Below are 56355 nucleotides of genomic sequence, written 5' to 3' on the forward strand. Positions count from 1 at the left end.
GTTCTCCGGCTACTACGGCATGATCAACGGTGCGCTGGGCGCTGGTCCGGGGTGCCTCATGTCGGCGGTGGAGGCGCTGAGCGGGGTGCGGCTCGACCATTTCCTCGAGCTGCGCTTCGAGGGCTTCGCCCGCATCGTCGACGCGCTGGACGGCCTGCCCGTGGACCTGCCCGAGGCCATGTTCGACCCGAAGGCGGAGCTGGACCTGCCGGCCGGTGAGCAGGTGCTCGACGGGCAGCAGGCCCTGGCGTGGGCGCGGACGCGGGACAGCTTCCCGGACGGCAGCGACATCGGGCGCATGGGCAACCAGCAGACGGTGATGTACACGATCGTGGACCGGGTCAAGGAGCGGAGGCTGCTCACGCATCCGGGCCGGGCGTACTCCTTCGCGGACGCCGTGACGTCCTCGGTGCGCGCCGACGCCGACCTCGCCGAGCTCCGGACCCTCGCCCGGCTCGGGACCGGCCTGGCGCGCGTTCCGCGGGAGAGCATCAGCATCGCGACGATGCCGTGGGAGCCGGACTACTTCGACCCCAACCGCGTCGTGCCCTCGGCCGCGGCGGAGGAGGTCTTCGTCGCCCTGGCCCGCGACGAACCGGCTCCGAGTCCCGCCGATCCGCCCCCGGTGATCGGAGCGTACGGCACGGTCTCGTGAGTTCGGCGGTGCCCGGCGGAACCGGGCCCTGCCCATGGCCGGCTGCGGCGGGCGGGGGCGTCGCCGACGGGGCGGTGCTCGGCGACCGGGTTGCGCCGCAGCCGCCGCCGGACGGTGTCGCCACGGCAGGTCGCTGACCGGAAGGGAGCCGGCCCGGGCTCAATCGGCGGAACGGCCCAGTTGCCGCGCGTGGTGCAGATCCCCGGGAACCGTCCCGCTCAGAGCGGTCTCGGCCAGGGCCTCGCCGAGGGCGGGCGCCTGCTTGAACAGGTTGTGCCCGGCCAGGGCGGTGAGCCCGTCCTCGGACCACACGCCCACGCCGTCGTCGCCCCAGGGCAGGCGGGTGACCCAGCAGTGCACGTGGTCCACCGGGGACGGGTCGAGTCCCGGCAGGGCCCGCCGCACGTAGCCGACCGTGCGCTCGGCGAACGCCGCGAGCTGCCCGGGGTCGGCCAGGCCGCCGTCCGCGCGGGCGTCCGTGTCGGCGCTGAGGCCCACGGAGTAGTGCCGCCCGTCCGGGTAGGGCGCGGCGTAGACCCCGGTCTCCCCGAACGCGCCGCTGCCGTCCTGGAACGTGGGCAGCCCGGCCGCTCCCGGCGGGTCCGCGACGGCGAAGGTCAGGCGGACGTGGGCGCCCAGAGCGACCGGCAGCCGGAGACCGGCCCCGTGCGCCAGCGGGGCGGTGCCCCGGCCCGCGCACAGGACCACGTGGTCGTGCTCCTCGCACGTGGTGCCGGTGCGCACCTCCACCCGGCCGGAGCCGGTGCGCCGCACCGAGAGCACGTGCTCGCGCAGGATCGACGTCCGCAGCCGGTCCGTGAGGGCGCCGACGGCCGCCAGGGTGCGGATCGCCCCGCCTCCCGCGTCGAGCATCGCCGGCCCATCCCACGCGGCCAGCAGCGGCACCCGCTCGCGCAGCTCCGCGGGCTCGAGCGGCCGGACCGGGATGTCCGGGAAGGCCGCCAGGGTGCGCAGCTTCCGCGCCACGCCCTCCCCGATGGCCACGGCCCCGTCCGGGGAGACCAGCTCCACCCCGAACTCCTGCTCCCACGACCGCCACAGGGCTCTGCTGCGGGCGACCAGCGCCACCAGCCGGGGGTCGTCGTGGGCGTGCCGGAAGATCCGGGACTGCCCGGCGGACTGGCCGCCGCCGGGTGGACCGGACTCGTAGAGGGTCACCTCGGCCCCGCGGGCACGCAGCGCGTGGGCGGCGGCGAGGCCGACGATGCCGGCGCCCACCACGGCCACCCGGCTCATCGGGGTCCTCCGGGGGCGCTGAGGTGCCGCCGCGTGGACTCAGCCGTCCTGCGCGGGATCGGTGCTCTCCCCGAGGATCTCGTCGAGCGCCTCGCGCACGGCCTGCCGGGTGGCCAGGCGCACGCTCGCGGCGCCCTGCTTGTCCGCGGTGTCCGCGTCGGCGATGTTCTGGCGCTCCTCGCGCTCCTGCTCCAGGGTGTGGTCGCGGGTGGAGCGGATGCGGTCCATGATCTCGTTGGCTTCCATGGCCCCATCCCATCACGGGAACCCCCTGTTTGCACAGGGGGCTGATCAATCGGCGTGCGGCCGGACCCGCTCGACGGGTCCGGTCGGTGCGGGCGCCTCGGGCGTCCCGCTGCCCACCATGACCACGGCGCTGGCCGCCACGACCAGGCCCATGCCCGCCAGCTGCGGGACGGTGAGCCCCTGGCCCAGCACCAGCAGCCCGGCCAGCGCCGCGACGGCGGGCTCCAGGCTGAGGAGGATCCCGAACACCTTCGGCGGGATGGAGCGCAGCGCCAGGAGCTCGAGCGAGTAGGGCACCACCGAGGACAGCAGGGCGATCCCCACCCCGCCGGCGAGCACGGCCCCCGTCAGGGCCGGGGCGTGGGCGGTGGCCGCGCCCACGGGAGTGACCAGGACCGCCGCCACGGCCAGCGCCACGGCCAGGCCGTCCAGCTGGTCGAAGTGCCGGCCCGCGGAGCGGCTGCCCAGGATGTAGGCCGCCCAGCCCACCCCGGCCAGCGCGGCCCAGGCGATGCCCACGAGGTCGAGCTCCGCCCACGGCACCGTGAGCGCCTGGGAGATCAGCACGACCCCGGCCAGCGCCGCGAGCACGGCGAGGACGTCCCGGGCGCGGCGGGAGAGCACCGCCGAGAGCGTGAGCGGGCCCAGGAACTCCACGGTCACGGCCACGCCCAGCGGCAGCGTGGCCAGGGACTGGTAGAACGCGAAGTTCATCCCGGCCAGCGCGGCCCCGAACAGCAGCCCGGCGCGCCAGGCCGCGCGGCTGCGGCCGCGCAGCCGCGGCCGGATGACGACCAGCATGATCACGGCGCTGAGGAGCAGGCGCATCGTCACCGTGGCGGAGGCGCCGATCAGCGGGACGAGGACCGCGGCGAGGGCGCCGCCGAACTGGACGGAGACGACGGCCGCCAGCACGTAGGCGGTCGGGCGCAGCCCGGGGCGGCGGGCGGGGGCGAGGGTGCTCATCCGCCCAGGGTAGGGCCCCGCCGCCGTGCCCGCTCACGCCCGGTCCGCCAGGCGCAGCGTGCCGTGCACGGGCGCGCGGTCGAGCACCCGCACCTCTCCGAGGCCCCGCCGCACGGCGGCCTCCCGGAGGCGCTGCCGCAGCAGCGGCTGGTGCACCGCGAGCCCGCCGCCGACCACCACCGGCCCGGCCAGCTCCAGGCGCCGGGACACGGCCGCGGCGAGCTCCGCCAGGGCGTCCGCGGTGCGGTCCACCAGCAGCATGGCGTCCTCGTCCCCGGGGGCCGCGGCGAACGCAACCCGGGAGAGGTCCGCCCAGAACTTCCGCTCGGGGAGCGTGTGGAAGCGCTCGATGAGCCCGCCGGGCTCGGCGAGGCCGCAGCGGTCGAGCACCGCCCGGTCCAGGGCGTCGGGGACCCGCCCGCTGTCGTGCCGGGCGAGCGCGCGGCGCACCAGCTCCCGGCCCAGCCAGTAGCCGCTGCCCTCGTCGCCGAGCAGGTGGCCCCAGCCTCCGGCGCGGGCCTGCCGGCCGTCGGGCGCGGCCCCCCACGCGGCGGAGCCCGTGCCGGCGATGACCGCGATCCCCGTGTCGCAGCCGCCGGCGGCCAGCACGAGCCGGGTGTCGTGCACCACGACGACGCGGGCCCGGCCCGCGTGCGGGGCGATCAGCCCGCGCAGCGCCTGCGCGTCGGCCGCGGTGTCCACCCCGCCGGCGCCCGCCACCACGGTGTCCGCGTCCGCGGCCCCCAGCTCGGCGAGGACCTGCGCCAGGACGGAGGCCGCCGCGTCGCGGCTCACGTTCTGCACGTTCGCGCTGCCGCCGAACGCCTCCCGCGCCACCGTGCCGCCCTCGGCGCGCAGTCCGTGGGTCTTGCTGCCGCCGATGTCCAGGCCGATGAGGATGCTCATGGACCCATCCTGCCGCTCCCCGGGCGGCGCGTCCGCGGCGGGGCCCGGTGCGTCGTCCCCGGCCGCGTCCCGGGCGCGCACACCCCCGTGCGGTTGCCCGCGCGGTGCGCCGGGGGCCAGACTGTCCGGGGCGTCCCCGCGCTCCCGGCGCGGAGCGGCCCGCCGTCCCGCACCGCGGAACGCCGGTGCGCCACGTCCGATCGTCCGGCACAGCGGAAGGGCCCGACCCATGACCTCGGCACGGTACGTGGTGGTCGGGGCCGGCCTGATGGGCGCCGCCACCGCCTGGCAGCTGGCCGAGCGCGGCGAGGAGGTCGTGGTCGTGGAGCGTGACGTCCCGGCCGGCCCGCACGGCTCCTCGCACGGGTCCGCCCGGATCTTCCGCTACGCCTACGCCGACCCCTTCTACGCCGAGCTCGTCGTCCGCTCCGAGCCGTGGTGGGCCCGGCTGGAGCGCGGGTCCGGGCGCCGGCTGATCGACCGGGTCGGCGGCGTGGACCACGGCCGGGGGCGGGAGCCCGAACGCCTGGCCCGTGTCCTCGAGGCGGCCGGTGTGGCGCACGAGCTGCTCGGCCCCGCCCGGGCCCGCTCTCGATGGCCGCAGCTGACCGTCGAGACCCCCGTCCTGTACCAGCCGGGGGCCGGGGTGCTGGACGCCGGGGCGGCCGTCGAGGCCATGCTGGAGCTCGCGGTGGCCGGCGGGGCGGTGCTGCGCACCGCCTGGCCGGTCCGCGGGATCGCCCGGTCCGGCGCCGGGTTCACGGTCTCCGGGCCCGGCGGGGAGACGCTCGACGCCGGGCACGTGGTGGTCGCCGCGGGCGGCCACCTGCCCGACCTGCTGGGGGAGCTGCCCCTGCCGCCGGGGTTCCTGGCGGGTCTGCCGCGGCTGAGCGTGTGGCAGGAGAGCGCCTTCCACTTCCCGTACCGCGATCCGGGGCAGCGCTGGCCCACCACGATCCGCGAGGACGGGGGGCGGCCGGTCTACTCCCTGCCCGGCGGGCGGGACGCCGGGTTCCGCGGCCAGAAGGTGGCCGAGTACCACGGGGGCCGGGTGCTGCGCTCGGCGGCCGCGCAGGACGGGGTGATCCATCCCGCGCACCGCGCCCGCGTGGTGGCCCACGTGCGGGACCACCTGCCGGGGCTGGTTCCCGAGCCGTACGCCGAGACCACGTGCCTGTTCACCAGCACCCCGGACGAGGAGTTCGTGCTCGACTCCGCCGGCGGGATCACCGTGGTCTCGCCCTGTTCGGGGCACGGGGGGAAGTTCGCGCCGCTGCTCGGCGCGATGGCCGCCGACCTCGCGGCCGGGACCACGGAGGCCACCGGGGCCGCCGGGGTCCCCGCCCGGTTCCGCCCGGGCGCGGCCGCCCTCCGGCGCCGCGGCTGACCGCCGCCGGTCGCACCGCCGCCGGTCGCACCGCCGCCGGTCGCACCGCCGCCGCGCGCACCGGCGGCGGTCGTGGCCGGACCGCCCGCGACCGGGGGTGGGGGGCGCGCCGGCCGCTGCTGCGGGGCCCGGCCACGGACGGGATCCAGCTGACACCCGGGGGACCCCGGTAGCCTGGCCGGCGCCCGTGCCGTCCCTCCCCAGGAGCCCCCGTGCCTGCTTCCCCCGTCCCCGACCACTCCTCGACGCCCCCCGGCGCCCCGACCACCGCGCCGACCACCGCGCCGACCGGTGCCGCCCCCGGCGGGGCGGCGGGAACCGGCGGATCCGTCCGCCGCAGCCTGCCGGGCCACGTGGTGCGCGGCGCGCTGATGGGGGTGGTCGAGACCGTCCCGGGCGTGAGCGGCGGCACCGTGGCCCTCGTGACGGGCGTCTACGACGAGCTCATCAACTCCGCCGGTCACGTGGTCTCGGCGGGCCGGCGCCTCCTGCTGGGCCCGGACCGGGCCGCCGGGGCGAGGTACCACCTCGCCCGGGTGCAGTGGGGGGTCGTGCTGCCGGTGGTCGCCGGCATGGTCGCGGCCCTGCTCACCGTGGCCGGACCGGTGAGCCGCCTCGTCGAGGAGCACCCGGTCACCCTGCGCGCGCTGTTCCTCGGCATGGTCCTGGCCTCCGCGGGCGTGCCGCTGCGCCTGGCCGGCGGTGCGCTGCGCGTCCAGGACGCCGCACTGGTGACGGCCGCGGCGGTCCTGGCGTTCGGGGTGGTGTCCGTGCCGCCCACCACCGTGACCCCCACGCCCGTGCTCGTCGTCCTGGCCGCGATGGTGGCCGTGTCCGCGCTGCTGCTGCCCGGCCTCTCGGGGTCCTTCCTGCTGCTGAGCATGGGGCTCTACCAGCCCACGCTGCGGGCCGTGGACGAGCTCGACCTCGGCTACCTGACCCTGTTCCTCCTCGGCGCCGCGCTGGGGACGGTCGTGATCGTCAAGGGCCTGCAGTGGCTGCTGGACCGCCACCACCGGGTGACCATGCTGGTGGTGGCCGGCCTGATGCTCGGTGCCCTCCGGAGCCTGTGGCCGTGGCAGCTCGACGACCGCACCCTGCTCGCCCCGGCGGGGGACTGGTGGCTGCAGCTGCTCGCCGCCGCCGCGGGGTGCGTCGTCGTCCTCGTCCTGCTGGCCGTCGACGCCCGCACCCGGGCGCGCACCGGGCACGGCGCCCCGGAGGAGCTCGCCGGGGTGGCATCCGGCGCCGAGGACGCGCACCGCACGCGGTAGCCGGCCCGCCCGGGCACGGCGGAGGGCCCCGGAGTCGCGCACGACTCCGGGGCCCTCCTGGTGGTCCGACGGCTGGACCGTGGTGCTAGATGCCGTCCTTGAAGTTCTTGCCCGCGTCCTTGACGTGCTCGCCGGCCTGCTTGGCGCTGCCGGACAGCTTGTCCGCCTGGCCCTCGGCCTGAAGGTCGCGGTTGTCGGTGGCGTCGCCGACCTTTTCCTTGGCAGCACCGCCCGCCTTCTCCGCGGCGTTGCTGATCTTGTCTCCGAGTCCCATGGAATCTCCTTCCGATCGGTGAACAGATGTCCCCAGCCTAGGCCCCTCAGCATGCTGAGGGAAGCGGCGCCGGGGGTGCCGGGCGGATGTTCCCGCACGGCGAACGGGCCGGGTCAGCGCTCGGGCACGTCGAGGCCGGCCGCGGTGAGGCGCTCGCGCAGCCAGTCGGGGATCCTCCGGTCCATCCGGCGGTAGCGGTCCAGGTGCCGCCGCCAGTCCTCGGCCGCGACCGGGTGCGGGGCGTGCGCCGGGAGCGGGGGCTCCTCGGCGTAGTTGAGCACCAGCTCCACCCCGGGGCGGTCCCAGCGCCGTCCGGAGACCGTGACGAGCAAGGTAGCCGAGAGCCAGGTGCCGTCGACCAGGTCGGCGTAGTCGTCCTGGAGGGCGCGGACCAGCCGCCGCGGGGCGCTGCGCCGGCCGGCGACGTCCACGGGGTGGTGGGACGTGGCGGCGCCGCGGACCTCCCGCACCTGCAGACGCAGGTCGCGGCCCACGCTGAGGACGTCCAGCACCAGGGCGTCCCACCCCGGGTCCGCGCCGTGGGAGCGCGTGAGCCAGCGGGCCAGCCGGTCGATGGTCTTCCGCTGCCGGGGGCTCTGGAGTCTGTCGGTCCGCACGGCCACACGCTAGCAACCGCGCGCCCCGCCCGGGCGACGGGTCGCGCCGTCCGGCGCGCTTCCCGCGGTCGGGTCCGGGGCCCGGGGTCACTGGTAGGAGACGAACCAGGGCCGCGGCTCGAGGGCGAACGTCTGCTCCGGGGTGAAGGTGGGGGTGTCCTCGTCGTAGAAGTTCTTCCACGCCATCCGGATCCCCGGGGGCAGGTCCCGCTTCAGTCGCTCCCACGTCCCCGTCTTCAGCTCCGGCGTGCCGTGGCCGTCGGCGTGCAGCACGAGCGCGAGCTCCGGGTGCGAGGCGTCCACCAGGTGCCGGTCCGTGATCATCGACTCCGCGAACTGGTGCAGCAGCACCACCTTCTGCGGCAGGTCGTGGCGGGCGGTGAGGCCGGCCAGCCACGCCGTCGTCGCGTTGATCTCGGCCGCGTCCACCGAGCCGATCTGCACCAGGTGCACCTGCCCGGGGGCGAGCCGCCACTCCGGGTCCAGGGCCAGTCCCACGTTGGGCAGGCGCAGCAGCTCCTCGTACTGCTGCGCCTGGCTCAGGAAGTCCTGGTGGCCGGGCTGCAGGTCGAGCACCACGTAGACGCCGTGCTCCGCGGCGGCCTCCACGTAGGGGCGCAGGTCCTCCACGGCCGACTCCCGGGAGTAGTCCCCGTCCTCGCCGGGCTCCGCCGACGCCGTGGTCGCGATGATCTCGAACGCCGGGACCACCGGCTCCTCGCTGAAGGGCTCGTACTGCGCGGCCAGCTCCTTGACCCGGCGCACCGACTCCCGGGGGCCCTGCTCGCCGAGCGCCCCCAGGGCGGGGGTGCCGGGCTGCCCGTAGAGCGCCACCATCCGGCGCCCGGGGAACACCTCGGTGCCCCCGCCGATCAGCTCGGCGGGCTCCTCCGGCGTGGGGGTGGGAGTAGGGGTGGGGGAGGGCGTCGGGGAAGCGGCGGACGACGACGCGCTCCCGCCCGCCGCGGGCGTGGCGGCCGCCCCCGGGCCGGTGTCCCGGGCGCAGCCCGCCAGAAGCAGCCCGGCGCACAGGACGGGGACGAGGATGCGGGGCAGCGGCGCGCGGGTCATGGCGGGTCCTTCGGCCGGGAGCGGGTCTGCGGCCAGCCTACGCACCCGCGGCACGGGCCGGCGGGCAGGTGCCGCCACGGTCGGCGCCGGGTCGCACCCCGGACGACGACGGACCCCCGCGACCGATCAGCTCGGTCGCGGGGGTCTGTCGGGCGGGGCCGGTGGCGTGCGGCGCCCGGGGATCAGGCCTTCTGCACGGTGATCGACCACTCGGCCGCGCCGCGCTTGGAGAACTGCGTGACGGGGTAGCCGTTCTCGGCCGCCCAGCGCGGGATGGCCTCGGTGCCCTGCGTGCAGTCGAAGTTGATGATGAGCTCGTCGCCGGCGGGCATCTCGGCCATCGCGGCCTTCGCCTCGACGACGGGGAACGGGCAGACGAGACCGTCGGTCTCGAGGATGTGCTGTGCCATGAGGAGTGCCTCCTGGGGGTCGGGGTGGGTGGGGCTCAGACGCCGGCCGGGACGCGGCCCGGGGTGGCGGACTTCTTGCGGGGGGCGATGAAGATCTTGGCGGCCACCCCGGTGCCGAGGATCATGGCGCCCAGGCCGATCCAGCCCTGCCACGAGAACATCGAGGTCTCGACGAGCCCGTTGCCGATGGTGCAGCCGCCGGCCCACGCCGCGCCGATGCCCATCAGGGCGCCGCCGGCGATGGACCGGACGATGGTCTGCGCGTCGGGGACGCGGATCTTGAACTCGCCGGATCCCTTGGCCGCGATGAACGACCCGACGAGGATGCCGACCACCAGGAGCACGCCCCAGTCGACCATCTCGAGGTCTCCGGTGGTGAGGTAGTTGGCGATGTTCGCCGAGGGACCCGTGACGCCGAGGCCGAACTCCCGGCCGGTGGCCCAGCTGGCGGGCCAGGCGGCGATCGCGATGAGGCCGACCACCACGGCGGTGGCGAACGGGTTCCAGGCCTTCTCGAACAGCAGGTGGTTCAGGCCCGTCCGCTCCGGCGGCAGCGTCGCGACCTTCATCCGGGGCTTGGTGAGGTGGTGGCGCGCCCACAGGGCCGCGCCCGTGACCAGCAGGGCCACGAGGATCCACGGGGAGACGTGCAGGGTCTCGTGGATGGTGCCGTGCTCGGTGGTGATCCCCCGCAGCGCCTGCGTGGTCCCGGCGAGCGGGCCGTACTTGGAGATCGCCGCGAACAGGGCGTAGAAGAGCAGGGCGAACCAGGAGCCGACGAGGCCCTCGCCCGCCCGGTAGTACGTGCCGGTGGCGCAGCCGCCGGCGAGGACGATGCCGAAGCCGAAGATCAGGCCGCCGAGGATCGTGGCGAGCCACGCGAAGCCGGTGGAGGCGAGGGTGATCACGCCGAGGGCGTCCAGCAGCCACACTCCGGCCGACTGGACCGCGATGGCCACGAAGAGGGCGGACAGCCACCACGTGTTCTTCGCGATCCAGACGTCGCGGAACGCGCCGGTGACGCAGAAACGGCCGCGCTGGAGGACGAACCCGAGGGCGGCGCCGATGAGAAGACCTGAGATAAGCACCCGGAAATCATATTATTTCCGCCGCAAGCATTCCAGGCTGCCGTCACGCGCCGTAGCATAGTGATGCACCCCTCAGCACATTGTGACGTCCTGTGGCGATCCGGCCGGTCATGGGCGGGCGGGGGGTCCTGCGATCGGCGGCTTCCCGCCCGCCGCGGCGGCGCTAGAGTTGTGCTGCCGGTCACGCCGGAGCCTACTAAAATGAAAGCCGATCATTTAGAGTGGGCGGCACCGTGTTCCCGCCCGCAGAGGAGACCCCACCATGAGCGACGTCCTGCAGAACTACGTCGACGGCGCCTTCGTCGACGCCCACGGCACCGGCCGGATCGACGTGGTCGACCCGGCCACCGGGGAGACGGTGGCCGTCTCCCCGGTCTCCGACGCCACGGACGTGGACCAGGCCTTCGCCGCCGCCAAGAAGGCCTTCCGGACCTGGAAGCGCACCACCCCGAGCGAGCGCCAGCTCATGCTGCTCCGGCTCGCGGACGCGCTCGAGGCGCACAGCTCCGAGCTCGTCGACGCCCAGCACCGCAACACCGGCCAGCCCCGCCAGATGATCGCGGACGAGGAGGTCGGCGCCGGCGCCGACAACCTGCGCTTCTTCGCCGGCGCGGCCCGCCTCCTGGAGGGCAAGGCCGCGGCGGAGTACATGGGCGAGCACACCTCCTACGTGCGGCGCGAGCCGGTCGGGGTCGTCGCCCAGGTCACCCCCTGGAACTACCCGCTGCTCATGGCGATCTGGAAGCTCGGCCCAGCACTGGCCGCGGGCAACACCGTGGTCCTCAAGCCCTCGGACACCACGCCCGAGTCCACCCTCGTGCTGGCACGGCTCATCGACGGCATCTTCCCCGCCGGCGTGGTGAACGTCGTCCTGGGGGACGGCTCCACGGGGGCGCTGATGACCGCGCACCGCACGCCCTCCATGGTCTCCATCACCGGCTCCGTGCGCGCCGGCCGCGCCGTGGCCCTGGCCGCGGCGCAGAACCTCACCCGCGGCCACCTCGAGCTGGGCGGCAAGGCGCCCGCCGTCGTGTTCGCGGACGCCGACCTGCCGGCCGCCGCCAAGGCCCTCGTCGAGTTCGGCACGTTCAACGCCGGCCAGGACTGCACCGCGGTGACCCGCATCCTGGTCCAGGACAGCGCCCATGACGAGTTCGTGCGGCTGCTGGCCGACGCCGCCCGGGAGATCGTGACCGGGGACCCGGACGAGTCCCGGAACTCCTACGGCCCGCTCAACAACGTCCGGCACTTCGAGGACGTCTGCCGCAAGCTCGCCGACCTCCCCGAGCACGCGACCGTGGTCACCGGCGGGAAGCCGGTGGAGGGGGCCCCCGGCTACTTCTTCGAGCCCACCGTGGTGACCGGGGTGCACCAGGACGACGCCCTGGTGCAGGAGGAGACCTTCGGGCCGGTGCTCACCGTGCAGCCCTTCGGCACGGAGGAGGAGGCGCTCGAGCTCGCCAACGACGTGGACTACGCCCTCGCCTCGAGCGTGTGGACCACCGACCACGGCACGGCCATGCGGGTCTCCCGCGACCTCGAGTTCGGCTGCGTGTGGGTCAACACCCACGTCATGCTGATCTCCGAGATGCCGCACGGCGGGTTCAAGAACTCCGGCTACGGCAAGGACCTCTCCCTCTACTCGGTCGAGGAGTACACCCAGGTCAAGCACGTCATGCACGCCCTGGACGCCTGAGCCGGCCGGGCGGGTCAGTCCCGCCCGGCCGCCAGGCGCAGGCGCAGGCCGTCCAGCATGGCCCGCAGCGCCACGTCGAACGCCTCCTCGGCCGCCGCCGCCGCGTCCCCGGGACGCGCCCGCACGGCGTCCGCGAACACCGGGGCCAAATCCGAGCGCTCCCCGGGGTCGAAGATGTCGGCCGGCGCGGTGGCGTCGTAGGCGGCGCCGAAGACCAGGGACTCGACCGAGACGATCACGTCGACGATGTCGCCGCGCGCCCAGCCCGCGTCCGCGAGCCCCCGGGCCACGGTCTCGTACATCTCCAGGGTGTGCGGGGAGTCGGCCACGGGCAGCACGGCCATGATCGGGATCATGGCCGTGTGCTGTGCGTAGCAGTCCCGGTAGGACCGCGCCCAGCGCTCGAGGGCGCGGTCCCACGGGAGGGGGCCGAAGCCGGACCGGTCGATCCCCTGGTTGATCCGGTCCTGGACCCGGATCAGCACGTCCCGCTTCGAGGACGTGTGGTTGTACAGCGCCGAGGTGGAGACCTTCAGCTCGCGGGCGAGCTCCGTCATGGTGAGGTGCCGGTAGCCCCGGGAGGCCACGATCTTCATGGCGGCGCTGGTGATCCGCTCCTCGGAGAGCACCGGCTGGCTCGGGCGCCCGCGACGGCGAGGAGAGGGTCGGGCGGGAGCCATGGGCGGGGTCCTCCTGGACGTCGTGCTGCGGGTCCCGGTGCCGCCGGGCGCGGCCGCCGGGTACGGGTGGTCAGATCGAGTCTAGGTCCGCGACCGGGCGGCCGTGCCCGCGGCCGCCGCAGCCTTGACCGCCGCCGGGGGCGCTCCTAGCGTGTGGACGGTGACGGACGCCGACCTGCACTTCTACTTCGACCCCACCTGCCCGTTCGCGTGGCTGGCCAGCAAGTGGGTCCGCACGGTCGCGGACCGGCGGGACCACCGGGTGGACTGGCGGTTCATCTCCCTGCGCCTGCTCAACGAGCACGTGGACTACGACGCGTGGTTCCCGCCCGAGTACGAGGCCGGCCACACGGCCGGCCTGCACCTGCTGCGGGTGGCCGCCCGCACCCGCGCCGAGCACGGGCGCGAGGCCGTGGGGCGGCTGTACGCGAGCCTCGGGGCGCACACCTTCGACGCCGACCCGGCGCCCGACCCCGGGGCGCCCGCGACGGACCGCCGCGCCACGCCGGCGTTCCTCGAACCCGTCCTGGAGGTCGCTGGGCTCCCGCGCGGACTCGCGGGCGCCCTCGGGGACGAGTCCCTGGACGCGGTGGTCCGCGCGGAGACCGAGGAGGCCCTGGCCCTGACGGGCCGTGACGTGGGCACGCCGATCATCCACTTCGGCCCCCCGGAGGGCGTGGCCTTCTTCGGCCCCGTCATCAGCCGGCTCCCGGGGGAGGACGAGGCCCTCGAGCTGTGGGACCACGTGGTCGCGCTCGCCCGCTTCCCCGGGTTCGCGGAGCTCAAGCGCAGCCTGCGGGAGCAGCCGCAGCTGCGGGGGCTCGGCGCCGTGCCGGAGCGCCCCGGGGCCGAGGAGGACTGGCACGCCGGCAGTCGCCGGACCAAGAAGTAGCGTCCCCGCCGCAGGGCGGACCCGCCGTGTGAATTTTGTGTTGCGGCCCTTGACGGGTCCCGGTGCGCTCCCGCTTAATGAATTTAGTTCATTTTAGCGTGAAGGAGAACACAGTGACCGATCAACGCACCCTGGGCAGCGAGACCGCGATCGAGCGCGACGTCGTCGTCGTCGGAGCCGGCCCCGCCGGGCTGATGGCCGCCCGCGCGCTCGTGGCCGCCGGGCGCACCGTGGCCGTCCTGGAGGCCCGCGACCGCGTGGGCGGGCGCACCTGGTCGCGGACCGTCGAGGGCGCCTTCCTCGAGCTCGGCGGGCAGTGGATCTCCCCGGACCAGACCGAGCTGCTCGCCCTCGTCGACGAGCTCGGCCTGGGCACCTACCAGCGCTACCGCGAGGGCGAGTCCGTCTACCTCGCCCCCGACGGCGCCCGCCACACCTACACCGGGTCGATGTTCCCCGCCGGGGAGTCCACGATCGCGGAGATGGACCGGCTCGTCGGGATCCTCGACGGGCTGGTCGAGCAGATCGGCGTGGCGCAGCCGTGGGCGCACCCGCTGGCCCGGGAGCTGGACACCGTCTCCTTCCACGCCTGGCTGCGGCAGCAGTCCTCCGACGAGGCCGCGTGCGACAACGTCGGCATCTTCGTGGCCGGCGGGATGCTCACCAAGCCGGCGCACGCGTTCTCCGCGCTGCAGGCCGTGCTGATGGCCGCCTCCGCCGGGTCCTTCTCCCACCTCGTGGACGAGGACTTCATCCTCGACCGCCGGGTGGTCGGCGGCATGCAGTCCGTCTCCGAGACCATGGCCGCCGAGCTGGGGGAGGACGTCGTGTTCCTCAACACCCCCGTGCGCACCGTCCGCTGGGCCGGCGAGGGGCAGACCTACGCCGAGCACGTCCCCGGCACCCCCGTGACCGTCTGGTCCGACCGGCTCACCGTGGTCGCCCGCGACGTGGTCGTGGCCGTCCCGCCGAACCTCTACTCGCGGATCTCCTTCGAGCCGCCCCTGCCGCGGCTGCAGCACCAGATGCACCAGCACCAGTCCCTCGGCCTGGTGATCAAGGTGCACGCCGTGTACGAGACGCCGTTCTGGCGGGCCAAGGGCCTGTCCGGCACCGGCTTCGGCGCCCACGAGCTCTGCCAGGAGGTCTACGACAACACCAACCACGAGGACCCGCGCGGCACCCTGGTGGGCTTCGTCTCCGACGAGAAGGCCGACGCGGTCTTCGCCCTGCCCGCCGAGGAGCGCCGCCGGCTGATCCTCGAGTCCCTCGCCCGCTACCTCGGCGAGGAGGCGCTGGAGCCGGTGGTCTACTACGAGTCCGACTTCGGCTCCGAGGAGTGGACCCGCGGCGCCTACGCCGCCAGCTACGACCTGGGCGGGCTGCACCGCTACGGCGCGCACCAGGCCACCCCGGTCGGCCCCATCCGGTGGGCCTGCTCCGACCTCGCCGCCGAGGGCTACCAGCACGTCGACGGCGCCCTGCGCCAGGGCCGGGCCGCGGCGGACGGGATCCTCCGCGCCGGCTCGCTGACGGGAGCGGGGCGATGAGCACCGCCGGGGTGCCGCGCTACGTCGTCGGCTGCAGCGGCGACCGCCGCAGCCGGGACGCCGTGCGGCTGGGCGCCGCGCTGGCCCGCGACGTGGGCGCCGAGCTGGAGATCGTCCTCGTGCTGCGCTCGGACGGCCCGTACCAGCAGGTCTACCCGCCGGTGGGGGACATCTCCGCGGTGCTCCGCGGGCAGGCCCGCCGGTGGCTGCGGGAGGCCGCCGCGCTGGTGCCCGAGGGAGTCACGGTCCGCACCCACCTGCGGGAGGCCCGGTCCGTGCCGGCCGGACTGGTCGAGGCCGCCGCCGAGCTCGGTGCCGCGATGATCGTGGTCGGCGCCGGCACGGGCGGCGGGCGCCTGACCCTGGGCTCCGTGGTGAACTCGCTGCTGCACAGCTCACCGGTCCCCGTGGCCCTCGCCCCGCGCCGGTATCCCGGGGACGAGCGGCTCACCCGGCTCTACGCCGCCGTGGGCACCCGCCCCGGGGCGCACCAGGTGATCCGGGAGGCGGTCGGGGCCGTCGAGCGCTCCGGCCTGGAGCTGGAGCTGATCTCCTTCCTCGAGGGGGAGGCCGCGGACCCGGACGCCACCGAGCAGGCCCGCCGCCGCGTCCAGGAGCACCTGGAGACCGCGGCGGCCGAGGCCCGCCGGACCCGGCCCGTGACCGTGCGGGTTGCCTCCGGGCGGACGCTCAAGAAGGCCGCCCAGGAGGTCGACTGGGCCCCGGGCGGGATCCTGCTCATCGGCTCGTCCCGCCTGGCCCAGGGGCGGCAGACCTTCCTGGGCACCACCGCAGCCCGGCTGCTCAAGCACGTCCCGGTGCCGATGGTCGTCGTGCCCCGGCCCCACCCGGAGGATGCTCCGGGCCGAACCGAGAAGGAGGCCGCGTCATGAGCACCGGCACCGCACCGCTTGCCCACGAGCGCAGGACCGGCCACGAGAAGGGGCTCAGCAAGGGCTCCGTGGGGCTCCTCGGCTCCGTGGTCATCGGCGTGTCCACCATCGCGCCCGCCTACACCCTCTCCGGTGCCCTCGGGCCCACCGCCGCGGCGGTGGGGACCCACCTCCCGGCGATCCTGCTGGTCGGCTTCGTGCCCATGCTCCTCGTGGCCGTCGGCTACCGGCAGCTCAACCGGGCCATGCCCGACTCCGGCACCACCTTCACCTGGGTGTCGAAGGCCTTCGGCCCCTGGGTGGGGTGGATGGGCAGCTGGGGGCTGCTCGCCGCGACCATCCTCGTGCTGTCCAACCTGGCCGGCATCGCCGTGGACTTCTTCTACCTGGCCCTCGCCCAGATCACCGGCAACGACGCCGTCGCGGAGCTCACCCGCAACGTGCCCGTCAACGTGGCCACCTGTCTGGCGTTCGTGGCGGTCGCGGCCTGGATCTCCTACCGGGGCATGGAGGCCACCAAGGTGGTGCAGTACGTCCTGGTCGTCTTCCAGCTGCTCGTCCTGCTGTGGTTCGCCGCCGCGGCCTTCGGCCACGTGGCCGGCGGCACCGCCTTCGACGGCCTCTCCGTGCGCGCCGAGTGGTTCAACCCGTTCGGCGTGGAGACCTTCTCCGCCTTCGCCGCGGGGGTGTCCCTGTCCGTGTTCATCTACTGGGGCTGGGACGTGGTGCTCACCCTCAACGAGGAGAGCCGGGACTCCACCACCGGGCCCGGGCGCTCGGCCATCGCGACCATCCTCGTCATCGTCGCCCTCTACATGGCCGTCTCGCTCGCCGTGCTGTCCTACTCGGGAGTGGGCGCCGCCGAGTTCGGCCTGGGCAACGAGGACATCCAGGAGAACGTGTTCGCGGCGCTCGCCGGCCCGGTCATGGGGCCGTTCGCGATCCTGATGTCCCTCGCGGTGCTGTCCTCCTCGGCGGCGTCGCTGCAGTCCACGATGATCTCCCCGGCGCGCACCATGCTCGCCATGGGCCACTACGGCGCCCTGCCGGCGAAGTACGCCCGGATCACCTCCCGCTTCCAGTCCCCGGGCTACGCCACGATCGCGGCGGCCGTCATCGCCTCGGTGTTCTACGCCGTGATGCGCGTGGTCTCGGAGAACGTCCTGTGGGACACCATCACCACCCTGGGGATGATGGTCTGCTTCTACTACGGCGTCACCGCCCTGGCCTGCGTGTGGTACTTCCGCCGGGACGCCTTCCGCACCGCGAAGGCCTTGCTGACGAAGTTCTTGGCCCCGCTGCTCGGCGGGATCCTCCTGCTGGTCTTCTTCGTCCAGACGTCCTACGACTCCATGGACCCGGAGTACGGCTCGGGGTCCTCGATCGGCGGGGTCGGCCTGGTGTTCGTCCTCGGGGTGGGGATGCTCCTGCTCGGCGTCGTGGTCATGCTCGTCCAGTACCGGCGCAACCCCTCCTTCTTCCGGGAGCGCTTCGAGACCACCGAGCTGCCGGTCCTCGACTGAGCGGATCCGCGGCGGCCCCGGGCGCGCGCCCGGGGCCGCCGACCGTCCGTCCACCGCGCGCCACGACTCCGCCCCGATCGCTCCCAGCCCGACCCATCCCGGCCCGACCGGCCGACGACCCGAGAAAGACCGAGACCATGCACCCCGTCACCCGCCCCACCGCCGACCAGGCCGCGCCGGAGGCGGCGTCGGCCACCGTGATGCCCGCCGAGTGGGCCCCCCACACGCGGACCTGGATGGCCTTCCCGCCCCCCAACGACACCTTCGGCCCCGCCGGCAGCGACACCCTCGCCCGCGCCCGGCGCGCCTGGGCCGCCGTGGCCCGCACCATCGCCGCCCACGAGCCCGTCACGGTGGTGGCGGCACCCGCCGACGCGGACGCCGCCCGGGCCGCGCTGGGGGAGGACGTCGACGTCGTGACGGCTCCGCTCGACGACGCGTGGCTGCGCGACTCCGGGCCGACCTTTGCCCACGACCCGGCCGGGGACGTGGTCGCCGTGGACTGGGTGTTCAACGGCTGGGGCGCCCAGGAGTGGGCCGCCTGGGAGCACGACCAGCACCTGGGCCGCTTCGTGGCGGAGCGGGCCGGGGCCGCGGTGCGGGCCAGCACCCTGGTCAACGAGGGCGGCGGGTTCCACGTCGACGGCGAGGGCACCGTCCTGCTCACCGAGACCGTGCAGCTGGATCCGGGCCGCAACCCCGGGGCCACGAAGGAGCAGGTCGAGGCCGAGGTCCACGCCCGGCTGGGCACCACGACGGCGATCTGGCTGCCGCGCGGGCTCACCCGCGACTACGACGAGTTCGGCACCCGCGGCCACGTGGACATCGTCGCCGCCTTCGCCGGGCCCGGGACCGTCCTGGTGCACCGCCAGGACGACCCGGCGCACCCCGACTTCGAGGTGTCCCGGCAGATCCGTGCGGTGCTCGAGGCCGCCGTCGACGCCCGCGGGCGCCGGCTGCGCGTGGTCGACGTCCCCGCGCCCACCGTGCTCGACGCCGGCGACGGGTTCGTGGACTGGTCCTACATCAACCACTACGTCGCCAACGGCGCGGTCGTGCTGTGCGCCTTCGGCGACCCGCACGACGCCGTCGCCGCCCGGGTCCTCGCCGAGGCCTATCCGGGCCGGACGGTCGAGCTGGTCGACGCCCGCGACATCTTCGCGTTCGGCGGCGGCATCCACTGCATCACCCAGCAGCAGCCGGCGCCCCGCGGCGCCGCCACGGACGGGAGGGGCACCCGATGAGCGCCTCCGGCGTCCCGCGGAACACGCCGGGCGACACGGCCACCGGCAGGTCCGGCCGCGGCATCGAGGTCGTGGAGGCGAGCATCGCCCAGCTGCGCGCGGCCCTGGAGTCCGGGCGCACCACCAGCGAGGAGCTGGTCCGCGCCTACCTCGCCCGCGTCGCGGCCTACGACCGCGGCGGGCCGATGCTCAACGCCGTCGTCGTCGACAACCCCGCCGCGCTGGAGGAGGCGCGCGCCTCCGACGCCCGCCGGGCCCGCGGGGAGGTGCTCGGCCCCCTGGACGGGATCCCGTACACCGCGAAGGACAGCTACCAGGTCGAAGGCCTCACCGTCGCGGCCGGCTCGCCCGCGTTCGAGCACCTCGTGGCCCGGCGCGACGCCTTCACGATCGCGCGGCTGCGCGCGGCCGGGGCGGTGCTGCTCGGGCTGACCAACATGCCCCCGATGGCCAACGGCGGCATGCAGCGCGGCGTCTACGGCCGGGCCGAGAGCCCCTACAACGGGGACTACCTCACCGCGGCCTTCGGCTCCGGCTCCTCCAACGGCTCCGGGACCGCCACCGCGGCCGCCTTCGCCGCGTTCGGCCTGGCCGAGGAGACGTGGTCCTCCGGCCGCGCCCCGGCCTCCAACAACGCCCTGTGCGCCTACACCCCCTCCCGCGGGGTCATCTCGGTGCGCGGCAACTGGCCGCTGGTGCCCACCATGGACGTCGTGGTGCCGCACACCCGCACGATGGCCGACCTGCTCGAGGTCCTCGACGTGGTGGTCGCCGACGACCCCGAGACCCGGGGCGACTTCTGGCGCGTCCAGCCCTGGGTCGAGGTCCCGGCCGCGTCGGCGGTGCGGCCGGCCTCCTACCCGGCGCTCGCGGTGTCCGACGCCGCCGCGGCCGCCGGCGTCCTGGCGGGGCGGCGGCTGGGCGTGCCGCGGATGTACGTCAACGCCGACCCGGACGCCGGTACCGCCGAGCACCCCGGGATCGGCGGGCCGACCGGACGGCGGATCGAGACCCGGCCCTCCGTGATGGCGCTGTGGGAGGCCGCCCGCCGGGACCTCGAGGCCGCCGGTGCCACCGTGGTCGAGGTCGACTTCCCGGTGGTGAGCAACTACGAGGGCGACCGGCCGGGAGCGCCCACCGTCGCCACCCGCGGACTGGTGAGCGCGGCGTACCTGCAGCGGGAGATCCTCGACCTCTCGGCCTGGGCGTGGCACGACTTCCTCGACGCCAACGGGGATCCCGCCCTGCACCGGCTGGCCGACGTGGACGGGTCCCGGATCTTCCCGCACCCGCCCGGCGCCCTGCCCGACCGCTACGACGGGTTCGACGACGACATCGCCGACTACCCGGGGTTCGTGCGGGCGCACGGGGTGCCCGTGCTGACGCGGATCCCGCACCTGGCGGAGGGCCTGCGCGGGCTCGAGGAGACCCGCCGGATCGACCTGGAGCAGTGGATGGACGAGCTGGGCCTGGACGCCGTGGTCTTCCCCGCCGTCGCGGACGTCGGGCCCGCCGGCGCCGACGTGGACCCGGCCGCCGCGGACCTGGCCTGGCGCAACGGGGTGTGGGTGGCCAACGGCAACCTCGTGCCCCGGCACCTGGGCATCCCGACCGTCACCGTGCCGATGGGCACGATGGCCGACACCGGCATGCCCGTGGGGCTCACCCTCGCCGGCCGCGCGTGGGACGACACCGCCCTGCTGCGCCTGGCCGCGGCGTTCGAGGCCACCGGCGCCCGCCGCACCGTCCCCCCGCGCACCCCGCCCCTGGGCGGCTGAACCCACCGGCCCCCGCCCGCGGGGCGGCCCACGGCGGCCCGGCCCGCCGCGTGCCACCCCGCGGGCGGCGGGGCACCGGTCACCAGATGGTGACGCGGGCCTCCGGGGGGAGCCACAGGCCGTCGCCGGGGCGGGTGCGGAAGGTCTCGTGGAAGGCCGCCATGTTGCGCACCACGCCGTTGCAGCGGAACTCGTCCGGGGCGTGCGGATCGCCCGCCAGGCGGTTGATCAGCTCCTGCTCCCGGGCGGTCGAGCGCCACAGCGCCGCGTAGGCGTAGAAGAACCGCTCGGCGCCCGTGAGCCCGTCCAGCACCGGCGCCGTGTCCAGGTCCAGGCCCTGCTCCGCCAGCGCCATCCGGTAGGCCACCAGGGCGATCTCCAGCCCGCCGAGGTCCCCGATGTTCTCGCCCACGGTGAACGCCCCGTCCACGTGGTGCTCGGCGGACAGGCCGCGCGGGACGAAGCCGTCGTACTGGGCCACGAGCGCCGCGGTGCGCCGGGCGAACTCGGCGCGGTCCTCGTCGGTCCACCAGTCCTCGAGGTGACCGCGGGCGTCGTACCGGGCGCCCTGGTCGTCGAAGCCGTGGCCGATCTCGTGGCCGATCACGGAGCCGATCGCGCCGTAGCACACGGCGTCGTCGGCGTCGGCGTCGAAGTAGGGCGGCTGCAGGATCCCGGCGGGGAAGACCACCTCGTTGAGCACGGGGTGGAAGTAGGCGTTGACCCAGTGCGGGTAGAGCAGCCACTCGCCGCGGTCCACGGGCGCGCCCACCTTCCGCACGGCGCGGTCGTGCTCCAGGGCCAGGCCGGCGCGGACGTTGCCGAGCAGGTCCGCGGGGTCCAGGTCCAGGCCCGAGTAGTCCCGCCAGGTGCCGGGCCGGCCGACCTTGACGGTGAACGTGGACAGCTTCTCCAGCGCCCGCGCCCGGGTGGCCTCCGACATCCACTCCAGCCGGCCGATCCGCTCCCGGTAGGCGGCCAGCAGGTGCTCCACGAGCTGCTCCACCCGGGCCTGGTGCGCCGGCGGGAACCAGCGGTCCACGTAGGCCCGGGCCACGTCGTCGCCCAGGATCCGGGTGACCAGGAACTCGGCGCGCTTCCACCGCTCCCGGGGGCGGGTGATCCCGGACAGGGCGGTGCTGTAGAAGCGGAAGTTCTCCGCCACGAAGCACCGGGGCAGGAACGGGGCGCGCCGGGACACGATCCGCCACGACTGCCAGATCCGGATCTGCTGCTCCGACCACTCCTGCCAGAGCTCGCCCAGCCGGGTGGTGAACGAGGGCTGGCGCACGATGATCCGGGTGAACGCCGCCGTGCCCCGCTGCGGGGCGATGCCGGCCAGCCACGCCGCCCAGGGGAAGCCGGGGGCCAGGGCCACCAGGCCGGGCACGTCCACGGGGTTGTGCATCTGCGCCACGTCCCGCGCCGCGACGGTGTCCCAGTGCGCGGCGGCCAGCTGGGTCTCCATGGCCAGCACCGTGCCGGCGGCCTCCTCGCCGGACACGCCACACCGCGCCGGCAGGCCCGCGAGCTCGAGCATCGCCGCGACGTGGTCGGCGAACGCCGCGCGCAGCGGCCCGTGCACGGCGTCGGTGTAGTAGGACCGGGTGGGCAGGGACAGCCCGTCCTGGCACAGGAAGAAGGAGTACCGGGAGGAGTCCCCGGAGTCGTTCTCCACGAAGAAGGACAGCAGGCCGTCCACCCCGGTGCGCTGCAGGGCCGCGGAGGCCCCCGCGAGCTCCGCCTTGCCGCGCGCGGCGCCGAGCAGCTCGAGGTCGGGGTCCAGGGCGGCCCGGCCGCGGCGCTCGACGGCGTCCTCGTCGAGGAAGGAGCGGTGCAGGACCGCCATCCGGGACCCGGCCGGGGCCGCCCGGACGATCTCGTGCACCCGCCGGGCGTTGCGCTCGGTGAGCATCGCAGAGGCCCCGTCGGAGGCGCGGTCCCCGGGCAGGTCGTGGGCGTCGATCCAGCCGCCGTTGACGTGCCGGTGCAGGTCGTCCTGCGGGCGGACGCCGGGGTGGAGGTGCTGCAGGTCGAGGCCGGAGGAGGTCGTCACGGGCGCATCCCCTGTCGTGGTGGTGGGGCGTGCCGGAGCGCACGGGGCCGACGACGTCGCCCGCCCGGTCCCAGCCTACGGACGCGGACGCCGTGGCCCGCGGTCGGCGGGCCACGGCGTCCGTGGTGGTCGTCACACCCGGGCGGGCGCGGGGCGGATCAGCTCGCGGACGGCTCCGGGCTCGCCGAGCCGGCGGCCTCGCCGGTGCCCAGCCACCGGCCCTCGAGCTCCTCGAGGGTGCCGTCCTCCTGCATGGTGGCCAGCGACTCGTTCACCTGATCGAGCAGCGCGGTGTTGCCGGTCTTCACGGCCAGGCCCAGCTGCTCGCCGGTCTCGATCTCCTCGACCAGGCGCAGGTCCGGGTTGTCGGTGATGGCCGGGCCCATCACGGAGATGTTGCCGATCACGGCCTCGACGTCGCCGGTGTTGAGTCCCTGGATCATCAGGGCCGAGTCCTCGTACTGCACGACCTCGGCGTTGTTCTCCTGGGCCTGGGTCTCGCCCGTGGTGGCCTGCTGCACGCCCACGCGCTTGCCCGCGACGTCGGCCACGGAGTCGATGTCGGCGTCCGGGGCCACCAGCAGGGCGAGGTTGTCGTCGAGGTAGGGCTCGGAGAAGTCCATGACCGACTCGCGCTCCTCGTTGATGGTCATCCCCGAGGCGGCGAGGTCGCACTGGTCCGAGTCCAGGGCCACCCCCGACTGGATGCCCTCGAAGGCGGTGCGGATGAACTCCGTCTCCACCCCCATGTCCTCGGCGATGTTGTTGACCAGGTCGATGTCGAAGCCGACGGTCTCCCCGTTCTCCGTGTACTCGAAGGGGCGGTAGGGGATGTCCGAGCACACGGTGAGCGTGCCCGGGTTGATCAGGCTGATCTCCCCGCCGGTCGCGTCGCCGCCGGCCTCCTCGCCGCCGCCCGTGCTCGAGCACGCGCTCAGCGCGAGTGCGGAGGCGGCCAGCACGGACAGGGTCGCTGCCCCGTGGAACCTGCTCTTCATGGGTCTTTCCTTCCCTCGGGAGGTGCTCGCTCGTCCGGCGCGGCGTCGTGCCGGAGCGGGAGCCACTGCTGAATGAGGCTCAGTGTAGGGCGTCCGGGGTTGCCGGTGTGTTGCGCACCACTGGTCAGTAGCACATCGGTTGTCCCCACTGCCGCCCACGTGGGCCGGCGGCCGGGTCCGCGCCGGCGCCCGGTCTTCGGCACAATGGGCTCATGACTCGGACGGAGCACATCCCCGCCCCGGAGGGGCACCGGTGACGGCCGCGCCGGCGAGCGTGCGCGTGGACGCGTGGCTGTGGGCGGTGCGCGTGTTCAAGACCCGGTCCGCCGCCACGGCGGCGTGCCGGGCGGGCCACGTCAAGATCGACGGCACCTCGGTCAAGGCGGCCCAGCCCGTCCGGCCCGGCCAGCGGGTGAGCGTGCGCCGCCCCGGCCACGAGCAGGTGCTGGAGGTCGTCCAGCTGCTGACCAAGCGCGTCGGCGCGCCCGCGGCCGCGGCCGCCTACGTGGACCACAGCCCGCCCCCGCCCCCGGCCCTGCACGCGGCCGTGCCGCGCCGGGACCGGGGCGCCGGGCGTCCCACCAAGAAGGACCGCCGCGAGACGGACCGCCTCCGGGGCCTGTGAGCGCGGCCGGGTGCCGGCCCGTCGGTAGCCTGGTCCGGTGACCACCACCGCACGCCCGCGCGGGCTCAACCGGCAGATCCTGGCCCTGGCGGTGCCCGCCTTCGGCGCGCTCGTGGCCGAGCCGCTGTTCCTGCTGGCGGACACGGCGATCGTCGGCCACCTGGGCACCCCGCAGCTGGCGGGGGTGGGCGTGGCCGCCGCCCTGGTCCAGACGGTCGTGGGGCTGATGGTCTTCCTCGCCTACAGCACCACGCCCGCGGTGGCCCGCCACCTCGGCGCCGGCCGGCCGGCCGAGGCCGTGGCGGTGGGCCGGGACGGGCTGTGGGTGGCCGCCGGGCTCGGCGTGGTCCTCTCCGCGGCCGGCCGGGCGTTCGGCCGTCCCCTGCTGGAGCGGATGGGCGCCCGCGGGGAGGTCCTGGAGCACGCGGTCGCCTACCTGCACTGGTCCCTGCCCGGGCTGACCGCCATGCTGGTGGTGCTCGCCGCCACCGGCGTGCTGCGCGGGCTGCAGGACACGAGGACCCCGCTGCTCATCGCGGGGATCGGGGCGGCGGCCAACGCGGTGCTGAACGTCCTTCTGGTGCACGGCGCCGGCCTGGGCGTGGCCGGTGCCGCGGCCGGCACGAGCGCCGTGCAGTGGGCCATGGCCCTGGCCTACCTGCGGATCGTGCACCGGCTGGCCCGCCGGCACGGGGTGGGGCCGGGGACCTCGTGGACCCGGCTGCGCGCCCACCTGGCCGTGGGGTCCTGGCTGATGCTGCGCACGGTGTCCCTGCGGATCGCCATCCTCGCGACCGTACTGGTGGTCACGGCCCAGGGCGCCCAGAACCTGGCCGCTCACCAGCTCGTGATGACGGTGTTCAGCTTCCTCGCCTTCGCCCTCGACGCCCTGGCCATCGCCGCGCAGGCGCTGCTGGGCCGGGAGATGGGCGCCCGGGACCTGGCGGAGCCGGCCGAGCGGCGGGCGGTCCGCGACCTGATGCGCCGGCTGGTGCTCTGGGGCCTCGGCTTCGGGGTAGTGACCGGCCTGCTCGTGGCCGTGCTCGGGACGCGCCTGGGCTTCCTGCTCAGCCCGGACCCGGCCGTGCAGGCCCTGTTCGCGGCGGCCCTGCTCGTGGTCGCGGCCGGCCAGCCGCTGGCCGCCTACGTCTTCGTCCTCGACGGGGTGCTCATCGGGGCCGGGGACGCCCGCTACCTCGCCGTGGCCGGGGTGCTCAACCTCGCCGTCTACGCCCCGCTGCTGGCGCTCGTGGCCGGCGCCGGCGGCTCGGGCGCCGGCGCGCTCGTGGGGCTGTGGATCGCCTACGCGGGAGGCTACCTGGGGGCCCGGGCGCTGACCCTGGGGCTGCGCGCCCGCGGCGACGCCTGGATGCTCCGGAACGCGCGGTAACAACCGGGAAGCCACGGGGGGACGTGGTGCGGATCACCTAAAATTCCGACCATGGACAACGACTCCCGCACGCAGAACCAGCCCGCTGCCGGACACGATGTCGTGCTCGTCGGGATCGACGGGTCGGACCAGGCCCGGCACGCCCTGGACCGGGCGGTCGAGGAGGCCCGGGCGCACCAGCTGTCGGTCCTCCTGGTCGGCGCCTACCCGGTCATCGGGGTGGGCGACCCCGGGCTCGAGCAGCGTTTCACTGAGGCGGTGACCAAGGAGAACGCTGAGCACCTCGCCGAGGCCCGGCGGGTCGTGGAGGACGCGGGCCTGCCCGTGGAGACCGTCGAGGCCGCCGGGGACGCCGCCAAGGCCGTCGTGGAGCGCTCCGGCAGGGCCGCGCTCGTCGTCATGGGCAAGCGCGGCCGCGGCGGGGCCCTGCGCGGCCGGCTCGGCTCGGTCTCCGCGGCGGTCGCCGCGCACGCCAAGTGCCCGGTCGTGGTCGTCCCCGAGCCGGCCGAGAAGCGGCACAGCGAGCGCAGCCGCGGCGGCACCGACTACGCGCTCGAGGAGCAGGGGCCGGTCAGGGCGGAGGACGTCGACTTCTCGGGGCGGGTGGTCGTGGGCCTCGACGCCCTCGGCTCGCGCAACCCGGCGCTGTGGCAGGCCGTGCGCTACGCCGAGGAGCACGGCAAGCCCCTGGCGCTCGTGTCCGTCAACGGGGCCCTGTCCGGCACGCCCTCCTGGTTCCAGGACGAGTTCAACGAGGCCCGCTACTTCCGCGAGGCCGAGCGCAAGCTCGAGGAGATCTCGCAGGAGATCGCGTCCGAGCACCCCGGCCTCACCGTGGAGCACCACATCTTCGTCGGCCGCCCGGGGCGCATCCTGATGAACGCCACGCACTCCGCGGACCTGGTCGTGGTCGGCTCCCGCGGCATCGGCGGGTTCCGCGGGCTGCTGCTCGGCTCGGTCTCCCAGGCCGTGCTGGAGAACGCCGCCGGACCGGTCATGATCGTGCCCGCCCACCCCGCCTGAGCCGCTCCTCCGGGAGCGCCCGCCGCGAGAACAGGAAGCAGCCGTCCATGGCAGAGCAGATCGTCGTCGGCTACGACGGCTCCGAGAACAGCGACCGTGCCCTCGACTGGGCGATCCAGGAGGCGCGGTCCCTCGGGTCCGACCTGAAGGTGGTGGTCTCCATGGGCCGGCCCGTGGCCGTGGACCCCAGCCTGTACGGACCGTTCCTGGAGGCGATCGAGGCGGAGCGCGACCAGGTCGCCGGCGCCGCCGTGGCGAGGGCCCGCGCGTCCGGCGTTCCGGCCGTCGGCGTCGTCGAGCGCGGCGACGCGGCGGGCGTGCTGGTGCAGGAGTCCGAGCACGCCGCCGCGCTGGTGCTCGGCCGCCGCGGCCGCCGCGGCGTGCGCGGGCGCCTCGGCTCGGTCTCGGCGGCGGCCTCGGCGCACGCCCGGTGCCCGGTGATCGTGCTGCCCGAGCGCTGGGACCCGGAAGCGGTCCGCGGTGCGGAGGGCCCGTTCCGGGGTCGCGTGCTCGTCGGCGTGGACCGGCTGGGCCGGGACAACCCGGCGGTCGTCGCGGCCGCGCGGTACGCCGGGCGGCACGGCGCGGGACTGACGCTGGTCACGGTGGTGCCGGAGGCCACGAGCATGCCCACGGGCTCCGCGGACCTGGACCGGGCGGTGCGCGAGCAGCTCACCGAGCCCGCCCAGGCCCTGGTGGACCAGGTCGCCGCGGCCGTGCGGGAGGACCACCCGGGACTGGACGTCGAGACGTACGTGTTCTCGGGCACGCCCGCGGACCAGCTGGTGCGGGCGGGGCGGGCGGCGGAGCTCGTGGTGGTCGGCAGCCGCGGCTACGGCGGGTTCCGGGGCCTGCTCATGGGCTCCGTCTCCCAGGCCGTGCTCAACGAGGGCGGCAGCCCGGTGATGGTCGTGCCCACCCGCCGGAAGGGCTGAATCGGCCGGAAGGGCTGACCCCGCCGGAAGGGTTGGAGCCACCAGAAGCGCTGGACCCGCCCGGGGCCGTCCGCCCGCAGGCGGAGCGGTCCCGGCCCCGCGGCGCCGGAGCTCGCCCTGCAGGCGGATCCGCCCGCGGCCGCGACCTGCCACGGTGGAACCGGACCCCGGACCGCCCGGGGGCTGGGAGGAGGACCTGTGCGCCGTCGGACCCTGGCCGTGCTCGCCCTGGGCGGCGCCGCCCTCACCGCGTGCTCCGCCCCCGCGCCGGGCGTGCCTGCGCCGCCCGCCGGCTCCGCCGTCCTGGACGCCGCCGACGTCCTCACGGACGCGCAGGAGCGGGAGCTCGACGCCCTGATCGAGGAGCGCAACGCGGCCACGGACGCCGCGCGGGTCGCCGTGCTGACGGTGCAGGAGGCCGGTGGGCCGATCGAGGACCGCGCCCGCGAGATCGCCGCCGCGTGGGAGGTGGGTGACGCCGGGGCGGACAACGGCGTGCTCGTGCTCGCGGCCACCGGGGACCGGGAGCTGCGGATCGAGTCGGCGGACGGGGTGCGGGAGCGGTTCACGGACGACGAGGCGGAGCAGGTCGTGGAGGACGTGCTGGAGCCCGCCTTCGCGGACGAGCGCTACGCGCAGGGCCTGGGCGAGGCCGTGGAGCAGGTCTACGTCTACGCGCAGGGCGGGGAGCCCCCGCAGGACCCCTTCGACTGGGTCCTGCTCGGCTGGGTCGTGGGCGGCGTCGGCCTGGCCGGTGCGCTGGTGGCCTGGTGGATCGCCGCGGACCTCCGCCGCCGGCGGCGGATCGCCGACGAGGAGCTGCGGGCGGCCCGGCAGCGGGATCCCGGCCTGCGGCTCACCGACGAGCAGCGGAAGGCGTACCGGACGTACCGCTACCACCACCGCACGGACGACGCCGTGACGAACCCGGCCGTGTGGCTGCCGCTCTACCTGGCCAACCCGGGGCTGTACTCCGGCGGCTCGGGCGGCGGCGCCGCCGACGGCGGGTCCTCCTTCGGCGGGGGCGGCGGCTTCACCGGCGGCGGGGCCTCCGGCAGCTACTGACCCGCACCCGCCGTACGGCGCCGCGCAAGGCCCCGGTCAGGCGGGTAGGGCCCGCCGGGCGGCGACGAGGGAGAGCAGGTGCCGGTGCACCACGGTCTCCCCGGTCAGCTCGGGGTGGAAGGAGATGCCGACCACGCCGCCGCTCGCCACCGCGACCACCTCGCCGCGGTGCCGGGCCAGCACCGTGACGCCCTCGCCCACGCGCGTCACCACGGGGGCGCGGATGAAGGCCGCGCGCACCGCGGCCCCGTCGTCGCCCCACGCGAGCACGGCCTCCTCGGAGGCCGTCTGGGAGCCGAACGCGTTGCGGGCCACCGTGACGTCCAGGACCTCGAGGGTGCGCTGGCCGGGGGCCGGGTCCTCGATGCCGGAGGAGAGCAGGATCAGCCCGGCGCACGTGCCCAGGGTCGGCAGGCCGCCGAGCACGGCGTCGCGCAGCGGGTCGCGCAGCCCGAACAGGCGCAGCAGCCGGTCCACGGTGGAGGACTCCCCGCCGGGCAGCACCAGCGCGTCCAGCCCGGTGAGCTGCTCGGCCGTCTTCACGAGCACGGGCTCGGCGCCGAGCTGCCGCAGCATCGCGGCGTGCTCGGCGACCCCGCCCTGCAGGGCGAGGACGCCGACCCGGGGCGCGGAGCTCACCAGCCGCGCTCCGCGAGCCGGTGCGGGGCCGGGAGGTCGCCCACGTTGATCCCGACCATCGCCTCGCCGAGCCCGCGGGAGGCCTCGGCGATCTTCTCGGGATCGTCGTAGTAGGCGGTGGCCTTCACGATCGCCTGCGCCCGGGCGGCGGGGTTGCCGGACTTGAAGATGCCCGAGCCCACGAACACGCCGTCGGCGCCGAGCTGCATCATCATGGCGGCGTCCGCGGGGGTGGCCACGCCCCCGGCGGTGAACAGCACGACCGGCAGCTTCCCGGTGCGGGCGACCTCCAGGACGATGTCGTAGGGGGCGGCGAGCTCCTTGGCCTTCACGTAGAGGGCGTCGGGGGAGACGGCGTGCAGGGCCTGCAGCTCCGCGATCTGGCCGCGGATGGTGCGGATGTGCTTGGTGGCCTCCGAGACGTCCCCGGTGCCGGCCTCGCCCTTGGAGCGGATCATGGCGGCGCCCTCGGCGAGCCGGCGCAGGGCCTCGCCCAGGTTGGTGGCACCGCACACGAACGGGACGGTGAAGCGCTGCTTGTCGATGTGGTTGACGTAGTCGGCGGGGGAGAGGACCTCGGACTCGTCGATGTAGTCGACCTCGAGGTGCTCCAGGACCTGGGCCTCCACGAAGTGGCCGATGCGCACCTTGGCCATCACGGGGATCGACACGGCGGCCTGGATGCCCTCGATCAGGTCCGGGTCGGACATGCGGGCCACGCCGCCCTGGGCGCGGATGTCGGCGGGCACCCGCTCGAGGGCCATGACGGCCACGGCGCCGGCGTCCTCGGCGATGCGGGCCTGCTCGGCGGTGACGACGTCCATGATGACGCCGCCCTTGAGCATGTCGGCGAGGCCGCGCTTGACCAGCGGGGAGCCGGTGAGCGGGGTGGCGTCCGCGGAGGAGGCGGTCCGGGAGGAGGACTGGGCAGGAGTGGTCTGCAGATCGGTCATGCGACCATCCTCCGCCCGGAAGTGGTCCACCAACAGGTCCACCAACAGTAGAATCTGTTGGACCACTTCCGGTCCGGCGCCCCGGACCTCGACCCGGGAACGAGGTGCCCGTGCGCCACCCCCACGACGTCGGCCTGCCGGTGCACGTGGACCGCGAGGACCCCGCCCCGCTGCCCGCCCAGCTCGTCCAGCAGCTGCGGGAGCTGGTGGTCTCCGGCGCGCTGCGCCCCGGCGACCCGCTGCCCTCCACGCGCGGGCTCGCCGCCCGGCTCGGCATCTCGCGGGGATCCGTGGTGACCGCCTACGACCAGCTGCACGGCGAGGGCTATCTGCACGCGACCAACGGGGCCACCGTCGTCCACCCGGACCTCGCCCGCTCCCGCGTCGAGCGGGCGGGACCCCGCGCCGGCGGCGGGTCCGGGGCCCGGCCGCCGGCGCCGCCGCCGCGGCGGGGCCGGGACCGGCCCATGATCGACCTCACCCCCGGGCGCCCCGACACCGCGCGGCTGGCCACCCCCGGCTGGCGGGCCGCGTGGCGGGACGCCGCGGCCGCCGCCGCAGGGACGGCCGCGCCCCCGCCCCAGGGCGCCGAGCCGCTGCGCGAGCAGATCGCCGAGCACCTGCGGCTGATGCGCGGCGTGGTCCGGGACCCGCAGGACCTCTTCGTCACGGCTGGGGCCCGGGACGGGCTCCAGCTGCTGCTCGCCGCCCTGGGCGGACTCGCCGGCCGTCCGCTGCGCGTGGCCGTGGAGGACCCGGGCTACCCGTCCCTGCGCCGGGTGCCGGAGCGGCTCGGCCACCGGGTGCTGCCCGTGCCGATCGACGACCACGGCCTCGACCCCGCCCGGCTGCCGTCCGGCGCGTGGTCCGGCGCGTGGCCGGGCGCGTGGTCGGAGGACTGGGAGGTCGACCGCGCCCCCGACGCCGTGGTGGTGACCCCCAGCCACCAGTACCCCCTCGGGGCCTCGATGCCCGCCGCCCGCCGCCTCGAGCTGCTCGACTGGGCCCGCGCCCACGACGCCCTGATCGTGGAGGACGACTACGACTCGGAGCTGCGCTACGTGGGCGAGCCCCTCCCGGCGCTGTCCGCCCTCGACCACGGGCCCGGTGCCGCCGCGCGCCCGCCCGCCCCCGGCCGGCGGCTCGGCGGCGGCGGGCACGTGGCCACGCTGGGGTCCTTCACCAAGGTCCTCGCGCCCGGGCTGGGGGTCGGCTACCTGGTCGCCCCGCCGGCCCTGCGGGAGGAGCTGCTGCGGCTGCGCACCGACCTCGGCAACCCCGCCTCGGCGGTGGCCCAGGACGCCATGGCCCGCTTCCTCGCCGACGGCGGGCTGCGCCGGCACACCGCCCGGATGCGGCGGGAGTACCGGCGCCGGCGGGACCTGCTCGGCACCGCGCTCGCCGGGGTCCGCGGGGTGCGGGCCGTGCCCATGGACGGCGGGCTGCACGCGGTCCTGGAGTTCACCGGGGAGGTGGCCCTCGAGGAGCAGGACGTCGTGGCCCGGGCCGCGGCGGCGGGCGTGCGGGTCGCCGCCCTGGGCTCCTACTGGGCGGAGGGTGCCCGCGGTGGGCGCCGCGGCGTCGTGGTGGGCTTCGGCGCCACCGGCGCCGCCCCGGAGGGGCGGGCCCTGCCGGACGCCCTCGCGGTGCTGGCCCGGGTGCTCTCGGCGCCCCAGTCGGAGCCCGGGCCGGCGCCCGGACGGGCACCCGGGGCCGCTCGCTAGACTGTCCGGTGCCCCGCGGGCCCCGCCCGGGCCGCCGCACCAGGGCCTCCCCGCCGAGCCGTCCCCGAAAGGCCTCACCGTGAACCCCGAACCGAGCACCGGCATCCACCGCGACCTGTTCGCGCCCACGCTGCTGCGCGCGCTCGTGGCCCTGTGCTTCGCCGCCGTGACCATCTTCTGGCAGGAGCCGTCGATGGCCGTGGTGGTGTGGGGCGTGGGCCTCTACCTCCTGCTGACGGGCGCGGCGAGCATCCTGCTGCAGCTGCGGCTCAACGGCAACGACCACGTGGACCTGGGCCGCAGCCGGCAGGTCCCGCAGTCCTACGGCCTGCTCTACGCCGTGGGCGGGGCGCTCACCCTCCTCGGCGCCGACGGCCCCGACGGTCTCGCCCTCTACGCCGGGCTCGTCATGGGCGTCGCCGGGCTCACCGAGCTCGCGCTCGGGCTGACGACCCGCACCACCTTCCCGCTGGGCCGGGACTGGACCATCGCCGGGCTCGTCACGGTCCTCGCCGCCACGGGCCTCGTGCTGGTGGCCGACCTCGGCGCGAAGGCGCTCTTCGGCGTGGTCGGCGCCGCCGCGGTGGTCATCGGCGTCACCCACCTGCTCGCCGCGCTGAGCCTGCGGCACGAGGACCGGCGGGGGCGGGCCCCCGCCGGGACGGCGTAGACTGGACAACCCCACGGCAGGCCCCGGCCTGCCCACCACACCGGTTTCACGAGGAGGACGAGTGGCACAGCGCAAGGGCTCGCGAGGCGGCTTCCGGGCCGACGTCAAGGGCCCCCTGATCCTGTCCGCCGTGCTCGCGGCCGTGGCCTTCGGCGGCGTGGCGATCTTCGCCAGCGGCGGGACCGAGAACCAGCTGCGCGTGGACCTGGCCCTCATCACGGCCGGCATCGTCTTCATCGTGGTCCTGGTGGTCAGCGCCACGCTCATGATCGTCGAGAAGCCCAACGACCCCCATCTGGGGGAGGGCACCGGCGTCAACCGCTCCTCGGCCAAGCTCTACGCCGAGGCCCGCGCCCGCCGCGAGGCCGCGGCCCGCCCGGCCGGCGAGGCCGAGTTCGGCCAGCGCGTCCCCCCCGACACCCGGGGCGAGGACCTCCTCGGCCGGGGCGCCGCCGGGGACCCGCCCCGGGACGCGGGCGGGGACGCGACGGGGGGCCCGGCCGGCGGCACGCGCGGCGACGACGCAGCCCCCCGCTCCTGAGCCCCGGCGGCCGGCCGCGGGCCCCGGGTGCTTGGCCGACGCCCGCCCGCTCAGTAGATTGGGCACCACCTGAGCAGCCGGGCCGCCCCGCGCCCCCGCTCCAGACGCAAGGACGGGAGTCAGCATGAGCCAGCAGCCGGAGCCGCCCACCGAGGGCGACGCGGAGTTCGAGGAAAAGGTCCAGCAGCGGATGGCCGCCACACCGGGCGCCGATGCGCAGGACAGCACCTCGAACGCTCCTCAGGAGGAGCAGAAGAGCGAGCTGCCGGTCCTCGAGGAGGACGAGGACAGCGTGGCCACCCCGGGCAGCAGCGACGCCTGACCCGCGCGCTCCGCACGCGGCGACGCCCCGGGAGGACTCCGGTCCTCCCGGGGCGTCGCCATGTGCTGGCCGGGGTCCGGCTCAGCGGCCGAAGCCGCGCAGCCGCAGGGAGTTCAGCACCACGAACACGGAGCTGAAGGCCATGGCCGCGCCCGCGACCACCGGGTTGAGCAGCCCGGCGGCGGCCACCGGGAGGGCCACCGCGTTGTAGGCGAAGGCCCAGAACAGGTTGGACTTGATGACCGACAGGGTCCGCCGGGACAGCGCGATGGCCGTGGGCACCGAGCCCACGTCGCTGCGCACGATGGTGATGTCCGCGGCCTCGATGGCCGCGTCCGTGCCCGAGCCCATCGCGATCCCCAGATCGGCCTGGGCCAGCGCGGCGGCGTCGTTGACGCCGTCGCCCACCATGGCGACCACGCGCCCGTCGTCCTGCAGGTCGCGCACCACCGCGACCTTGCCCTCCGGGCTGACGTCGGCGACGACGTCCTCGGCGGGGATGCCCACCTCGGCCGCGACCGCGCGGGCCACCGGCTCGTTGTCCCCGGTCAGCAGCAGCGGGCGCAGCCCCAGGCCCTGCAGCCGCTCGACGGCCTCCCGGGCGTCGTCCTTCACCGTGTCGCGCAGGTCCACGAACCCGGCCAGCGCCCCGTCCACGGCCACGAGGACCGTGGTGAACCCGCCCTCCTGGGCGCGCCGCAGCGCGTCCAGCTGGGCCGCGTCGAGGCGCACGCCGTTCTCGGCGAGCCAGGTGGTGCGACCGACCACCACGGAGCGGGAGTGCATCCCGTCCACCACGTGCGCGCGGACGCCGCCGCCGGGGGCCGAGACGAAGCCGGAGAGCGGGAACCGGTGCGGGGTGGCCGCGGCCACGGCCCGGGCGATCGGGTGCTCGGAGTGCTGCTCCACCGAGGCGGCGAGGTCCAGCACCTGGTCCCGGGAGCAGGTCCCCACGGGGGTCACCGCGGCCACGGAGAGCCGGCCGCTGGTCACGGTGCCGGTCTTGTCCAGCACCACGGTGTCCACGGTGCGGGTGTCCTCGAGCACCTCGGCGCCCTTGACGAGGATCCCCAGCTGCGCGCCGCGGCCGGTGCCGGTGAGCAGGGCCGTGGGCGTGGCCAGGCCGAGGGCGCACGGGCAGGCGATGACGAGGACGGAGACCGCCGCCACGAACGCGGCGTCGACGTCATCGGTCAGCACCAGCCAGCCCACCAGTGTGAGCAGGGCCAGTACGAGGACGACCGGGACGAAGACCGCGGAGATCCGGTCGGCGAGCCGGGCCACGGGCGCCTTGGACGTCTGCGCCCGGACGACCGCCCGGCCCATCTGGGCCAGGGTCGTGTCGGCGCCCACCCGGGTCGCCTCGACCAGCAGCCGGCCGTTCGTGGTGATCGTCGCCCCGGTCACGGCGTCGCCGACGCCCACCTCGACCGGCAGGGACTCGCCGGTGAGCAGGGACGTGTCCACGGCCGAGCGGCCCTCGACGACCACGCCGTCGGCGGCGATCTTCTCCCCGGGGCGCACCACGATCCGGTCCCCGGGCTGCAGCTGCTCGGCCGGCACGCTCGTCTCGACGCCGTCCCGGAGGACGACGGCGTCCTTGGCGCCCAGCTCCAGCAGCGCCCGCAGCGCCTCCCCCGAGCGGGTCTTCGCCCGGGCCTCGAGGTAGCGGCCCAGCAGCAGGAAGGCGGTCACGAGGGCGCCGGTCTCGAAGTACAGCTGGTGCCCGCTCATGTCCATGGTGTGCCCGAGCATCGCCCCGGCCGTCATGGCCGGGTCGCGCAGCAGGTTCCACAGCGAGAACAGGTACGCGGCGGACACGCCCAGGGAGACGAGGGTGTCCATGGTGGAGGTGAGGTGCCGGGCGTTGACGGCGGCCGAGCGGTGGAACGGCCAGGCGGCCCACGTCACGACCGGCAGGCTCAGCAGCGCGGCCGCCCAGCCCCAGTGCGGGAACTGGAAGCCGGGCAGCATCGAGATCACGACCACCGGCAGGGAGAGGGCCCCGGCCACGGCCAGGCGCCGGCGCAGGGACCCGGGGGAGCGCAGCGAGGAGGCCTCCCGGCCGGACACCCGCTCCAGCGCGGAGACGGGCGCTCCGCCGTCCCCGTCGTCGTCGGGCCCGGGACGGGGCGCCTCCTTGACGACGGCCCCGTAGCCGGCGCCCTCGACCGCCCCGAGGACCTGCGCGTCGCTCACGCCCTCCGGGATGCGGACCGTGGCGGTCTCCAGGGCGAGGTTCACGGAGGCGTCCACGCCGTCGAGCCGGCCGAGCTTCTTCTCGACCCGGTTCACGCACGAGGCGCACGTCATGCCGGTGATCTCCAGCTCGAGGGTGCGCAGGGGCCCGGCCGCCGGGCCGGGCACCGCCGCGCGCGTGCGGGTCTCAGGCAACCGAGTACCCCGCTTCCTCGACGGCGGCGGCGATCTCCTCGGGCGTCAGCTCCCGGGCGGCGGTGACGACGACGGGGGACACGCCGCCGGCGACGAGGTCGACGTCGACGGACTCGACGCCGTCCAGCTCGCTCAGCTCCTCGGTGACGGACATGACGCAGTGCCCGCAGGTCATTCCGGACACGTTGACGGTGGTCTGCACGGTGGTTCGCACGGGGGTCTCCTCTGGGGGTAACGGTGGGTGGGGTGCGGGGCCGGTCAGCTCTTGAGCAGGCGCGCGATGGCCGCGGACGCCTCCTGGAGCTTGTCGTCCACGCTGGCGACGTCCCCGGACTCCTGGGCGGCCTCGACGGCGCCCACGACGCAGTGGTTGAGGTGCTCGTCCAGCAGGCCGAGGCTCACGGCCTTGAGCGCGGACTGGATCGCGGAGATCTGGGTGAGGATGTCGATGCAGTACTTGTCCTCCTCGACCATCCGGTGGATGCCGCGGACCTGGCCCTCGATGCGCCGCAGGCGCTTGAGGTACGCGTCCTTGTCCTGGGTGTACCCGTGCGGCGGCAGGGTCTGGGTCATGGGTCCTCCTCGGTCGTCCTGCCGTCACTGTATACCCCCAAGGGGTATATTTCAAGGGTCGGGCCGAGGGCCCCGCGGCGATGTGCCAGTCTTGAGGCATGGCTTCACTGATCGAGGACTACGCCCTGCTCTCGAACATGCGCACGGGCCCGCTCGTCTCCCGCACCGGCTCGGTCGACTGGCTGTGCGCCCCGCGCTTCGACTCCCCCTCGGTCTTCGGCGCCCTGCTGGGCGAGGCCGACCACGGGCGCTGGCTGCTCGCCCCCTCCTGCACGGTCGCCGACGAGGCCGGCGGCGAGGTCCTCGACGACGAGGAGAGCGGGGCCCAGGTCGCGGAGCGGTTCTACGTGGAGAACACCTTCGTGCTGCAGACCGTGTGGGTCACGGACTCCGGCTCCGTGCGCGTCACCGACTTCCTCCCGCTGACCTCCCGCACGGACCTGATCCGCCGCGTGGAGGGCCTCACCGGGGAGGTCGAGATGTACCAGGAGCTGCGGGTCCGCTTCGGCTACGGCGCCGTGGTGCCCTGGGTCAGCCGCTTCGAGGGGGAGGAGGACCCCGAGGGCGGGGACCCCGCCCCGCCCATGCTCGTGGCCATGGCCGGGCCGGACGCGCTCGTGCTGCGCGGCGAGCCCCTGCCCGAGTCCTCGGACGACGACGAGCGCCGCCACCGCGGGACCTTCACGGTCTCCGCCGGCCAGGCCCGGGACTTCGTCCTGACCCACTTCCCGTCCCACCGCACGCCGCCCGCGCCGGTGGACGTCAACGAGCAGCTCACCCGCACCGTGGAGCTGTGGCAGGACTGGTCCGGGCTCTACACCCCGCCGGCCGCCGAGCAGGACGAGCCGGTGCACATCGTCCCGGTCCGCGGACACGCCGTGGCCCGCCGCTCGGACGTGGTCCGGCGCTCGCTGCTCGTGGTGCGGGCCCTGATGCACCAGGAGACGGGCGGGCTGGTGGCCGCGCCCACCACCTCGCTGCCGGACGTGGTGGGCGGCGAGCGCAACTGGGACCACCGCTTCTCCTGGCTGCGGGACGCGGCGATGGCCCTGGAGGTCATGCTCGACCACGACCACGACCGGGAGGCCGTGCAGCTGCGCAACTGGCTGCTGCGGGCCGTGGCCGGGGACCCCCACGACCTGCAGAACATCTACGGCGTGGCCGGGGAGCGCCGCGGCCGCGAGCACCAGCTAGACCTGCCCGGCTACGAGCGCTCCCGCCCGGTCCGCGAGGGCAACGGCGCGGCGGGCCAGCACCAGACGGACGCCGTGGGCCACGTCATGGTCGTGTTCGAGAAGCTGCGCCGGCGCGGGGCGGCGGAGGACCACCTCTCCTGGCCGCTCCAGCAGGCGATGCTGCGCTCGGTGGTGGAGAACTACGAGGTCAAGGACCAGGGCCTGTGGGAGATGCGCGGCGAGCGGCAGTACTACACGCACTCCCGGGTGCTCATGTGGGCGGCCCTGCAGTCCGGGGTGGACGCCGTGCGCCTGCACGGGCTGCCGGGGGACGCACCGGTGTGGGAGCAGCTGCGGGACGCCCTGGCCGAGGAGATCTGGACCAGCGGCTACGACCCCGAGGTCGGTTCCTTCGTGCAGTACTACGGGTCGCGGACCGTGGACGCCTCCCTGCTGCAGCTGCCGCAGGTGGGCTTCGTGGCCCACGACGACGAGCGGATGCTGGGCACCGTGCGGCGGATCGAGGAGGAGCTGCGCCACCCGTGCGGGCTGATCCACCGCTACCGCAACGTCCTGGGGCCCGTGGACCCCGAGGACCCCGACGCCTACGCCGGGGTGACCGGCGTGGACGGGTTCTCGGGCCAGGACAACCCGCACCTCGGCGCGTCCCTGTGGCTGGCCACCCAGTACGCCCGCTCCGGGCGCGCCGACAGCGCCCGCAAGCTCGTGGACCTGGTCCTCTCCCGCGCCAACGACCTCGGCCTGCTGTCCACCGAGTGGTCGCCCGAGCGGCGGCGGATGACCGGCAACTTCCCCCAGACCCTCACCCACCTGGCCCTCGTCCAGGCGATGGACGCCCTCGACGCCGCGCAGGGACGCCGGAGCGCGCCGGAGCCCCGGGAGGCCACGGGGGCCACCCCGTGAGCGGCACCGTCCCCGTCGACTGGCGGAGCTCGCCGGCGGTGCGGATCGGGCTGTCCCTGTCCGTGGCCACCGGGCTGTACGGGATCTCCTTCGGCGCGCTGTCCGTGGCGGCGGGTCTGAGCTTCTGGCAGACGGTGGCCCTGTCCGCGCTGATGTTCACGGGCGGGTCCCAGTTCGCCTTCATCGGGGTGGTCGCGGGCGGCGGGGCCGGGGCCTCGGCGCTGGGCGCCGCGACCCTGCTCGGGGTGCGCAACGCCGTCTACGGCATGAGCATGAACGCCCTGGTCCGTCCGCGCGGCGGGCTCCGGCTCCTCGCCGCGCACATGACCATCGACGAGTCCAACGCCGCGGCGTCCTCCCAGACCCACCCCCTCGAGGAGAGGCGGGGGTTCTGGACCGCGGGGGTCGGGGTGTTCCTGTTCTGGAACCTGTTCACCGTGGTCGGCGCGCTGCTCGGCAACGCCCTCGGCGACCCCGCCCGCTGGGGCCTGGACGGCGCCGCCGTGGCGGCGTTCCTCGGGCTGCTGTGGCCCCGGCTCGGCGCCCGGGAGCCGGTGGCGGTCGCGGTGGTGTGCGCGCTCGTCACGGCGCTGACCATCCCGGTGCTGCCGCCGGGGCTGCCGATCCTGGTGGCCGCGGTGGTCGCCGCGCTCCTCGGCCGCTCCCGCCGCCGGGGACCCGGCGCGGCCGGGGCGGCGTCCGGCGGGACGGAGGCCGGGGCATGAGCATGTGGTTCTGGGTCCTCGCGGCGTGCGCGCTGGCCTACGGGCTGAAGCTCGTGGGCTACCTCGTGCCGGACCGGGTGCTGGACGACCCCCGGGTGGGGCGGATGGCCGGCACCGTCACGGTGGGCCTGCTGGCCGCCCTCGTGGTGATGAACGCCTTCGGCTCCGGCCAGGCGCTGGTGCTGGACGCCCGGCTCGGGGCCCTGCTGGTGGCGGGGGCCGCCCTGATGCTGAGGGCGCCGTTCCTGCTGGTCGTCCTCCTGGGCGCGGCCGCCGCCGCCGGGCTGCGGCTGCTCGGGGCGGCCTGAGCCGCCGCTGCGCGCCCCGGCCGCCCGGTGCCCCGCTCCGGCGCGGTGGGCGCGCGCGGTCCGCGGCGGCGTCCCCGCGGTCCGCGGCGGCGTCCCCGCGGGCCCGTCAGGCGGCGCTGGGCACGATGTTGTGGTTGAGCCGCAGGACGTTGCCCGGGTCGTAGCGGTCCTTCAGCTCCACGAGCCGCCGGTGCGTGCGCTCCCCGTAGGCCTGCCGGGCCGCCTCGGGGGTGACGGGGCCCTGCTCGGCGCCGAGGAAGTTCACGTACTGGCCGAGCTCGGCGAACGGCGCCATGGCGGCGTGGGCCCTCCGGGCGAAGGCGGTCAGGCGGACGTCCTCCGCCGGGTCCAGCCAGTAGCCGTAGACGTTGAGCCAGTACCGCGACGACCGGTTGGGGAAGGCGGTCGCCCCGGCGGGCACCCGGCCGAAGAAGCCCTCCATGTGGTGGATGTCGATGCCGGTGCCGAACCAGGTGACCTCGCCGGCGACGCCGACCAGGGCGTCGACCACCTCGTCGTCCAGGCGGGAGAAGGAGGCGTTCTTCCAGTAGCCGCGCGCGCCCCGGGGGAAGAGCTCGTCCATGGCCGACTGCCACTCCGGCCACTGCACCGGGCCGACCTCCTCCTCGTCGGGCGGCGCGTCCGCGCGCAGGCGCTCGATCAGGCGCAGGCCGTCCTCGTGGTCGGGCGACGTCCAGGTGAAGCCGACGATCAGCAGCGGCTCCTCGCCCATGCCTAACCCGGGCGGCAGGCGCAGCATCGAGACGATGCTGTTCATCTCGTCCGGCAGGTCCGCGGTCCAGCGGGCGTAGGCCTGCAGCGCGGCCCGCCAGTGCGCCCGCCGGTAGACCAGGTTCCCGCCGAGCACGGACGGCGGCAGCCGCCGGGCCAGGAAGGTGAAGGAGGTCACCACGCCGAAGTTCCCGCCCCCGCCGCGGATCCCCCAGAACAGGTCCGGGTTGTGCCGCGCGTCGACGTGCAGGTGCTCCCGGGTGCCGGTGACCACCTCGGCGCCGACGAGGTTGTCGAGGGTGAGACCGTTGCTGCGGGTCAGCCACCCCACGCCCCCGCCCACCGTGAGACCGGCGATGCCGGTCGCGCTCACCACGCCCACGGGCACGGCCAGCCCGTGCGGGGCGGTGGCGCGGTCGACGTCGGCGAGGGTCGCACCGGGCGCCACGGTCACGCGCCGGGTCGCCGGGTCCACGTCCACCCGGCGCAGCGCGCCCAGGTCCAGGACCAGACCACCTTCCACCGTGCCGTGCCCGGCCACGTTGTGCCCTCCGCCGCGCACGGCCAGCGGCAGGCCCGTGTGCTGGGCCGCGGCCAGCACCGGGTCGACGTCCGCCGCGGAGCCCGCCCGGGCGACGGCGCGCGGGCGCACGTCGATCATGCCGTTCCAGACCCGCCGGGCCTCGTCGTAGAGCGGGTCGTCGGGTTCGACCAGCGCCCCGGTCAGCCGGGTCCGCAGCGCCTCGAGCGCCCGCGCGACCTCGTCGTCGTGCTCCTCATGGCCCACGATCCCCATCGGACTGGCTCCCTGTGTGCGGGGGCGCTCGCCCCCGGACGGACCTCTGCGACCGGCGGCGCGCACGCCGCCGACGACGCCGGGCCGGCCGCCCTGGTCGTGCGCGCGGGCCGGGCCGGGAACGCGGATCCGGTGCAGGACGCGGACCGCGCACGATGGTGCCGATCCCAGTCTAGGAACGGGTCCGCGGGGGCCACAACGGGCGGCGCGCAACGGGCGGGTCACGGTGGGCCCCACCGGCCCGCGGCGGTTCCCGCTCCGGTGGGCCGGACCTCAGGCGAGCGGCAGGACGGGCGGGATGATGCCGTCCTCCACGGCCCGCTTGTACAGCTCCAGCTTGGTGCGGGCCGGGCGCTCCACGAGGGCGTACTTGCGCCGGGTCCGCTTGAGGTGCTCCTCGACCGTGGACTCCGCGATCCGGAGCCGGGTGGCCACCTCCTGCTCCTGGAGGCCCTCCACGTAGAGGGCGAGCACCTCGCGCTCCCGGGCGGACAGCTTGGCCGGGAGCCGGCTGGGCAGCTCGGCGAGGGAGGCCTGGAGGCCGTCGCTCACGAAGTGGCCCAGCTGCCGGGCCAGCCGCATGGTCCGGAAGACCGCCTTGATCGGCTCGCACTTGCCCACGGCCCCCGAGGCACCGCACGCGAAGGCCGAGCGGACGCGGACGAGCTCGTCCGGCGGCGTGAGGACCACCACGGTGTGCTCGTGCGCCACGAGGTCGGTGATGTTCTGCACCAGGCTGCGACCGTCCTGGGTGTTCAGGCTCAGCAGCACCACGGCGGCCTCCGGGGCGTTCTGGGCCAGGAACTCCGGCACGGTTCCCGCCACGGCGCCGACCCGCACCCCGTGCTCGGGGTGCTCCAGGGACTCCCGCTGCATGGCGAGGCGGGTCATGGGCTGGGGGCTGACGACGGCGGCGGTCAACATGCTGGGAACTCCTCGACTTCTCCCGCGACGAGGCGCGGGCTCTCCGGGGCCGGTCCTGCCCGGACCGGCGACGGTCGGTCGACGGCCCGGGGCGTCCTCCGCGCACCCGCACCGATATGCCGGATCGGGCATATACAGGGGGTCGGCGGAGAGCGGTCCGGGCGGCGGTCCTCGACGTGGTCGCTGCCGGCGGAGACGGTGCTCTGTGGTGCTTCCACGATGACGGACGCGCTCGCAGGCGGACAAGGCAGATCCGTACGGACCTGCAACTCCGTACACCGTACGAGGGACAGCCGGGGCCCGACCCCGTCGTGGGTGTCCCGGCAGGGGTCCGGCTGGGAGACTGGGGGCGCACGAGCCGCCGGAGGAAGGGCCTGTCCCGTCATGCGCATCGACGTCCTGAGCAGCACCAGCGGCCGGGAGCCGCACCTCGGTCGGGAGGCCGAGCTGGACCGGCTGCTCCTGCAGCTCGCCGCACGCGGGGTCGAGGCGGTGCTCGCGCCGCCGGGCGCCCCGCGGCCGGCCGCCGGGGGCGGGACCGGAGCAGAGGATACGGCAGCACCGGGTGCCGCGGCGGAGGCGCCCCCGGCCGCGGAGGGGCTCTTGCTGGTCGGGACCGAGCGCCCCGCCGGCCCGGAGCTGCTCACCGGCTGGCTCGAGGCGGCCCGGGCCGCCGTGGATGCCGGCCGGCCGGTCGTGCTCAGCGGTCTGGCGCTCGACGTCCGCGACGCTCCGGCGGAGGTGCTGCGCGAGCTGCTGGCCGCGGCCGCGTTCGTGGGGCTGCGGGACGGGTCCTCCGTGGAGCTGGCCTCCCGGCTGTGCCCGGAGCACCCCGGCCTGCACCTCGGCTGGGACGACACCCTCCTCCTCCCGGGTCCCGCCGTTCCGGGTCCCGCCGCTCCGCACGCTCCGACGCCCGCCCCGGAGCGGGCGCCGGAGCGTGCACCGGAGAACGGAGCTGGGAACGCACGGGAGGACGCACCGGAGGGCGCACCGGGGCGGACGGCGGAGCGGGTGCCGGTCCACGCACCGGAGCACGCGCCGCCCTCGGTCGTCGCGGTGCTCGAGCGCCCCGCGGGGCCGATCGGCCCGGAGGAGGCCGCGCCGGTGCTCGCCGCCCTGCTGGACGCCCTGGTGCACCGGGCGCCCGGCGCGGTCGCCGTCCTGCCGTGCCGGCCGGAGGACGCGGACTTCGCCGCGGCGGTCGCCGCGCACCTGCCGCCGGACGTCCGGCGGCACCGGCCGGGGGCGGTGGGGTCGGCGGACGCGCTGGTGGACGCGGCCGAGCACCTCGTGACCACCTGCCCCCGCGCGGTCGCCCTCGGACTGGCCGCCGGGGCCGACGTCCTCCCCGTCAGCACGGACACATATGCCGCGCAGCGCATGGATGCGGTGCTGCGCCGGTGGGGGCTGGCCGAGCACGTGGTGCCGCTGGCCGCGCTGATCACGCCCGGTGCCGCGGCGTGGGACACCCGGGCCGCCGTCCAGCAGTGGGCCGCGGAGGCCGTCGAGCACCGGGCCGCGGTCCGGTCGGCGCTGGCCGACGCGGAGCCGGCCCTGCGCGCCGCGGGCGAGCGCTGGTGGGACGGGGTGGTGGAGGCGCTCCGGGGCGGGCGGCCCCAGCCGCCGCCCGCGACGGTCGTCGCGCCGCGCGGGGTCGGGGCCCCGGTGGTGCGCTCCCTCCGGCGCCGCTACGTCGCGCCCGCGGCGCCGCCCGCCCGTCCCACGGTCGCCGTCCTGCTCCGGACCCGCGGGCGCCCCGCGCAGCTGGCCCGCGCCCTCGACGGCGTCCTGGAGCAGACCTTCACCGACTGGCAGCTGGTCGTGCTGGACGACGGCGAGGACCCCGCCGGTGTCGACGCGCTCCTCGCCGCGCGGCGGAGGGCGTTCGCGGGACGGGCGGCGGTCCTGCACCACCGCCGTGGCCCGACCCCGGGGGCCGCGGCGAACCGGGGGCTGCGCGCGGGCGACTCGGAGCTCGTGGTGCTCCGCGACGACCACGACGAGTGGTTCCCCACGGTCCTGCAGCGCGCCGTGGCCCGGCTCGAGGACCCGCTGGCCACGGACGACGCCGTGGTGGTCCCCGGGCAGTCCCCGGACGCCGGGGCGCCGCCGCCCGCGCCACCCAGCCTCACCGGCGCGCTCGGCGGCGACCGCCCGGCGCCCGGGGCGTTCGTGTACCGGCGCGCGGTGCACGGGGTGCTCGGGGACTACGACGAGACCCTGGCCGCCGCCGCGGACTGGGAGTTCCGGCTGCGCTTCCTCGAGACGTTCACCGTGGGCCGCGTCGAGGGGCCGCCGCGCCCCGTGCGGGAGCGGCGGCGCGACGCGCCGGGCCCGGAGCCCCACCTGCGGGACGAGCTGCTCGTGCGCGAGCGCCACCTGCGGCAGTGGACCGCCGAGAACGGCATCGGCCTGCCGCTGTACCTGGGCCGGGAGCTCCGCACGCAGGCGGAGGGGCTGCACGTGCGCCTGGACGGCTCCGAGGCCCTCGCCCGGGAGCTCCTCGACCTCGTGCGCGCACAGTCGGCCCGGATCGAGCGGCTGGAGCGCACGGTCGCGGAGCGGGGGTTCGCCGCCTTCTGGCGGCGCGTGTGGCGGGCCGTGCGGGGGCGCTGAGGCAGGGCGCGCGCCACGCCGGTCGACAGGGTGCTTTCCACCCGTGACCGTGATGTGACATGATTCACCCTCGTGCGCCGGAGCGGGTGCGCCCGGTTCCGTGCCCCCAGGCCGCCCCGGGCCCGCCCTGTCACGGCATGTCCGCAGCAGAGAAGGAGTCGAGGCATGGGCTGGCTGGATCGAGAGCACACCGTGGCACCCCCCGGCTTCAACCGCTGGCTCATTCCCCCCGCCGCGCTGGCGGTGCACCTGTGCATCGGCCAGGCCTACGCCACGAGCGTGTACAAGACCGCGCTGGTGGAGCACTTCGACGCCAGCCTGACGGAGATCGGCATCATCTTCTCCATCGCGATCGTCATGCTAGGCCTGTCCGCGGCCGTCTTCGGCACGTGGGTGGACACCGGCGGTCCGCGCAGGGCAATGTTCACCGCCGCCCTGCTGTGGTCCGGCGGGTTCCTGGTGGGTGCGGCCGGGATCTTCACCGAGCAGCTGTGGCTCGTCTATCTCGGCTACGGCGTGATCGGCGGGATCGGCCTGGGCATCGGCTACATCTCGCCCGTCTCCACGCTGATCAAGTGGTTCCCCGACCGCCCGGGACTCGCCACGGGCATGGCCATCATGGGCTTCGGCGGCGGCGCGCTGATCGCCAGCCCCCTCTCCGCGGCGCTGCTCAACGTCTACGACCCCGAGTCCGGCGGCCAGGGGTGGGTGGCGAGCGGGGACGCCGTGGGCAAGCTCTTCCTGACCTTCGCCGTCGTCTACCTCGCCTACATGCTCTTCGGGGCGTTCACCATCAAGGTCCCCGCCGACGGCTGGAAGCCCGAGGGCTTCGACCCGTCGACGGTCGCGACGAAGGCGCTCGTCACCACGAACCACGTCTCCGCGAACAACGCGATCCGGACGCGGCAGTTCTGGCTCGTGTGGATCGTGCTGTTCTGCAACGTCACGGCGGGCATCGGCATCCTCGAGCAGGCCGCCCCCATGATCCAGGACTTCTTCCGCCAGGCCGACGGGGCGTCCCTCGTGACCGCCGGGGTGGCCGGCGGCTTCGTCGGGCTGCTGTCCATCGGCAACATGGGCGGGCGCTTCGTGTGGTCGACCACCTCGGACATCGTGGGGCGCAAGCGCATCTACATGATCTACCTGGGCGTGGGGGCCGTCCTCTACGCCGTGCTGGCCCTGTTCGGGTTCAGCTCCACGCTCCTGTTCGTGCTGCTGGCCTTCGTCATCATCTCCTTCTACGGCGGCGGCTTCGCCACGGTGCCGGCCTACCTGCGGGACCTCTTCGGGACGTTCCAGGTCGGGGCCATCCACGGCCGGCTGCTCACGGCCTGGTCCGCCGCCGGCATCGCCGGGCCCCTCATCGTGAACGCGTTCCTCGACGCCCAGGGCACCCCCGGGCAGCTCACCGCGCAGGCCTACCAGCCCGCGCTGCTGACCATGGTCGGCCTGCTGGTGGTGGGCTTCGTCGCCAACCTCCTGGTGCGGCCCGTGGACGCCCGCTACCACGAGCCCGAGACCGCCCCGTCCGCCGCCAAGGTCCCCGCGAAGGAGGCATGACATGAGCCGTTCCCGACTGGTCCTCGGCTGGGCCCTCGTGGGGATCCCGCTCCTCTACGGGATCACCCAGACCGCCCTGAAGGTCACCGCCCTGTTCGTCTGAGCGAGCGGCCGCGCCGGGTCTTGGCCGGCGGGTGCGCCGCGCCGGGCCGCCCGTGCCGGCCCGGATTCCTGGCACGATGGGTCCACGACGCCCGGGACGTCCCGGGCAGGCGCCGATCCAGCACCTGACCGACGACAGGGGGGCCACCCGATGACCGAGAGCGACCCGGGCGGGGTCCCCGTGGCGCAGCTGCAGGAGCTGCTGCTGGAGTCCGAGGACATCACCGCGTTCCTCGACGAGTTCACCGCCACCATGGCCCGGGCCCTGTCCGCCAACGGGGACGAGGTGTGGTGCGCGGTGACGCTGCTGCGGCCGCGGCGCCCGGCCACGGTGGCCTCCTCCGGTCCTCGGGCCGAGGCCCTGGACGAGATCCAGTACCACTACGGCGACGGGCCCTGCCTGTCCGCCGCCCGCGAGCACCGGGTGGTGCACGTGGCCGACACCGGCACCGACTCCCGCTGGCCGGCCTACGGGCAGGCCGCGGCCGCGGCCGGGATCGGCGCCGCCCTGGGCGTGCCCCTGGAGCTCGGGGGAGAGGCTGCCGCGGCCCTGGACGTCTACGCCGAGCGCCCCGGCACCTTCGACGCGGCCACCATCGAGGTCGTCACCCGCCAGGTGGCCTCCGTGTCGGCCTCGCTGGCGCTGGCCGTGCGCCTGGCCCGCCACCGCGACACCGCGACCGACCTGCGGGCGGCGATGAGCTCGCGCACCACCATCGACCTGGCCGTGGGCATCGTCATGGCCCAGAACCGCTGCAGCCAGGACCGGGCCGTGGAGATCCTCCGGGCCGCCTCGAGCCACCGCAACGTGAAGCTGCGGGACCTGGCGGCCGAGCTGGTCGCCACCGTGTCCAGGGGGCCGACCGGCACCCACTTCGACGGCTGAGCGACCGTCCGGGGCGCGGCACGTGGTGCCGTGACCCCGCCGCGGTCCGCGGGACCCGCCGCGCCGCCGCCCCACCGGGCGGACCCGGGCGGGGCGGAGCAGGCGGCGTCAGCGGCCGGCGCCGACCGTCTGCTCCCGCAGGGCCGCCACGAACCCGTCGACGTCCTGCTCCGTGGTGTCCCACGAGCACATCAGCCGGACCTCCCCGGTGGCCGCGTTCCACACGTAGAACGGCCAGCGCTCCTGCATCCGTGCGGTGACCCCCGGGGGAAGCAGTGCGAACACCGCGTTCGCGTCCGGCAGCTGCGTCACCGTCACCCCGGGGACGGCGGTGAGGCCGTCCGCCAGCCGCTGGGCCATGGCGTTCGCCCGGCGGGCGGCGGTGAGCCAGAGGTCCCCGGTGTGCAGCGCCAGCAACTGGGCGGAGACGAAGCGCATCTTCGAGGCCAGCTGCGTCGAGAGCTTGCGCACGAACCGGGGCTGGCGCACGGCCTCGGGGGTGAGCACGACCACGGCCTCCGCCCCCATCAGGCCGTTCTTGGTCCCGCCCCACGAGACCACGTCCACCCCCACGTCCGTGGTCAGCGCCCGCAGCGGCAGGTCGAGCGCCGCGGCCGCGTTGGCCAGGCGGGCGCCGTCGAGGTGGACGGTCATGCCCAGCCCGTGGGCGTGCTCGCACACCGCGCGCAGCTGCTCGGGGGTGTAGACCGTGCCGAGCTCCGTCGACTGGGTCACCGTGACCACGCGCGGCTGGGCGTGGTGCTCGAAGCCGAAGCCGTGGGCCTCCCGGTCGATCAGCTCCGGGGTCAGCTTGCCGTCGGGCGCGGGCACCGGGAGCATCTTCACGCCGGCGACCTTCTCCGGCGCCCCGCACTCGTCGACGTGCGCGTGGGCGGTGGCCGTGCAGATCACCGCGTCCCAGCGGTCTGTCATCGCCGAGAGCGCGACGACGTTGGCGCCGGTCCCGTTGAACACCGGGAAGCACTCCGCCTGCTCGCCGAAGTGGTGGCGGACCACGTCCTGGAGCGCCTCCGTGTACGGATCGGCGCCGTAGGCACCGACGTGGCCCCCGTTGACGGTCGCCAGCGCCTGGAGCACCTCGGGGTGGACCCCCGCGTAGTTGTCGCTGGCGAATCCTCTGCGGGCGGGGTCGTGCAGGCGGGTCAGAACGGTCTCGATCACGGTGGGCCTTTCCGGTGGGTCGACGGCGTGCGGGGCCGATTCCGCACTCTACTCGCGCCGCCCGGAGCCGGCGTCCGGATCCCGGGCGGACGGGTGCCCCGGGGCGGGGTGCTCAGGACCTCGCCCCGGGGCGTCGCGGCCCGCGGCTACCGCCGCGTCGCGCGCCGGCGGTCCCAGCGGTGCACCACCGCGCCGCCGAGCAGGGCGAGCATCGCCGCCCCGAGGCCGTGACCCGCGAGCCCGGCGGCCGTGGTGGCCGCCGCTGGAGCCGCCGCGGAGACCGTCACCGGGCCGCACGTCTGTGCCGCGGCTCCGGCGGCAGGCTCTGCCGGGCGCGCGGCGGCCGTCCCGTCGGTGCTGGTGCCGTCGGTGCTGGTGCCGTCGGCGACGGAGCCGGCGGCAATGCTGGCCGCCCCGGCACCGGGTGCCGTGGGCGTCAGGCAGTCGTGCGCCTGGCCGGTCCTCGGAGCCGGGGCCCGGCCGTCTCCACGTGCCGACCGGGCGTGGACCTCGACCTGCGCCTCGAGGGCGACGGGGCGGCCCGCGCCGGGAGCCGCCGCAGCGGTGGGCCCGCTGACGAGTCCGGCGGGGGCGGGACTGCCGTCGGTCGGGGCCGGGGCGTCCTCGAGGGCTCCGCTCGCGCTGGCGCCCCCGGCCCCGGTGTGCGTTCCGGCGCCGGCAGGATTCTCCCCGGTCTCCTCACCGCCGTCGGTGCCGCGCCCGCCGGCCGGCACGGTGCCCGCCTCCGGAGCCGATCCGCCGGCGCTGCTCCGGCCGGTGCCGGTGGTGGGGTCGCCGATGAGGGTGATGGGGTTGCCCTCGACGGTGACGGGAGCGGTGATCACGGGGGCGATCTGATTGCCGCCGGCGAGGCTGTCCTGGCCGGAGGTCTCCGGGGTGCTGCCGTCTGCGGGGACGGTGCTGTCCGGTGTGTTGTTCTGGCCGGTGCCGGTGCCGGTGCCGGTGCCGGTGCCGGTGGTGGGGTCGCCGATGAGGGTGATGGGGTTGCCCTCGACGGTGACGGGAGCGGTGATCACGGGGGTGATCTGGTTCCCGCCGGCGAGGCTGTCCTGGCCGGTGGTCTGGGCGGCCGGGGTCGTGCCCGGGGTGGCTGCGTCTCCGCCGGTTGCGGTGCCGGTGGTGGGGTCGCCGATGAGGGTGATGGGGTTGCCCTCGACGGTGACGGGAGTGGTGATCACGGGGACGATTTGGTTCCCGCCGGCGAGACTATCCCGACCGGAGGTCACCGGGGTGCTGCCGTCTGCGGGGACGGTGCTGCCCGGGGTGTTGTTCTTGCCGGTGCCGGTGCCGGTGGTGGGGTCGCCGATGAGGGTGATGGGGTTGCCCTCGACGCCGACGGGAGCGGTGATCACGGGGGCGATCTGGTTGCCGGCGAGCAGGCCGTCCTGGCCCGAGGTCTCGGCCGCGGATGCCTCCGACGAGCCGATGGCGGCGATGCCGGCGGCGAGGACGAGGCCGTACAGGCCGCGACGGATGTCCTGGTGCATGACTGTTCTCCTGATGTGATGGGGGGGTGACCGCAGGGCGGTCGGATCGGACTGCGTCTGCCCGGGAACGGGCAGGGCAGGCCTCATCAATCAGGTGTGGAACCGGGGTCGAACGCCGGGGGCGCCGGAAAATTCTCCGCGGCCCCGCGCGGCAGCTCGGTGCCGTCGGCCGTCGACCGGGCCGTCAGGTGCAGGACGACGACCTCCCCGGGCATGCCGGGCCAGGCGCCGGCCGCGGCGTCGCCGAACATCGACCCGGTGCCGCCGGTACCGGAGGACGAGGAACTCGTGCCGGTTGTGCCGACCCTCTGAGCCCCCGCGTGGACGCCCGCGTCCGCCGGAGCTGGGGCCGCCGCGACGGCACCGCGGCCGCTCGGGGCGACCCCCAGTCCGCGGAGGAGATCAGCGGGGGAGTCGAGCCCCGTCCGCGGGACCGTCGTCACGGCCGGGGTCACCGTCTCCCCGCGCAGGCCTTCGGCGCCCACGGCGGGCTCGCCGAGCGCAGCAGGCTCGGCGCGTTCGGCCGGCGCGCGGTCCGCAGGAGCAGGGAGCACACCGTCGGCGGCCGGAGTCTCCGGCAGGTCGCCCGGCGACGGGTCGAGCACCGCGGGCGCCGGGGCCCCCGGTGCCTCGTCCGGTGATCCGGCGTCGGGTGGAGCCGTCTGCGGGGCGGACGGAACGGGCGCGACCCCCGGGGCGGGGACGAGCGGCGGAAGGCCGGGCCCGGTGACGGGGTCCTGCCCGACGACGGGTGCCCGGACGAGCACGTCGTCCGCGGTCCCGGTGACGGGCCGGACGACCGCGTCCACCGTGCCGGTGAGGCCCTCGACCCGTGCGGTGGTCTCCCGGACGGCGGTGCCGACGGTACCGGGCGGCACGATCCCGCCGACCACGGGCACCTGGGCCGCCGTGCCGTCCACCGCGTCGGCGAGCGGGGCGGCGACGTCCTCGACCGCCCGGGTGAGGCCGCCGACGCTGCCGGTGACCTCCTCGACGAGCGGGCCGGTGCGCAGCTCGACCGGCGGCAGGAGTGCGGGAGCCGGTGGTTCGGCGGCGGGCGCCGGCTGCAGGACGTCGCGGACCGTGCCGTCGAGGTGGTGGCCGAGCCCGCGCACGGGGGTCTCCGCGGCGCTCGCCCCGGTCGCTCCGAGCAGGAGCCAGCCGAGGGCGCTCAGCCCGGCCAGGAGCGCCAGGCGCAGGGCGGCGGCACGGGAACGCTGCGTCGACGACGTCACGGTGGCACCTCCTCGTTCGCATCCTGACGAGTCCGGCCCGGGGGGGGGGTGCTCCCAGGGTAGGACCGCACGAGGCGCATTTCAATGAATTCGTCTGTAATGCGGCGGCGGGTCCGTGCCTGCCGCCGGTAGTGTCGGGGCATGCGCATCGTCCGGGCCGCCGCGGCGGTCGTCGTCGGCGCGGACGGCCGGCTGCTGCTGATCCGCCGGGGCACGGACCCCCAGCGCGGGTGCTGGAGCGTGCCGGGCGGCCGGGTGGAGCCCGGCGAGACGGTGGCCGGGGCCGCCGTCCGGGAGGCCCTCGAGGAGACCGGTGCCCGGGTGCGCGCCGAGCGCGAGCTCGGGGTGGTGCGCGTCCCCGGCGGGCCGGGCGTGGTGTACGAGGTGCACGACGTCGCGGCGACGTACCTCGGCGGGACGCTGCGCCCCGGCGACGACGCCGACGAGGTCCGGTGGGTCGCCCCGCAGGAGCTCTCGGCGCTGCGGACCACCGACGGGCTGCTCGAGCACCTCGCCCGCTTCGGGATCCCGGTGCGCTGATCCCGCCCTCCCCGGCCCCGGCGCCCGCGTGCTTGGATAGGGGGCATGGCACGGACACAGGGCTTCTACGTCGACACGGTGCAGCGCACCAGCCCGGCGGACCCGGACGCGGTGTGGGCGGTGGTCGAGGGCATCGGCGGGGAGCGCGGCTGGTACAGCACCGACCGCCTCTGGGCGGCCCGCGCCGCCGCCAACCGCCTGGGCCTGCCGCCCGGGCGGCTGCGCCACCGCGAGGACCCGGACCGGCTGGCGCCCGGGCAGCGCCTGGACTGGTGGACGGTCGAGGCCCTCGAGCCGGCACGGCGGCTGCGGCTGCGCGCCCTGGTCCGGATGCCCGGGGAGGCCTGGCTGGACATCCTCCTGGAGCCCCGCGAGGGCGGCGGCTGCCTCTACCGCCAGACCACGGTCTTCCGGCCCGCGGGCGCCGCCGGCCGCGCCTACTGGTACGCCATGCTCGCCCCGCACAAGGCCGTCATGGGCCGGCTGGCCTCGGACATCCTGGCGCACGCGCACGGCTAGGACCCCTGCGGCCGGCGTGCGCGCGGGCTCTTCCGCGGCGGCTCTTCCCCCGGCGGGCCCGCGGCCGTAGCGTTGTCCCACCGGCCGCCGTGACGCCCGGTGGATGCGGCCGGTGGCCGAGGGAGTGCCTCGGCGCCGCCGCCGGGCCGAGCCTCCAGGAGAGTGCCGCCATGTCCGCCGACGCCCCGTCCGTGCCCGACTCCCGCGCCCTGGCCGACGAGGCCGTCGCCCTGGTCCGCGCGTGGCTCACCCGCGCCGCCGACGGCCGGAGGTACCGGGACGGCGCCGCCAACCGCCTGGCCACCGTCCTGCAGGACCCCCACGGGCTCGAGTTCACCGTGGGCTTCGTCGACCGGGTGGTGCGCACCGAGGACGTCCGCGCGGCGGCCCTTGCGCTGCGCTCGGTCGCGGGAATCGTCCCGCGCACCATGCCGGCCGCGGACCGCGCCCAGATCCGGGCCGGGGCCGCCCTGGCGGCCACGGCCCCGCAGGTGGTCGTGCCCGCCGCGCGCGCCCGGCTGCGCCGGCTCGTGGGCCACATGGTCGTCGACGCCCGGCCCGGGCCCTTCGGGCAGGCCGTGCGGAGGCTGACCACCCAGGGGCACCGGCTGAACATCAACCTGCTGGGCGAGGAGGTCCTCGGCCGGGAGGAGGCGGACAAGCACCTCGCCGACGCCGCCGCGCTGCTGGAGCGCGACGACGTCGACTACGTGTCCCTCAAGGTCTCCTCGGTGGTGCCGCAGCTGTCCCACTGGGGCTTCGAGGGCACCGTGGCGGCGGTGGTCGAGCGGCTGCTGCCCGTCTACCGGGCGGCGGCCCGGGCGCCGGCCGGGAGCAAGTTCATCAACCTCGACATGGAGGTCTACTCCGACCTGCACCTGACCACCGAGGTGTTCACCCGGCTGCTCGAGCGTCCGGAGCTGCGCGGGCTCGAGGCCGGGATCGTGGTGCAGGCCTACCTGCCGGACGCGCTCGCGGTGGTCCGGCGGCTCTCCGCATGGTCCGCGGAGCGGGTCGCGGCCGGCGGCGCCGGGATCAAGGTCCGCCTGGTCAAGGGCGCGAACCTGCCCATGGAGCGGGTGGACGCCGAGCTGCACGGCTGGCCCCTGGCCACGTGGGACACCAAGCAGGACACCGACACCAACTACAAGCGGGTCCTGGACTGGGTCCTCCGCCCCGAGCGGATGACCGGGCTGCGGCTCGGCGTGGCCGGGCACAACCTCTTCGACATCGCCTTCGCCCACCTGCTCGCGCAGCGCCGCGGCGTGACGGAGCGGATCGAGTTCGAGATGCTCCAGGGCATGGCGGTGGAGCAGGCCCGGGCGGTCAGCGCGGACGTCGGCGAGCTGCTGCTCTACGTGCCCGCCGTGCGCCCCGCCGAGTTCGACGTCGCGGTGTCCTACCTGGTGCGCCGGCTCGAGGAGAACGCCTCGCCAGAGAACTTCATGTCGGGGATCTTCTGCCTGGCCCCGGACAACGAGGTCTTCGTCCGGGAGGAGCGCCGCTTCCGCGCGGCGCTCGAGGCCCTGGACCCGCGGCAGGACACCGACCCGGTGCCCGCCCGCACCCAGGACCGCGGCGCCCCCGGCGCCGGCTCGGAGCACCTGCCGCTGGACGAGGACTTCCGCAACGAGCCCGACACCGACGTCGCGCTCCCGGCGAACCAGGCGTGGGCCGAGGGCATCGCCGCGCGGATCACGGACCGCGGCTGGTACGAGGGGCTGCCCGTGCCCGGGCCGGTGGGCGCGGCCGACGTGGAGCGTCTCGTGGCCACCGGCCGGGCCGCCGCCGAGGACTGGCGCGGCCGCGGCGCCCGCGAGCGCGCGGAGATCCTCAACCGGGCCGCCGACGTGCTGGCCGCCCGCCGCGGCCACCTGCTCGCCGTGGCCGGCGCGGAGGCGGGCAAGACCCTGGGGCAGTCCGACCCGGAGGTCTCCGAGGCGGTCGACTTCTGCCGCTGGTACGCCCGCCGGTCCCTCGAGCTGGAGACCGTCGACGGCGCGCGGTTCGTGCCCGACCGGCTGGTGCTGGTCACCCCGCCGTGGAACTTCCCGCTGGCCATCCCCACCGGCTCCACGGTGGCGGCCCTCGCCGCCGGGGCCGCGGTGCTGCACAAGCCCGCCCCCGAGGTGCGGCGCTGCTCGACCGCCGTGGTGGAGGCCCTGTGGGAGGCCGGGGTGCCGCGGGACGTGCTCCAGCTCGTGGACTCCGTGGAGGGGGAGGTCGGGCAGGCGCTCGTCTCCCACCCGGGGGTGGACCGGATCGTCCTCACCGGCGCCTACGAGACGGCCCGGCTGTTCGGCTCCTGGCGCCCGGGCCGGCCCCTGACCGCCGAGACGTCCGGCAAGAACGCCATGGTGATCACCCCCAGCGCGGACCGGGACCGGGCGGTGTGGGACCTCGTCACCAGCGCCTTCGGCCACGCCGGGCAGAAGTGCTCGGCGGCCTCCCTCGGGATCCTCGTGGGCAGCGTGGCGCGGTCCCCGCGGTTCCGCCGCCAGCTGCTCGACGCCGCGTCCTCGATGGTGGTGGACTGGCCGCAGAACCTGCAGGCGAGCGTGGGCCCCACCATCGACGAGCCGGCCGGGAAGCTGCGCCGGGCCCTGACCCGGCTCGACCCGGGGGAGGAGTGGCTGCTCGAACCCCGGCAGCTCGACGACACCGGGCGGCTGTGGCGGCCTGGGGTCCGGACCGGAGTGGCCCCGGGTTCCTTCTACCACCGCACCGAGTGCTTCGGCCCGGTCCTGGGGCTCATGGAGGCCGCCGACCTGCACGAGGCGCTCGAGCTGCAGAACGCCGTGGACTACGGGCTCACCGCCGGGCTGCACTCCCTGGACCCCGAGGAGATCAGCACGTGGGTGGAGCTGGTCGAGGCGGGCAACCTCTACGTCAACCGCGGCATCACCGGCGCCGTCGTGCGGCGCCAGCCCTTCGGCGGCTGGAAGAGGTCCTCGGTGGGGCTGGGCGCCAAGGCCGGCGGGCCCAACTACCTCGTCCAGCTCGGCTCCTGGCACAAGGCCCCCTTCGCGGAGGCCCCGGACGGGCACCGCGGCACCGGGGCGCGCCCCGCCGCGCCGGTCGCCCGCCACCTCGAGGCCCTGCGACCCCTGGTCCCGGCGGCCGACGCGGCCTGGCTCACCGCCTGCGCCGAGCAGGACCAGGCCTGGTGGGAGCGGGAGTTCGGCCGCGTCCACGACGCCACCGGCCTGGCGTGCGAGGCGAACCTGTTCCGCTACCGCCCGCGCGACGTCGTCGTGCGCGCCGCGGAGGACGCCCCGCTCACCGACGTGATCCGGGTGGGGCTGGCCGCCGTGCGCTCCTGCTCCCGCGTGGTCCTCGTCCCGGCGGCCGAGGTGCCGGGGGAGGTGCGCGAGCTGTTCCGCTCCGTGCTGGACCCGTGCGGGGACGAGGCCTTCGCCCGGGTGGCCGCCGACTGGTCGGACCCCAGCGGGTCCGGCCGGATCCGGGTGGTGGGGACCGCGCACGGGCTGGCCGAGGCGCTCGCGGGGCGGCCCGAGATCGACGTGCTCGCGGACCCGGTGGTCGGCGCCTCCCGCGTGGAGATGCTCCCGCTGCTCGCCGAGCAGGCCGTCGCCGTCACGATGCACCGCTTCGGCAACCCCTCGGCGGACGCCGAGGCGGTGGTGCACCGGCTGGTGACGGCCTCCCAGCCGGCGGAGGCCCCCGCGCAACCCGCGGACATCTGAGCGTCAGCCCTGGTGGGGGGCGGGCTCCGGTGCCAGCATGAGCCCATGCGCGCATCCCTGAGGTACCTCGCACTGGGTCTGGCCGGAGCGCTCGGCGTCTCCGGCACCGTTCTCGGCGGCTCCGCGGCCGTCGCGCACGAGGATCGGCACCACGGGGGCCGCGGCTCGCCCGTCACCGCGGAGCTGCCCAAGGTCCCCACCATGACCGGCGGCGGCGGGGCGGTCTCCTCGGTGGACCCGCTGGCGAGCCAGGTGGGCATCGACGTCCTCGAACGGGGCGGCAACGCCGCGGACGCCGCCGTGGCCGCCGCCGCCACCCTGGGCGTCACCGAGCCGTACTCCGCGGGCATCGGCGGCGGCGGCTTCTTCGTGCACTACGACGCCGCGACCGGCGAGGTCCGCACGGTCGACGGGCGCGAGACCGCCCCGGCCACCTACACCGAGGACGAGTTCCTGGGCGAGGACGGCGAGCCGCTGGACTTCGCCACCGTGGTCGGCTCCGGGGCGTCCGTGGGCGTGCCGGGGACACTGGCCACCTGGGAGACGGCCGCCGAGGAGTTCGGCACGATGGACCTGCGCCGGCTGCTGCGACCCGCCG

52 protein-coding genes (2 of these 52 cut by a window edge) are annotated in these 56355 nt (G+C 75.6%); 30 read left to right on the plus strand and 22 right to left on the minus strand.

Annotation, left to right across the window (positions count from 1 at the left end):
• On the plus strand, positions 1 to 655 hold the 3' portion of the coding sequence (locus ACWCOM_RS09905; protein WP_454548579.1) for an LCP family protein. Its footprint begins 377 nt before the window's first position; 655 of the gene's 1032 nt are visible here — the last part of the coding sequence; the start codon falls outside the window, past its left edge; the stop codon is at positions 653 to 655.
• Positions 656 to 814: 159 nt separating this feature from the next.
• Here ACWCOM_RS09905 and ACWCOM_RS09910 read toward each other — a convergent pair whose 3' ends face one another.
• The 4 genes from ACWCOM_RS09910 to ACWCOM_RS09925 are packed head-to-tail and all read right to left on the minus strand — an operon-like array spanning position 815 to position 4030.
• Entirely contained in the window at positions 815 to 1912 is a 1098-nt protein-coding gene (locus ACWCOM_RS09910) for an NAD(P)/FAD-dependent oxidoreductase (protein ID WP_454548580.1), read from the minus strand.
• Between the two features lie 39 nt (positions 1913 to 1951).
• Positions 1952 to 2158, minus strand: coding sequence for a hypothetical protein (locus tag ACWCOM_RS09915; protein WP_454548581.1), 207 nt, complete (start codon positions 2156 to 2158; stop codon positions 1952 to 1954).
• Between the two features lie 45 nt (positions 2159 to 2203).
• On the minus strand, positions 2204 to 3124 hold the full coding sequence (locus ACWCOM_RS09920; protein WP_454548582.1) for an EamA family transporter: 921 nt from the start codon (positions 3122 to 3124) through the stop codon (positions 2204 to 2206).
• Positions 3125 to 3157: 33 nt separating this feature from the next.
• The gene (locus ACWCOM_RS09925) at positions 3158 to 4030 is read right to left on the minus strand and encodes an N-acetylglucosamine kinase (RefSeq protein WP_454548583.1); all 873 of its coding nucleotides are present in this window, start codon (positions 4028 to 4030) and stop codon (positions 3158 to 3160) included.
• A gap of 229 nt (positions 4031 to 4259) precedes the next feature.
• On the opposite strand from ACWCOM_RS09925, the gene ACWCOM_RS09930 reads away from it, so the two are divergent.
• Complete coding sequence (locus tag ACWCOM_RS09930; protein WP_454548584.1) at positions 4260 to 5417, plus strand: FAD-dependent oxidoreductase; 1158 nt, start codon at positions 4260 to 4262, stop codon at positions 5415 to 5417.
• A gap of 212 nt (positions 5418 to 5629) precedes the next feature.
• Positions 5630 to 6691, plus strand: a complete 1062-nt coding sequence (locus ACWCOM_RS09935; RefSeq protein WP_454548585.1) for a DUF368 domain-containing protein — start codon at positions 5630 to 5632, stop codon at positions 6689 to 6691.
• Positions 6692 to 6776: 85 nt separating this feature from the next.
• Here the strand turns inward: ACWCOM_RS09935 and ACWCOM_RS09940 are convergent, their stop codons facing one another.
• The 5 genes from ACWCOM_RS09940 to ACWCOM_RS09960 form a co-directional block, all read right to left on the minus strand.
• The gene (locus ACWCOM_RS09940) at positions 6777 to 6965 is read right to left on the minus strand and encodes a CsbD family protein (RefSeq protein WP_156269049.1); all 189 of its coding nucleotides are present in this window, start codon (positions 6963 to 6965) and stop codon (positions 6777 to 6779) included.
• Positions 6966 to 7078: 113 nt separating this feature from the next.
• Positions 7079 to 7582: a hypothetical protein gene (locus ACWCOM_RS09945; protein ID WP_454548586.1), complete on the minus strand. Its 504-nt coding sequence runs from the start codon at positions 7580 to 7582 to the stop codon at positions 7079 to 7081.
• Positions 7583 to 7669: 87 nt separating this feature from the next.
• A complete protein-coding gene (locus ACWCOM_RS09950) occupies positions 7670 to 8653 on the minus strand; it encodes a hypothetical protein (RefSeq protein WP_454548587.1) in 984 nt (327 codons plus the stop codon).
• Positions 8654 to 8835: 182 nt separating this feature from the next.
• Positions 8836 to 9063: a sulfurtransferase TusA family protein gene (locus tag ACWCOM_RS09955; protein ID WP_454548588.1), complete on the minus strand. Its 228-nt coding sequence runs from the start codon at positions 9061 to 9063 to the stop codon at positions 8836 to 8838.
• A gap of 35 nt (positions 9064 to 9098) precedes the next feature.
• The gene (locus ACWCOM_RS09960; RefSeq protein ID WP_454548589.1) at positions 9099 to 10151 is read right to left on the minus strand and encodes a YeeE/YedE family protein; all 1053 of its coding nucleotides are present in this window, start codon (positions 10149 to 10151) and stop codon (positions 9099 to 9101) included.
• Between the two features lie 262 nt (positions 10152 to 10413).
• On the opposite strand from ACWCOM_RS09960, the gene ACWCOM_RS09965 reads away from it, so the two are divergent.
• The gene (locus ACWCOM_RS09965; RefSeq protein WP_454548590.1) at positions 10414 to 11847 is read left to right on the plus strand and encodes a gamma-aminobutyraldehyde dehydrogenase; all 1434 of its coding nucleotides are present in this window, start codon (positions 10414 to 10416) and stop codon (positions 11845 to 11847) included.
• 14 nt (positions 11848 to 11861) lie between these two features.
• On the opposite strand, the gene ACWCOM_RS09970 is transcribed toward ACWCOM_RS09965, so the two are convergent.
• Entirely contained in the window at positions 11862 to 12527 is a 666-nt protein-coding gene (locus ACWCOM_RS09970; RefSeq protein WP_454548591.1) for a TetR/AcrR family transcriptional regulator, read from the minus strand.
• A 160-nt stretch (positions 12528 to 12687) separates the two neighbouring features.
• Here ACWCOM_RS09970 and ACWCOM_RS09975 point away from each other — a divergent pair, with 160 nt between their 5' ends.
• The 6 genes from ACWCOM_RS09975 to ACWCOM_RS10000 all read left to right on the plus strand — a co-directional run bounded on the left by ACWCOM_RS09975 (position 12688) and on the right by ACWCOM_RS10000 (position 20407).
• Positions 12688 to 13419, plus strand: coding sequence for a mycothiol-dependent nitroreductase Rv2466c family protein (locus tag ACWCOM_RS09975; protein WP_454548592.1), 732 nt, complete (start codon positions 12688 to 12690; stop codon positions 13417 to 13419).
• A gap of 113 nt (positions 13420 to 13532) precedes the next feature.
• Positions 13533 to 14969, plus strand: coding sequence for a flavin monoamine oxidase family protein (locus tag ACWCOM_RS09980; RefSeq protein WP_454548593.1), 1437 nt, complete (start codon positions 13533 to 13535; stop codon positions 14967 to 14969).
• Positions 14966 to 15862: a universal stress protein gene (locus tag ACWCOM_RS09985; protein WP_454548594.1), complete on the plus strand. Its 897-nt coding sequence runs from the start codon at positions 14966 to 14968 to the stop codon at positions 15860 to 15862. The genes ACWCOM_RS09980 and ACWCOM_RS09985 overlap by 4 nt, the downstream gene beginning before the upstream one ends.
• Positions 15859 to 17385 carry an APC family permease gene (locus ACWCOM_RS09990; RefSeq protein WP_454548595.1) on the plus strand — a complete coding sequence of 509 codons (1527 nt, stop codon included), beginning with the start codon at positions 15859 to 15861 and terminating at the stop codon, positions 17383 to 17385. The genes ACWCOM_RS09985 and ACWCOM_RS09990 overlap by 4 nt, the downstream gene beginning before the upstream one ends.
• Before the next feature lie 137 nt (positions 17386 to 17522).
• Complete coding sequence (locus tag ACWCOM_RS09995) at positions 17523 to 18629, plus strand: agmatine deiminase family protein (RefSeq protein ID WP_454548596.1); 1107 nt, start codon at positions 17523 to 17525, stop codon at positions 18627 to 18629.
• Positions 18626 to 20407, plus strand: a complete 1782-nt coding sequence (locus ACWCOM_RS10000; RefSeq protein WP_454548597.1) for an amidase — start codon at positions 18626 to 18628, stop codon at positions 20405 to 20407. The genes ACWCOM_RS09995 and ACWCOM_RS10000 overlap by 4 nt, the downstream gene beginning before the upstream one ends.
• Before the next feature lie 79 nt (positions 20408 to 20486).
• On the opposite strand, the gene ACWCOM_RS10005 is transcribed toward ACWCOM_RS10000, so the two are convergent.
• Together ACWCOM_RS10005 and ACWCOM_RS10010 are read right to left on the minus strand one after the other, a co-directional pair.
• Entirely contained in the window at positions 20487 to 22463 is a 1977-nt protein-coding gene (locus ACWCOM_RS10005) for a M13 family metallopeptidase (protein WP_454548598.1), read from the minus strand.
• Between the two features lie 158 nt (positions 22464 to 22621).
• Entirely contained in the window at positions 22622 to 23461 is an 840-nt protein-coding gene (locus ACWCOM_RS10010) for an ABC transporter substrate-binding protein (protein WP_454548599.1), read from the minus strand.
• A gap of 253 nt (positions 23462 to 23714) precedes the next feature.
• Between ACWCOM_RS10010 and ACWCOM_RS10015 the strand changes: the two genes are divergently transcribed.
• The 5 genes from ACWCOM_RS10015 to ACWCOM_RS10035 all read left to right on the plus strand — a co-directional run bounded on the left by ACWCOM_RS10015 (position 23715) and on the right by ACWCOM_RS10035 (position 28499).
• Positions 23715 to 24086: an RNA-binding S4 domain-containing protein gene (locus ACWCOM_RS10015; protein WP_454548600.1), complete on the plus strand. Its 372-nt coding sequence runs from the start codon at positions 23715 to 23717 to the stop codon at positions 24084 to 24086.
• 37 nt (positions 24087 to 24123) lie between these two features.
• Positions 24124 to 25476 (plus strand): MATE family efflux transporter, encoded by a 1353-nt coding sequence (locus tag ACWCOM_RS10020; RefSeq protein ID WP_454548601.1) that lies wholly within the window; start codon positions 24124 to 24126, stop codon positions 25474 to 25476.
• Positions 25477 to 25527: 51 nt separating this feature from the next.
• On the plus strand, positions 25528 to 26499 hold the full coding sequence (locus tag ACWCOM_RS10025; RefSeq protein ID WP_454548602.1) for a universal stress protein: 972 nt from the start codon (positions 25528 to 25530) through the stop codon (positions 26497 to 26499).
• A gap of 47 nt (positions 26500 to 26546) precedes the next feature.
• Positions 26547 to 27434, plus strand: a complete 888-nt coding sequence (locus tag ACWCOM_RS10030; protein ID WP_454548603.1) for a universal stress protein — start codon at positions 26547 to 26549, stop codon at positions 27432 to 27434.
• 198 nt (positions 27435 to 27632) lie between these two features.
• A complete protein-coding gene (locus ACWCOM_RS10035; protein ID WP_454548604.1) occupies positions 27633 to 28499 on the plus strand; it encodes a TPM domain-containing protein in 867 nt (288 codons plus the stop codon).
• A gap of 36 nt (positions 28500 to 28535) precedes the next feature.
• Here the strand turns inward: ACWCOM_RS10035 and pdxT are convergent, their stop codons facing one another.
• Positions 28536 to 29138, minus strand: a complete 603-nt coding sequence (gene pdxT / locus ACWCOM_RS10040) for a pyridoxal 5'-phosphate synthase glutaminase subunit PdxT (protein ID WP_454548605.1) — start codon at positions 29136 to 29138, stop codon at positions 28536 to 28538.
• Positions 29135 to 30091 (minus strand): pyridoxal 5'-phosphate synthase lyase subunit PdxS, encoded by a 957-nt coding sequence (pdxS, locus tag ACWCOM_RS10045; protein ID WP_454548606.1) that lies wholly within the window; start codon positions 30089 to 30091, stop codon positions 29135 to 29137. The genes pdxT and pdxS overlap by 4 nt, the downstream gene beginning before the upstream one ends.
• Positions 30092 to 30201: 110 nt before the next feature.
• Between pdxS and pdxR the strand changes: the two genes are divergently transcribed.
• The 4 genes from pdxR (at position 30202) to ACWCOM_RS10065 (ending at position 33348) form a co-directional block, all read left to right on the plus strand.
• Complete coding sequence (pdxR, locus tag ACWCOM_RS10050) at positions 30202 to 31815, plus strand: MocR-like pyridoxine biosynthesis transcription factor PdxR (RefSeq protein WP_454548607.1); 1614 nt, start codon at positions 30202 to 30204, stop codon at positions 31813 to 31815.
• Between the two features lie 79 nt (positions 31816 to 31894).
• Positions 31895 to 32485, plus strand: coding sequence for a DUF308 domain-containing protein (locus ACWCOM_RS10055; protein WP_454548608.1), 591 nt, complete (start codon positions 31895 to 31897; stop codon positions 32483 to 32485).
• Between the two features lie 61 nt (positions 32486 to 32546).
• A complete protein-coding gene (locus ACWCOM_RS10060; RefSeq protein WP_454548609.1) occupies positions 32547 to 33026 on the plus strand; it encodes a hypothetical protein in 480 nt (159 codons plus the stop codon).
• Positions 33027 to 33150: 124 nt separating this feature from the next.
• On the plus strand, positions 33151 to 33348 hold the full coding sequence (locus ACWCOM_RS10065) for a hypothetical protein (RefSeq protein WP_454548610.1): 198 nt from the start codon (positions 33151 to 33153) through the stop codon (positions 33346 to 33348).
• Between the two features lie 81 nt (positions 33349 to 33429).
• Here ACWCOM_RS10065 and ACWCOM_RS10070 read toward each other — a convergent pair whose 3' ends face one another.
• The 3 genes from ACWCOM_RS10070 to ACWCOM_RS10080 all read right to left on the minus strand — a co-directional run bounded on the left by ACWCOM_RS10070 (position 33430) and on the right by ACWCOM_RS10080 (position 36315).
• Positions 33430 to 35661, minus strand: a complete 2232-nt coding sequence (locus tag ACWCOM_RS10070; protein WP_454548627.1) for a heavy metal translocating P-type ATPase — start codon at positions 35659 to 35661, stop codon at positions 33430 to 33432.
• Between the two features lie 73 nt (positions 35662 to 35734).
• The gene (locus tag ACWCOM_RS10075; protein WP_454548628.1) at positions 35735 to 35944 is read right to left on the minus strand and encodes a cation transporter; all 210 of its coding nucleotides are present in this window, start codon (positions 35942 to 35944) and stop codon (positions 35735 to 35737) included.
• Between the two features lie 56 nt (positions 35945 to 36000).
• A complete protein-coding gene (locus ACWCOM_RS10080; RefSeq protein ID WP_156269099.1) occupies positions 36001 to 36315 on the minus strand; it encodes a metal-sensitive transcriptional regulator in 315 nt (104 codons plus the stop codon).
• A gap of 98 nt (positions 36316 to 36413) precedes the next feature.
• Here ACWCOM_RS10080 and ACWCOM_RS10085 point away from each other — a divergent pair, with 98 nt between their 5' ends.
• Genes ACWCOM_RS10085 through ACWCOM_RS10095 form a run of 3 tightly spaced genes read left to right on the plus strand, consistent with a single transcriptional unit; the run spans position 36414 to position 39447 of the window.
• Entirely contained in the window at positions 36414 to 38414 is a 2001-nt protein-coding gene (locus ACWCOM_RS10085) for a glycoside hydrolase family 15 protein (RefSeq protein WP_454548611.1), read from the plus strand.
• Positions 38411 to 39139, plus strand: a complete 729-nt coding sequence (locus tag ACWCOM_RS10090; protein WP_454548612.1) for an AzlC family ABC transporter permease — start codon at positions 38411 to 38413, stop codon at positions 39137 to 39139. Before ACWCOM_RS10085 ends, ACWCOM_RS10090 begins: the two co-directional genes overlap by 4 nt.
• On the plus strand, positions 39136 to 39447 hold the full coding sequence (locus ACWCOM_RS10095) for an AzlD domain-containing protein (protein ID WP_454548613.1): 312 nt from the start codon (positions 39136 to 39138) through the stop codon (positions 39445 to 39447). Before ACWCOM_RS10090 ends, ACWCOM_RS10095 begins: the two co-directional genes overlap by 4 nt.
• A gap of 106 nt (positions 39448 to 39553) precedes the next feature.
• Here the strand turns inward: ACWCOM_RS10095 and ACWCOM_RS10100 are convergent, their stop codons facing one another.
• Positions 39554 to 40975 carry an FAD-binding oxidoreductase gene (locus ACWCOM_RS10100; RefSeq protein ID WP_454548614.1) on the minus strand — a complete coding sequence of 474 codons (1422 nt, stop codon included), beginning with the start codon at positions 40973 to 40975 and terminating at the stop codon, positions 39554 to 39556.
• Positions 40976 to 41248: 273 nt separating this feature from the next.
• Positions 41249 to 41899 carry a response regulator transcription factor gene (locus ACWCOM_RS10105; protein WP_454548615.1) on the minus strand — a complete coding sequence of 217 codons (651 nt, stop codon included), beginning with the start codon at positions 41897 to 41899 and terminating at the stop codon, positions 41249 to 41251.
• A gap of 384 nt (positions 41900 to 42283) precedes the next feature.
• Here ACWCOM_RS10105 and ACWCOM_RS10110 point away from each other — a divergent pair, with 384 nt between their 5' ends.
• From ACWCOM_RS10110 to ACWCOM_RS10125, 4 genes are all read left to right on the plus strand, one after another.
• A complete protein-coding gene (locus ACWCOM_RS10110) occupies positions 42284 to 44518 on the plus strand; it encodes a glycosyltransferase (RefSeq protein ID WP_454548616.1) in 2235 nt (744 codons plus the stop codon).
• Positions 44519 to 44683: 165 nt separating this feature from the next.
• Positions 44684 to 46078 carry an OFA family MFS transporter gene (locus tag ACWCOM_RS10115; RefSeq protein WP_454548617.1) on the plus strand — a complete coding sequence of 465 codons (1395 nt, stop codon included), beginning with the start codon at positions 44684 to 44686 and terminating at the stop codon, positions 46076 to 46078.
• Position 46079: 1 nt separating this feature from the next.
• Positions 46080 to 46181 (plus strand): MFS transporter small subunit, encoded by a 102-nt coding sequence (locus tag ACWCOM_RS10120; RefSeq protein WP_454548618.1) that lies wholly within the window; start codon positions 46080 to 46082, stop codon positions 46179 to 46181.
• Between the two features lie 150 nt (positions 46182 to 46331).
• On the plus strand, positions 46332 to 47066 hold the full coding sequence (locus tag ACWCOM_RS10125; RefSeq protein WP_454548619.1) for a GAF and ANTAR domain-containing protein: 735 nt from the start codon (positions 46332 to 46334) through the stop codon (positions 47064 to 47066).
• A 108-nt stretch (positions 47067 to 47174) separates the two neighbouring features.
• Here the strand turns inward: ACWCOM_RS10125 and ACWCOM_RS10130 are convergent, their stop codons facing one another.
• From ACWCOM_RS10130 to ACWCOM_RS10140, 3 genes are all read right to left on the minus strand, one after another.
• Entirely contained in the window at positions 47175 to 48248 is a 1074-nt protein-coding gene (locus ACWCOM_RS10130) for a threonine aldolase family protein (RefSeq protein ID WP_454548620.1), read from the minus strand.
• A gap of 146 nt (positions 48249 to 48394) precedes the next feature.
• Positions 48395 to 49756 carry a hypothetical protein gene (locus ACWCOM_RS10135; RefSeq protein ID WP_454548621.1) on the minus strand — a complete coding sequence of 454 codons (1362 nt, stop codon included), beginning with the start codon at positions 49754 to 49756 and terminating at the stop codon, positions 48395 to 48397.
• Positions 49757 to 49842: 86 nt separating this feature from the next.
• Positions 49843 to 50991, minus strand: a complete 1149-nt coding sequence (locus ACWCOM_RS10140; protein WP_454548622.1) for a hypothetical protein — start codon at positions 50989 to 50991, stop codon at positions 49843 to 49845.
• A 141-nt stretch (positions 50992 to 51132) separates the two neighbouring features.
• Between ACWCOM_RS10140 and ACWCOM_RS10145 the strand changes: the two genes are divergently transcribed.
• The 4 genes from ACWCOM_RS10145 to ggt all read left to right on the plus strand — a co-directional run.
• The gene (locus tag ACWCOM_RS10145; RefSeq protein ID WP_454548623.1) at positions 51133 to 51531 is read left to right on the plus strand and encodes an NUDIX hydrolase; all 399 of its coding nucleotides are present in this window, start codon (positions 51133 to 51135) and stop codon (positions 51529 to 51531) included.
• Positions 51532 to 51576: 45 nt separating this feature from the next.
• Positions 51577 to 52050, plus strand: a complete 474-nt coding sequence (locus ACWCOM_RS10150) for a DUF2867 domain-containing protein (protein ID WP_454548624.1) — start codon at positions 51577 to 51579, stop codon at positions 52048 to 52050.
• Positions 52051 to 52220: 170 nt separating this feature from the next.
• Positions 52221 to 55757, plus strand: a complete 3537-nt coding sequence (locus tag ACWCOM_RS10155; RefSeq protein ID WP_454548625.1) for a proline dehydrogenase family protein — start codon at positions 52221 to 52223, stop codon at positions 55755 to 55757.
• Positions 55758 to 55802: 45 nt separating this feature from the next.
• On the plus strand, positions 55803 to 56355 hold the 5' end (the start) of the coding sequence (gene ggt / locus ACWCOM_RS10160) for a gamma-glutamyltransferase (RefSeq protein ID WP_454548626.1). 1292 nt of this gene lie beyond the right edge of the window; 553 of the gene's 1845 nt are visible here — the first part of the coding sequence; it begins with the start codon at positions 55803 to 55805; the stop codon falls past the right edge of the window.

The organism is Kocuria sp. KH4 (assembly GCF_053711175.1).

Coding starts and splice junctions, on each gene's coding strand:
- ACWCOM_RS09965 (WP_454548590.1), top strand. CDS start 10,414: ATGAGCGACGTCCTGCAGAACTACGTCGACGGCGCCTTCGTCGACGCC.
- ACWCOM_RS10150 (WP_454548624.1), top strand. CDS start 51,577: ATGGCACGGACACAGGGCTTCTACGTCGACACGGTGCAGCGCACCAGC.
- ACWCOM_RS10010 (WP_454548599.1), bottom strand. CDS start 23,461: ATGAAGAGCAGGTTCCACGGGGCAGCGACCCTGTCCGTGCTGGCCGCC.
- ACWCOM_RS10095 (WP_454548613.1), top strand. CDS start 39,136: ATGAGCATGTGGTTCTGGGTCCTCGCGGCGTGCGCGCTGGCCTACGGG.
- ACWCOM_RS10030 (WP_454548603.1), top strand. CDS start 26,547: ATGGCAGAGCAGATCGTCGTCGGCTACGACGGCTCCGAGAACAGCGAC.
- ACWCOM_RS10085 (WP_454548611.1), top strand. CDS start 36,414: ATGGCTTCACTGATCGAGGACTACGCCCTGCTCTCGAACATGCGCACG.
- ACWCOM_RS09940 (WP_156269049.1), bottom strand. CDS start 6,965: ATGGGACTCGGAGACAAGATCAGCAACGCCGCGGAGAAGGCGGGCGGT.
- ACWCOM_RS09955 (WP_454548588.1), bottom strand. CDS start 9,063: ATGGCACAGCACATCCTCGAGACCGACGGTCTCGTCTGCCCGTTCCCC.
- ACWCOM_RS10070 (WP_454548627.1), bottom strand. CDS start 35,661: ATGACGTGCGCCTCGTGCGTGAACCGGGTCGAGAAGAAGCTCGGCCGG.
- ACWCOM_RS09990 (WP_454548595.1), top strand. CDS start 15,859: ATGAGCACCGGCACCGCACCGCTTGCCCACGAGCGCAGGACCGGCCAC.
- ACWCOM_RS10100 (WP_454548614.1), bottom strand. CDS start 40,975: ATGGGGATCGTGGGCCATGAGGAGCACGACGACGAGGTCGCGCGGGCG.
- ACWCOM_RS09985 (WP_454548594.1), top strand. CDS start 14,966: ATGAGCACCGCCGGGGTGCCGCGCTACGTCGTCGGCTGCAGCGGCGAC.
- ACWCOM_RS09995 (WP_454548596.1), top strand. CDS start 17,523: ATGCACCCCGTCACCCGCCCCACCGCCGACCAGGCCGCGCCGGAGGCG.
- ACWCOM_RS09920 (WP_454548582.1), bottom strand. CDS start 3,124: ATGAGCACCCTCGCCCCCGCCCGCCGCCCCGGGCTGCGCCCGACCGCC.
- ACWCOM_RS10155 (WP_454548625.1), top strand. CDS start 52,221: ATGTCCGCCGACGCCCCGTCCGTGCCCGACTCCCGCGCCCTGGCCGAC.
- ACWCOM_RS10110 (WP_454548616.1), top strand. CDS start 42,284: ATGCGCATCGACGTCCTGAGCAGCACCAGCGGCCGGGAGCCGCACCTC.
- ACWCOM_RS10120 (WP_454548618.1), top strand. CDS start 46,080: ATGAGCCGTTCCCGACTGGTCCTCGGCTGGGCCCTCGTGGGGATCCCG.
- ACWCOM_RS09910 (WP_454548580.1), bottom strand. CDS start 1,912: ATGAGCCGGGTGGCCGTGGTGGGCGCCGGCATCGTCGGCCTCGCCGCC.
- ACWCOM_RS09950 (WP_454548587.1), bottom strand. CDS start 8,653: ATGACCCGCGCGCCGCTGCCCCGCATCCTCGTCCCCGTCCTGTGCGCC.
- ACWCOM_RS10135 (WP_454548621.1), bottom strand. CDS start 49,756: ATGCACCAGGACATCCGTCGCGGCCTGTACGGCCTCGTCCTCGCCGCC.
- ACWCOM_RS10115 (WP_454548617.1), top strand. CDS start 44,684: ATGGGCTGGCTGGATCGAGAGCACACCGTGGCACCCCCCGGCTTCAAC.
- ACWCOM_RS10080 (WP_156269099.1), bottom strand. CDS start 36,315: ATGACCCAGACCCTGCCGCCGCACGGGTACACCCAGGACAAGGACGCG.
- ACWCOM_RS09970 (WP_454548591.1), bottom strand. CDS start 12,527: ATGGCTCCCGCCCGACCCTCTCCTCGCCGTCGCGGGCGCCCGAGCCAG.
- ACWCOM_RS10065 (WP_454548610.1), top strand. CDS start 33,151: ATGAGCCAGCAGCCGGAGCCGCCCACCGAGGGCGACGCGGAGTTCGAG.
- ACWCOM_RS09925 (WP_454548583.1), bottom strand. CDS start 4,030: ATGAGCATCCTCATCGGCCTGGACATCGGCGGCAGCAAGACCCACGGA.
- ACWCOM_RS10145 (WP_454548623.1), top strand. CDS start 51,133: ATGCGCATCGTCCGGGCCGCCGCGGCGGTCGTCGTCGGCGCGGACGGC.
- ACWCOM_RS09915 (WP_454548581.1), bottom strand. CDS start 2,158: ATGGAAGCCAACGAGATCATGGACCGCATCCGCTCCACCCGCGACCAC.
- pdxS (WP_454548606.1), bottom strand. CDS start 30,091: ATGACCGATCTGCAGACCACTCCTGCCCAGTCCTCCTCCCGGACCGCC.
- ACWCOM_RS10000 (WP_454548597.1), top strand. CDS start 18,626: ATGAGCGCCTCCGGCGTCCCGCGGAACACGCCGGGCGACACGGCCACC.
- ACWCOM_RS10105 (WP_454548615.1), bottom strand. CDS start 41,899: ATGTTGACCGCCGCCGTCGTCAGCCCCCAGCCCATGACCCGCCTCGCC.
- ACWCOM_RS10025 (WP_454548602.1), top strand. CDS start 25,528: ATGGACAACGACTCCCGCACGCAGAACCAGCCCGCTGCCGGACACGAT.
- ACWCOM_RS09930 (WP_454548584.1), top strand. CDS start 4,260: ATGACCTCGGCACGGTACGTGGTGGTCGGGGCCGGCCTGATGGGCGCC.
- ACWCOM_RS10125 (WP_454548619.1), top strand. CDS start 46,332: ATGACCGAGAGCGACCCGGGCGGGGTCCCCGTGGCGCAGCTGCAGGAG.